54 protein-coding genes and 1 tRNA gene (2 of these 55 running past the window's edge) are annotated in these 56,054 nt (G+C 64.1%); 19 read left to right on the top strand and 36 right to left on the bottom strand.

The features are described 5' to 3' along the window. Nucleotides 1-207 carry the final stretch of an NAD-dependent protein deacetylase gene (locus ACYVF5_RS10625; RefSeq protein WP_460946119.1) on the top strand. Its footprint begins 636 nt before the window's first position, so only the last 207 of its 843 coding nucleotides appear in the window; its start codon lies off the left edge, out of view; its stop codon occupies nucleotides 205-207. Nucleotides 208-249: 42 nt separating this feature from the next. Here ACYVF5_RS10625 and ACYVF5_RS10620 read toward each other — a convergent pair whose 3' ends face one another. After that, nucleotides 250-1,158 carry an alpha/beta fold hydrolase gene (locus ACYVF5_RS10620; RefSeq protein WP_460946117.1) on the bottom strand — a complete coding sequence of 303 codons (909 nt, stop codon included), beginning with the start codon at nucleotides 1,156-1,158 and terminating at the stop codon, nucleotides 250-252. Between the two features lie 112 nt (nucleotides 1,159-1,270). On the opposite strand from ACYVF5_RS10620, the gene treS reads away from it, so the two are divergent. Together treS and ACYVF5_RS10610 are read left to right on the top strand one after the other, a co-directional pair. Continuing rightward, complete coding sequence (gene treS / locus ACYVF5_RS10615; protein WP_460946115.1) at nucleotides 1,271-3,007, top strand: maltose alpha-D-glucosyltransferase; 1,737 nt, start codon at nucleotides 1,271-1,273, stop codon at nucleotides 3,005-3,007. Between the two features lie 39 nt (nucleotides 3,008-3,046). Continuing rightward, a complete protein-coding gene (locus ACYVF5_RS10610) occupies nucleotides 3,047-3,751 on the top strand; it encodes an exonuclease domain-containing protein (protein ID WP_460946113.1) in 705 nt (234 codons plus the stop codon). Between the two features lie 322 nt (nucleotides 3,752-4,073). Here the strand turns inward: ACYVF5_RS10610 and ACYVF5_RS10605 are convergent, their stop codons facing one another. From ACYVF5_RS10605 to glgA, 3 genes are all read right to left on the bottom strand, one after another. After that, a complete protein-coding gene (locus tag ACYVF5_RS10605; RefSeq protein ID WP_460946111.1) occupies nucleotides 4,074-4,322 on the bottom strand; it encodes a type B 50S ribosomal protein L31 in 249 nt (82 codons plus the stop codon). 116 nt (nucleotides 4,323-4,438) lie between these two features. After that, nucleotides 4,439-5,221 (bottom strand): ABC transporter ATP-binding protein, encoded by a 783-nt coding sequence (locus tag ACYVF5_RS10600; protein ID WP_460946109.1) that lies wholly within the window; start codon nucleotides 5,219-5,221, stop codon nucleotides 4,439-4,441. A gap of 74 nt (nucleotides 5,222-5,295) precedes the next feature. Next, nucleotides 5,296-6,480: a glycogen synthase gene (gene glgA / locus ACYVF5_RS10595; protein ID WP_460946107.1), complete on the bottom strand. Its 1,185-nt coding sequence runs from the start codon at nucleotides 6,478-6,480 to the stop codon at nucleotides 5,296-5,298. A 46-nt stretch (nucleotides 6,481-6,526) separates the two neighbouring features. On the opposite strand from glgA, the gene ACYVF5_RS10590 reads away from it, so the two are divergent. Together ACYVF5_RS10590 and serB are read left to right on the top strand one after the other, a co-directional pair. Continuing rightward, nucleotides 6,527-7,771 (top strand): glucose-1-phosphate adenylyltransferase, encoded by a 1,245-nt coding sequence (locus ACYVF5_RS10590; RefSeq protein ID WP_460946105.1) that lies wholly within the window; start codon nucleotides 6,527-6,529, stop codon nucleotides 7,769-7,771. After that, nucleotides 7,768-8,439, top strand: a complete 672-nt coding sequence (gene serB, locus ACYVF5_RS10585; protein ID WP_460946103.1) for a phosphoserine phosphatase SerB — start codon at nucleotides 7,768-7,770, stop codon at nucleotides 8,437-8,439. The genes ACYVF5_RS10590 and serB overlap by 4 nt, the downstream gene beginning before the upstream one ends. 39 nt (nucleotides 8,440-8,478) lie before the next feature. On the opposite strand, the gene fabG is transcribed toward serB, so the two are convergent. Then, a complete protein-coding gene (gene fabG, locus ACYVF5_RS10580) occupies nucleotides 8,479-9,213 on the bottom strand; it encodes a 3-oxoacyl-ACP reductase FabG (protein WP_460946101.1) in 735 nt (244 codons plus the stop codon). A gap of 88 nt (nucleotides 9,214-9,301) precedes the next feature. Here fabG and ACYVF5_RS10575 point away from each other — a divergent pair, with 88 nt between their 5' ends. Genes ACYVF5_RS10575 through ACYVF5_RS10565 form a run of 3 tightly spaced genes read left to right on the top strand, consistent with a single transcriptional unit; the run spans nucleotide 9,302 to nucleotide 10,676 of the window. Continuing rightward, complete coding sequence (locus ACYVF5_RS10575) at nucleotides 9,302-9,598, top strand: DUF3099 domain-containing protein (protein ID WP_460946099.1); 297 nt, start codon at nucleotides 9,302-9,304, stop codon at nucleotides 9,596-9,598. Further along, nucleotides 9,595-9,825: a hypothetical protein gene (locus tag ACYVF5_RS10570; RefSeq protein WP_460946097.1), complete on the top strand. Its 231-nt coding sequence runs from the start codon at nucleotides 9,595-9,597 to the stop codon at nucleotides 9,823-9,825. Before ACYVF5_RS10575 ends, ACYVF5_RS10570 begins: the two co-directional genes overlap by 4 nt. After that, nucleotides 9,822-10,676, top strand: a complete 855-nt coding sequence (locus tag ACYVF5_RS10565) for an SURF1 family cytochrome oxidase biogenesis protein (RefSeq protein ID WP_460946095.1) — start codon at nucleotides 9,822-9,824, stop codon at nucleotides 10,674-10,676. Before ACYVF5_RS10570 ends, ACYVF5_RS10565 begins: the two co-directional genes overlap by 4 nt. Before the next feature lie 6 nt (nucleotides 10,677-10,682). On the opposite strand, the gene ACYVF5_RS10560 is transcribed toward ACYVF5_RS10565, so the two are convergent. The 6 genes from ACYVF5_RS10560 to sufB all read right to left on the bottom strand — a co-directional run bounded on the left by ACYVF5_RS10560 (nucleotide 10,683) and on the right by sufB (nucleotide 16,525). Further along, nucleotides 10,683-12,281: an ABC-F family ATP-binding cassette domain-containing protein gene (locus ACYVF5_RS10560; RefSeq protein ID WP_460946093.1), complete on the bottom strand. Its 1,599-nt coding sequence runs from the start codon at nucleotides 12,279-12,281 to the stop codon at nucleotides 10,683-10,685. Between the two features lie 178 nt (nucleotides 12,282-12,459). After that, entirely contained in the window at nucleotides 12,460-12,789 is a 330-nt protein-coding gene (locus tag ACYVF5_RS10555; RefSeq protein ID WP_460946091.1) for a metal-sulfur cluster assembly factor, read from the bottom strand. A gap of 9 nt (nucleotides 12,790-12,798) precedes the next feature. After that, on the bottom strand, nucleotides 12,799-13,563 hold the full coding sequence (gene sufC / locus ACYVF5_RS10550; protein WP_460946088.1) for a Fe-S cluster assembly ATPase SufC: 765 nt from the start codon (nucleotides 13,561-13,563) through the stop codon (nucleotides 12,799-12,801). Between the two features lie 2 nt (nucleotides 13,564-13,565). Further along, nucleotides 13,566-13,892 (bottom strand): non-heme iron oxygenase ferredoxin subunit, encoded by a 327-nt coding sequence (locus ACYVF5_RS10545; protein WP_460946086.1) that lies wholly within the window; start codon nucleotides 13,890-13,892, stop codon nucleotides 13,566-13,568. Between the two features lie 2 nt (nucleotides 13,893-13,894). Beyond that, nucleotides 13,895-15,106 carry a Fe-S cluster assembly protein SufD gene (gene sufD / locus ACYVF5_RS10540; RefSeq protein ID WP_460946084.1) on the bottom strand — a complete coding sequence of 404 codons (1,212 nt, stop codon included), beginning with the start codon at nucleotides 15,104-15,106 and terminating at the stop codon, nucleotides 13,895-13,897. Beyond that, on the bottom strand, nucleotides 15,107-16,525 hold the full coding sequence (gene sufB / locus ACYVF5_RS10535; protein ID WP_460946082.1) for a Fe-S cluster assembly protein SufB: 1,419 nt from the start codon (nucleotides 16,523-16,525) through the stop codon (nucleotides 15,107-15,109). A gap of 318 nt (nucleotides 16,526-16,843) precedes the next feature. Between sufB and ACYVF5_RS10530 the strand changes: the two genes are divergently transcribed. Further along, nucleotides 16,844-17,833, top strand: coding sequence for a COX15/CtaA family protein (locus tag ACYVF5_RS10530; protein WP_460946622.1), 990 nt, complete (start codon nucleotides 16,844-16,846; stop codon nucleotides 17,831-17,833). On the opposite strand, the gene ACYVF5_RS10525 is transcribed toward ACYVF5_RS10530, so the two are convergent. Further along, on the bottom strand, nucleotides 17,779-18,684 hold the full coding sequence (locus ACYVF5_RS10525; protein WP_460946620.1) for a heme o synthase: 906 nt from the start codon (nucleotides 18,682-18,684) through the stop codon (nucleotides 17,779-17,781). The two genes, ACYVF5_RS10530 and ACYVF5_RS10525, sit on opposite strands and share 55 nt — an antisense overlap. A gap of 350 nt (nucleotides 18,685-19,034) precedes the next feature. Between ACYVF5_RS10525 and tkt the strand changes: the two genes are divergently transcribed. The 6 genes from tkt to pgl are packed head-to-tail and all read left to right on the top strand — an operon-like array spanning nucleotide 19,035 to nucleotide 27,164. Next, nucleotides 19,035-21,125, top strand: a complete 2,091-nt coding sequence (gene tkt, locus ACYVF5_RS10520; RefSeq protein WP_460946080.1) for a transketolase — start codon at nucleotides 19,035-19,037, stop codon at nucleotides 21,123-21,125. Nucleotides 21,126-21,146: 21 nt separating this feature from the next. Beyond that, a complete protein-coding gene (gene tal, locus ACYVF5_RS10515; protein WP_460946078.1) occupies nucleotides 21,147-22,256 on the top strand; it encodes a transaldolase in 1,110 nt (369 codons plus the stop codon). Next, a complete protein-coding gene (locus ACYVF5_RS10510) occupies nucleotides 22,253-23,863 on the top strand; it encodes a glucose-6-phosphate isomerase (RefSeq protein WP_460946076.1) in 1,611 nt (536 codons plus the stop codon). The genes tal and ACYVF5_RS10510 overlap by 4 nt, the downstream gene beginning before the upstream one ends. Nucleotides 23,864-23,887: 24 nt before the next feature. Further along, the gene (zwf, locus tag ACYVF5_RS10505) at nucleotides 23,888-25,432 is read left to right on the top strand and encodes a glucose-6-phosphate dehydrogenase (protein WP_460946074.1); all 1,545 of its coding nucleotides are present in this window, start codon (nucleotides 23,888-23,890) and stop codon (nucleotides 25,430-25,432) included. Next, on the top strand, nucleotides 25,429-26,394 hold the full coding sequence (locus ACYVF5_RS10500) for a glucose-6-phosphate dehydrogenase assembly protein OpcA (RefSeq protein ID WP_460946072.1): 966 nt from the start codon (nucleotides 25,429-25,431) through the stop codon (nucleotides 26,392-26,394). Before zwf ends, ACYVF5_RS10500 begins: the two co-directional genes overlap by 4 nt. Then, nucleotides 26,394-27,164 carry a 6-phosphogluconolactonase gene (gene pgl, locus ACYVF5_RS10495; RefSeq protein ID WP_460946070.1) on the top strand — a complete coding sequence of 257 codons (771 nt, stop codon included), beginning with the start codon at nucleotides 26,394-26,396 and terminating at the stop codon, nucleotides 27,162-27,164. Before ACYVF5_RS10500 ends, pgl begins: the two co-directional genes overlap by 1 nt. Nucleotides 27,165-27,284: 120 nt before the next feature. On the opposite strand, the gene ACYVF5_RS10490 is transcribed toward pgl, so the two are convergent. From ACYVF5_RS10490 to uvrA, 10 genes are all read right to left on the bottom strand, one after another. Beyond that, nucleotides 27,285-27,647 (bottom strand): RNA polymerase-binding protein RbpA, encoded by a 363-nt coding sequence (locus ACYVF5_RS10490; RefSeq protein ID WP_460946068.1) that lies wholly within the window; start codon nucleotides 27,645-27,647, stop codon nucleotides 27,285-27,287. A 9-nt stretch (nucleotides 27,648-27,656) separates the two neighbouring features. Next, nucleotides 27,657-27,908: a preprotein translocase subunit SecG gene (secG, locus tag ACYVF5_RS10485; protein WP_460946066.1), complete on the bottom strand. Its 252-nt coding sequence runs from the start codon at nucleotides 27,906-27,908 to the stop codon at nucleotides 27,657-27,659. Between the two features lie 63 nt (nucleotides 27,909-27,971). Further along, entirely contained in the window at nucleotides 27,972-28,760 is a 789-nt protein-coding gene (gene tpiA / locus ACYVF5_RS10480; RefSeq protein WP_460946064.1) for a triose-phosphate isomerase, read from the bottom strand. Continuing rightward, on the bottom strand, nucleotides 28,751-29,965 hold the full coding sequence (locus ACYVF5_RS10475; protein WP_460946062.1) for a phosphoglycerate kinase: 1,215 nt from the start codon (nucleotides 29,963-29,965) through the stop codon (nucleotides 28,751-28,753). Before ACYVF5_RS10475 ends, tpiA begins: the two co-directional genes overlap by 10 nt. A 13-nt stretch (nucleotides 29,966-29,978) precedes the next feature. After that, complete coding sequence (gap, locus tag ACYVF5_RS10470; protein ID WP_460946060.1) at nucleotides 29,979-30,983, bottom strand: type I glyceraldehyde-3-phosphate dehydrogenase; 1,005 nt, start codon at nucleotides 30,981-30,983, stop codon at nucleotides 29,979-29,981. A gap of 100 nt (nucleotides 30,984-31,083) precedes the next feature. Beyond that, on the bottom strand, nucleotides 31,084-31,710 hold the full coding sequence (locus ACYVF5_RS10465; protein WP_460946058.1) for a superoxide dismutase: 627 nt from the start codon (nucleotides 31,708-31,710) through the stop codon (nucleotides 31,084-31,086). Between the two features lie 118 nt (nucleotides 31,711-31,828). Further along, nucleotides 31,829-32,809: a DNA-binding protein WhiA gene (gene whiA, locus ACYVF5_RS10460; protein WP_460946056.1), complete on the bottom strand. Its 981-nt coding sequence runs from the start codon at nucleotides 32,807-32,809 to the stop codon at nucleotides 31,829-31,831. Nucleotides 32,810-32,854: 45 nt separating this feature from the next. Next, nucleotides 32,855-33,736, bottom strand: coding sequence for an RNase adapter RapZ (rapZ, locus tag ACYVF5_RS10455; protein WP_460946054.1), 882 nt, complete (start codon nucleotides 33,734-33,736; stop codon nucleotides 32,855-32,857). A gap of 43 nt (nucleotides 33,737-33,779) precedes the next feature. Then, nucleotides 33,780-35,696 (bottom strand): excinuclease ABC subunit UvrC, encoded by a 1,917-nt coding sequence (uvrC, locus tag ACYVF5_RS10450; protein WP_460946052.1) that lies wholly within the window; start codon nucleotides 35,694-35,696, stop codon nucleotides 33,780-33,782. Between the two features lie 2 nt (nucleotides 35,697-35,698). Beyond that, nucleotides 35,699-38,590 carry an excinuclease ABC subunit UvrA gene (uvrA, locus tag ACYVF5_RS10445; protein ID WP_460946050.1) on the bottom strand — a complete coding sequence of 964 codons (2,892 nt, stop codon included), beginning with the start codon at nucleotides 38,588-38,590 and terminating at the stop codon, nucleotides 35,699-35,701. 130 nt (nucleotides 38,591-38,720) lie between these two features. On the opposite strand from uvrA, the gene ACYVF5_RS10440 reads away from it, so the two are divergent. Continuing rightward, nucleotides 38,721-39,347 carry a protein-L-isoaspartate(D-aspartate) O-methyltransferase gene (locus ACYVF5_RS10440; protein ID WP_460946048.1) on the top strand — a complete coding sequence of 209 codons (627 nt, stop codon included), beginning with the start codon at nucleotides 38,721-38,723 and terminating at the stop codon, nucleotides 39,345-39,347. Between the two features lie 173 nt (nucleotides 39,348-39,520). On the opposite strand, the gene uvrB is transcribed toward ACYVF5_RS10440, so the two are convergent. From uvrB to polA, 5 genes are all read right to left on the bottom strand, one after another. Continuing rightward, a complete protein-coding gene (gene uvrB / locus ACYVF5_RS10435) occupies nucleotides 39,521-41,584 on the bottom strand; it encodes an excinuclease ABC subunit UvrB (protein WP_460946046.1) in 2,064 nt (687 codons plus the stop codon). 48 nt (nucleotides 41,585-41,632) lie between these two features. Beyond that, nucleotides 41,633-42,253 (bottom strand): dephospho-CoA kinase, encoded by a 621-nt coding sequence (gene coaE, locus ACYVF5_RS10430; protein WP_460946044.1) that lies wholly within the window; start codon nucleotides 42,251-42,253, stop codon nucleotides 41,633-41,635. A gap of 104 nt (nucleotides 42,254-42,357) precedes the next feature. After that, nucleotides 42,358-43,812 carry a 30S ribosomal protein S1 gene (rpsA, locus tag ACYVF5_RS10425; protein WP_460946042.1) on the bottom strand — a complete coding sequence of 485 codons (1,455 nt, stop codon included), beginning with the start codon at nucleotides 43,810-43,812 and terminating at the stop codon, nucleotides 42,358-42,360. A gap of 176 nt (nucleotides 43,813-43,988) precedes the next feature. Further along, complete coding sequence (locus ACYVF5_RS10420; RefSeq protein ID WP_460946040.1) at nucleotides 43,989-45,665, bottom strand: DUF885 domain-containing protein; 1,677 nt, start codon at nucleotides 45,663-45,665, stop codon at nucleotides 43,989-43,991. Nucleotides 45,666-45,730: 65 nt separating this feature from the next. Beyond that, a complete protein-coding gene (gene polA / locus ACYVF5_RS10415; protein ID WP_460946038.1) occupies nucleotides 45,731-48,385 on the bottom strand; it encodes a DNA polymerase I in 2,655 nt (884 codons plus the stop codon). 68 nt (nucleotides 48,386-48,453) lie between these two features. On the opposite strand from polA, the gene ACYVF5_RS10410 reads away from it, so the two are divergent. After that, the gene (locus tag ACYVF5_RS10410) at nucleotides 48,454-48,876 is read left to right on the top strand and encodes a hotdog fold thioesterase (protein ID WP_460946036.1); all 423 of its coding nucleotides are present in this window, start codon (nucleotides 48,454-48,456) and stop codon (nucleotides 48,874-48,876) included. Between the two features lie 139 nt (nucleotides 48,877-49,015). Here ACYVF5_RS10410 and ACYVF5_RS10405 read toward each other — a convergent pair whose 3' ends face one another. Further along, nucleotides 49,016-49,621 (bottom strand): ANTAR domain-containing response regulator, encoded by a 606-nt coding sequence (locus ACYVF5_RS10405; protein WP_460946034.1) that lies wholly within the window; start codon nucleotides 49,619-49,621, stop codon nucleotides 49,016-49,018. 83 nt (nucleotides 49,622-49,704) lie between these two features. Beyond that, a tRNA-Leu gene (locus ACYVF5_RS10400) sits at nucleotides 49,705-49,789 on the bottom strand. Nucleotides 49,790-49,990: 201 nt separating this feature from the next. Here ACYVF5_RS10400 and ACYVF5_RS10395 point away from each other — a divergent pair. Then, nucleotides 49,991-50,329 (top strand): DUF7882 family protein, encoded by a 339-nt coding sequence (locus ACYVF5_RS10395; protein ID WP_460946032.1) that lies wholly within the window; start codon nucleotides 49,991-49,993, stop codon nucleotides 50,327-50,329. Between the two features lie 39 nt (nucleotides 50,330-50,368). On the opposite strand, the gene ACYVF5_RS10390 is transcribed toward ACYVF5_RS10395, so the two are convergent. The 5 genes from ACYVF5_RS10390 to ACYVF5_RS10370 form a co-directional block, all read right to left on the bottom strand. Beyond that, nucleotides 50,369-50,680, bottom strand: coding sequence for a DUF7882 family protein (locus ACYVF5_RS10390; RefSeq protein WP_460946030.1), 312 nt, complete (start codon nucleotides 50,678-50,680; stop codon nucleotides 50,369-50,371). Between the two features lie 46 nt (nucleotides 50,681-50,726). Then, nucleotides 50,727-51,257 (bottom strand): CinA family protein, encoded by a 531-nt coding sequence (locus ACYVF5_RS10385; protein ID WP_460946028.1) that lies wholly within the window; start codon nucleotides 51,255-51,257, stop codon nucleotides 50,727-50,729. A gap of 51 nt (nucleotides 51,258-51,308) precedes the next feature. Beyond that, the gene (locus ACYVF5_RS10380) at nucleotides 51,309-52,160 is read right to left on the bottom strand and encodes an SDR family oxidoreductase (RefSeq protein WP_460946618.1); all 852 of its coding nucleotides are present in this window, start codon (nucleotides 52,158-52,160) and stop codon (nucleotides 51,309-51,311) included. Nucleotides 52,161-52,369: 209 nt separating this feature from the next. Continuing rightward, entirely contained in the window at nucleotides 52,370-53,188 is an 819-nt protein-coding gene (ku, locus tag ACYVF5_RS10375) for a non-homologous end joining protein Ku (RefSeq protein ID WP_460946026.1), read from the bottom strand. A 38-nt stretch (nucleotides 53,189-53,226) separates the two neighbouring features. Further along, nucleotides 53,227-53,796 (bottom strand): DUF6328 family protein, encoded by a 570-nt coding sequence (locus tag ACYVF5_RS10370; RefSeq protein ID WP_460946024.1) that lies wholly within the window; start codon nucleotides 53,794-53,796, stop codon nucleotides 53,227-53,229. Between the two features lie 176 nt (nucleotides 53,797-53,972). On the opposite strand from ACYVF5_RS10370, the gene ACYVF5_RS10365 reads away from it, so the two are divergent. Further along, nucleotides 53,973-54,140, top strand: coding sequence for a hypothetical protein (locus ACYVF5_RS10365; RefSeq protein ID WP_460946022.1), 168 nt, complete (start codon nucleotides 53,973-53,975; stop codon nucleotides 54,138-54,140). Between the two features lie 117 nt (nucleotides 54,141-54,257). Here the strand turns inward: ACYVF5_RS10365 and pyk are convergent, their stop codons facing one another. Together pyk and ACYVF5_RS10355 are read right to left on the bottom strand one after the other, a co-directional pair. After that, nucleotides 54,258-55,706, bottom strand: coding sequence for a pyruvate kinase (pyk, locus tag ACYVF5_RS10360; RefSeq protein WP_460946020.1), 1,449 nt, complete (start codon nucleotides 55,704-55,706; stop codon nucleotides 54,258-54,260). Nucleotides 55,707-55,796: 90 nt separating this feature from the next. After that, nucleotides 55,797-56,054 carry the 3' end of a glutamate synthase subunit beta gene (locus ACYVF5_RS10355; protein WP_460946018.1) on the bottom strand. Its footprint extends 1,200 nt past the window's final position, so the window shows 258 of its 1,458 coding nt (coding positions 1,201-1,458); its start codon lies beyond the right edge, outside the window; the stop codon is at nucleotides 55,797-55,799.

The raw sequence follows: 56,054 nt of genomic DNA, 5'->3' as shown, positions 1-56,054 counted from the left end.
GACCTGGCGGATGCCCTGTTGATCGTGGGCTCGTCGCTGGCCGTCAACTCGGGCATCAGGCTCCTCGAGCAGGCGAGGCGCGCTCGCAAACCGATCGTCATCATCAACAGAGGAGAGACGAAGGGCGATACGCGTGCCACGATCAAGATCGACGGTGGTGCAGCACAGACACTGTCCGCACTCGCTCCACGGTGGCATCGGAACTGATTCCAGTATCGGAACTGATCCGGTGTCAGGACTGGTCCGGTGTCAGGACTGGTCCGCCGGCGCGGCGCTGTCGAGAAAGCGGCTGATCGACGCGGCCGCCTGTTGCGGCATCTCGTAGTGGATGAGGTGTCCGACGTTCTCGAGCACGTCGAGACGTGCATCGGCGAACAGCCCGGCGAGCCTGTGCTGGGCGGACACCGGAGTGATGTCGTCACGATCGGCGGCGATCAGCAGCATGGGCACGGCGATCTCGCGGGCGAACTCCGAGACGTCGTGACTGACGGATGCGGTGAACGCTTCGAGCACCACCGTTCGTGAGGCGAATGCGCTGAAGTACGCGTCATGCTGGCCGTGGATCCACCGCCGAAGACGCCGGTCTTTGGTTTTGGCCATGGCCACGCTCATCACACGGACGATGAACCTGTTCCGCAGCAATCCGAAGCCGAGCCGCTCCGGCAGCTTGGCGCCCAGCTGGTAATAGACCACGGCGAGCCGCGTGAGAATGCCCCGCGGTCCCGAGAGCGCGGGCGCGGCGATCGGGTTCACGAGAATGCCGCGTTCGGCGCCGAGGCCGTCGGCGAGAGCGGCCGAGACGATGATCGACCCGAACGAATGCCCGAGGATCACGGGTGCGGAACGCAGGCCTATCGCGTCGACGAACGCGGCGAGCCACGCCGCATAGGCCTGCACGGTGTGGGCTGAGCGGGTGAACGGAGACGACTCGCCGAACCCGGGCAGGTCCGGACTGATGATGCGTGCCCTCGGCAGATGCGCGACGACGGGTTCGAGCCCGTGGTGGTCCCCGCGAAAGCCGTGCACGGCCACGATCGTGCGCGATGCGTTCTCATCGCCGTACGCCCAGTATCTGGTCGATGTGCCGAGCACGTCGACGGTGTGTCGCGAGATCGGTATCGGCGCGAGAAGAGCTGCGTACGGGGATTCGTGAGACATCGGAAACAAGTTTAGGCTCTGTCGCTCAAGAGTTTTGGCGCACGTGCACCCTAGACTCGAACCGACCGCAACACGCGCTCGAGGGCGCCAGATCAGCTTCGATTGGAGCGCAGTGACCTTCACCGCCCCTATCCAGTTGCCCGGACTCGCCCGGGATCCGCTGTGGTATCGCCGAGCGGTGTTCTATGAGGTCATGGTGCGCTCGTACGTCGACAGCAACGGCGACGGGGCAGGCGATCTCGGCGGTCTCGCCACTCGGCTCGATTACCTGCAGTGGCTCGGCATCGATGCGATCTGGTTGCCGCCCTTCTTCACCTCTCCCCTGCGGGACGGCGGTTATGACGTCGCCGACTACCGGTCGATTCTTCCCGAGTTCGGCACGATGGACGAGTTCAAGGATCTCGTGACGAAAGCGCACGAGCGCAACATGCGGGTCATCATCGACATGCCGCTCAACCACACGTCAGACCAGCACGAGTGGTTCCAGCAGTCGCGACACGACCCAGAGGGTCCATACGGCGATTTCTACGTCTGGAGCGACACAGACGAGAAATGGCAGGACATCCGCATCATCTTCACCGACAGTGAAGATTCGAACTGGGCGTTCGACCCCGTGCGCAGGCAGTTCTACTTTCACCGTTTCTTCTCGCACCAGCCCGATCTCAACTATGAGAACCCCGCGGTGCACGATGCGGTGTTCGAGATCGTGCGTTTCTGGCTCGACCTCGGTGTCGACGGGTTCCGGCTCGACGCGATTCCCTACCTCTATGAATCCGACGAGGGCAACGGCGAGGGCGAACCGCCCACACACGAGTTCATCAAACGCTTGCGGGCGATGGTCGACCTGGAGTACCCCGGTCGGGTGATGATCGCCGAAGCGAACCAGTGGCCACGTGAGGTGGCAGCGTTCTTCGGCACGGATGACGAGCCGGAGTGCCATATGGCGTTCGATTTTCCGGTGATGCCGCGCATCTTCTACTCCCTGCGCTCGCAGCAGGCCGAGGAACTCGTGCGGGTGCTCAGCGAGACGACAGAGGTCCCCGACTGGGCGGGTTGGGCTGTCTTCCTGCGCAACCACGATGAGCTGACGCTCGAGATGGTGAGCGAGGACTACCGGCAGGCAATGTACGGCTGGTATGCATATGATCCGCGCATGCGAGCCAACATCGGCATCCGCCGCAGGCTGGCCCCGCTGCTCGACAACTCGCGTGCGGAGCTCGAGCTGGCCCACGCGCTGTTGTTCTCCCTTCCGGGCAGCCCGTTCCTCTACTACGGCGACGAGATCGGGATGGGAGACAACATCTGGTTGCCTGACCGGGATTCCTCGCGCACGCCCATGCAGTGGACGCCGGACAGGAACGCGGGCTTCTCGTCTGCGGATCCGGGCAAGCTGTACCTTCCGGTTGTGCAGTCGCTCGTCTACAACTACACGCTCACCAACGTCGAGTCACAGCTCGCCCAGTCGCGGTCGCTGCTGCACTGGATCCGCAACGTGATCCACGTGCGCAAAGGCCACCCGGCTTTCGGACTCGGGTCGATCAGCGTGCTGCACAGCGAACACGAGTCGGTGCTCGCGTACGTGCGCAGCTACAGCGGGTCCGGCAGCAGCTTCGGCGATCAGCCCGAAGACATCATGTGCGTTTTCAGCTTTGCGCACCACCCCGTCTCGACAACGATTGTCGCCCCGCAGCTCGCGGGTCGTCGCCTGTTCGACCTCTTCGGCGGAGGCGAGTTCCCCGCGTTCGACGAGAACGGCGAGGTGACCCTGACCATCGGAACACAGAGCTTCTACTGGCTGCACGTGGACAACCCTGCGGATGCTCCGTTCGGGCAGCGCAGGCACGGATAGGCGGAATGGATGTCGGTGGTCGACCCTACAGTCACTCACATGCAGGCAACAGCTCTCGTCACACCCTGGACCCAACCGGTCGGGGTCTTTGATCTCGAGACGACCGGGATCGATGTGACGACGAGTCGCATCGTGAGCGCGAATGTCGGTGTGCTCGACCAGGACGGGCACGTCACCGACCGGCTGGACTGGCTGGCAGACCCCGGCGTCGAGATCCCGCACCAGGCGAGCGCCGTCCACGGCATCTCCACGGAGCGTGCCCGTGCAGAGGGGCGTGCGGCCCGCGAGGTGGTGTCAGAGATCCTCGAGGCCCTCAGACGGCTTTTCAACGCGGGCACACCGGTGGTCATCTACAACGCGCCGTATGACCTGTCTCTTCTCGCTCACGAGGCCAGGCGCCACGGCCTCGCACCGCTCGAGAACCCCAGCCCCGTCATCGACCCTCTTGTGATCGACAAAGCCGTCGATCGTTACCGCAAGGGCAAGCGCACACTCGAGGCGGCAGCGGCGTTCTACGGTGTCGACCTGACCGATGCCCACGACGCGGGCTCAGACGCCATCGCCGCTGGCCGTGTGGCACAGGCGATCGCGCGTGTTCACGGCGACGTGCTGGCGATGGATGCCGCGCAGCTGCACCGTATGCAGGTCGACTGGTGCCAGTCGCAGTCGGACAGCTTTCAGGACTACATGCGACGAACCCGTGACCCCGCATTCGTCGCGTCCGGTCTGTGGCCGGTGAGGTGACTGGCCGGTTCGCCGATCGAGTCATGCCTCAGCGGGCGTAGCACTGCCCGAACCGACACCTGCTCCTTATTCTCACCTGCGCGTGTAGGCGGTCCCGACAGGGCAGCCGTTCTCGCGAGATGCGGAGTTCTGCGGCAGATCCAGCGCTCGGGCAACAGATCGCCGCAACTCGTGCGGCGATCATGGGCATACAGCGGGCGCAGGGGCAAAAGGGAGCGCGGCGGGGCGCAGGGGCAAAAGGGAGCGCGGCGGGGCGCAGGGGCACGAAAAAGCCCGCAGGCGTTCGCCTGCGGGCTTTTCGACATCGGCTTGTGAGCGGACCTCAGGCGCCGAAGCCCTTGAAGCGCTGGTTGAACTTCTCGACCCGGCCTGCCGAGTCGAGGATGCGCTGCTTGCCCGTGTAGAACGGGTGCGATTCCGCCGAGATCTCGACATCGATCACCGGGTAGCTGGTGCCGTCGAGCTCGATGGTCTTGTCGCTGGACACCGTCGACCGGGTGAGGAACGTTGCACCCGAAGCGAGGTCACGAAAAACGACCGGGGCGTATTCGGGGTGGATGTCAGTCTTCATGAGGGATTTCCCTTGATCGTGAGGATGGTCTGTTCTGCTGCACTTCTGGACACGCGGAGCGGCAGAAAAGCATTGTGGCTCGTGGGCCAGCTGCCCACTTTACCAGAAATCGACGGTCAGTTCGCGCGTGCAGCGAAGCGGCCGTCCCGTTCGCTGAGTTCGATCGGCAAGCCGAAGGTGGCGGTGAGACTCTCAGAACTCAGGGCTTCGCGGATCGGTCCGGCTTCGACCACTCGTCCGTCGTTCAGGAGCATCGCGTGGGTGAATCCGAGCGGTACCTCTTCGACATGGTGTGTGACCATGATGATCGCCGGTGAGCCGTCTGCCTGCGCGTAACCTCCGAGAAGTTTCACGAGCTCTTCGCGCGCTCCGAGATCGAGGCTGGCTGCCGGCTCGTCGAGGAGCAAGAGCTCGGGGTCAGTCATCACGGCCCGAGCGATCTGAACGCGTTTCTGCTCACCGTCGCTCAGGGTGCCGAACCGACGGTCGTGAAGGTGATCGAGCTTCCACTCCCCCAGCACCCGCCTGGCGCGTTTGACGTCGATGTCCTCATAGAGCTCGTTCCAGCGGCCGGTCACGGAGTACGCGGCGGTCATCACCACGTCGAGCACGCGCTCCTCGAACGGCACACGGCGAGCCATCGCCGTCGACGCGAAGCCGATCCGTGGGCGCAGCTCGAAGACGTCGACGCCGCCGAGCCGCGAATCCAGGATCTCGACCCGGCCGCTCGATGGGTACATCAGGGTCGATGCGAGTTGCAGAAGGGTCGTCTTGCCTGCGCCGTTCGGGCCGAGGATCACCCAGCGTTCGTCGTCTTCGACGGTCCATGACACGGAATCGACGATAGCGCGGCCATTGCGCACGACCGAAACATCATTCATCTGCAAAACGCTCGCCATGCGTCTAGCCTATCGATCTCGCTGCGCCTCTCCGGTCGGCGTGCCGCCCGCCGCGGGTCTTCGTTCCCGAGGCGTCAGCGCACGAGATCGCGATAGAGCGACGCGGTCTGCGCGGCGATGGTGTTCCAGCTGAACTCCCGCTCCGCCCGCTCACGGCCGGCAGCACCCATACGCCGTGCGCGCTCCGGGTCCCGCACCACCTGAGTGAGTGCTTCGGCGAGATCCGCCACGAACCGTTCCGGGTCGACAGGGGTCCCTGTGCCGTCGGAGACCTGGTCGATGGGAACGAGGACACCGGTGACGCCGTCGTCGACGACCTCGGGTATGCCGCCCGTCGCGGTGCCCACCACCGGGGCGCCGCAGGCCATCGCTTCGAGGTTCACGATTCCGAGGGGTTCATAGACCGACGGGCAGACGAAGGTCGTTGCCGCGGTGAGAACGGCGGACAGCTCAGGTCGCGGCAGAAGACGGTCGATCCAGACGACGCCCGTTCTCTCTCGAGCGAGCTCTGCGACCCCTGCCTCGACCTCGGCCATGATCTGCGGGGTGTCCGGCGCCCCCGCGCAGAGGACGACCTGCACGTCACGGGGCAGAAGAGCGGCGGCGCGAAGCAGGTATGGCAGGCCTTTCTGCCTGGTGATCCGTCCGACGAACACAACGCTCGGCCGGCTGGCGTCGATCCCGAGGCCCTCGAGGAGCGCATCGTCCGAGTGTGGTCGCCACTGGGAGAGATCGATGCCGTTGTACACCACATGCACCCTGGACTCGTCGAGCGCGGGATAACTGCGCAGAATGTCGTTGCGCATCCCCCCGCTGACCGCGATGATCGCATCGGCTGCTTCGAAAGCTGTTTTCTCGATCCAGCTCGAGACGCGGTAGCCGCCTCCGAGCTGCTCTGCCTTCCACGGCCGAAGCGGCTCGAGGCTGTGCGCTGTCACGACATGGGGGATGCCGTGGAGCAGTTTGGCGACATGTCCAGCACCGTTGGCGTACCAGGTGTGGGAGTGCACGAGGTCCGCTCCTGCGACGTCCTGGGCCATAACGAGGTCTGTGCCGAGTGTGGTGAGCGCGCCGTTCGCGCCGCTCAGCTCTGCGGGGACCGCGTATGCGACCGTGGCGGGTTCCTCGCGCGGAGAACCGAAGCAGCGCACCGTGACGTCGATGTCCGCTCGTAGGGCCTTCACCAGCTCAGCTGCGTGCACTCCCGCCCCGCCATACACCTCCGGCGGGTACTCACGCGTCAGCAGATCAACTCTCATGACGTGAACGCTAGTACAGCAGGTTGGTTCCCCATAGTCTGGGGGCATGGCCGGTACCCCCAAGATCTTTGGCGTTGTTCTCGCAGGCGGCGAGGGCAAGCGCCTTATGCCGTTGACAGCCGATCGCGCGAAACCAGCTGTGCCTTTCGGCGGACAGTACCGGCTGATCGACTTCGCGCTCTCGAACCTGATCAACTCGGGCCTCACGCAGATCGTTGTTCTGACCCAGTACAAGTCGCACAGTCTCGATCGCCACGTCTCGCAGACCTGGCGGCTGTCCGGTCTGCTCAACTCCTACGTGGCATCCGTGCCGGCGCAGCAACGTCTGGGCAAGAGGTGGTTCTCCGGCTCGGCCGACGCGATCCTGCAGAGCCTCAACCTGTTGCGTGACGAGAAGCCCGACATCGTCGTCGTTGTGGGCGCAGACCACGTGTATCGCATGGACTTCGCGCAGATGATCGATGCGCATATCGAGTCGGGGGCCGGCGCGAGCGTCGCCGCGATCAGGCAGCCCATCGAGCTGAGCGATCAATTCGGTGTGATCGACGTGGACGCTGAGCGCCCTGACCGCATCCGGGAGTTCCTCGAGAAGCCCATCAACGCGACAGGGCTGAGCGATGCGCCCCACGAGGTCTTCGCGTCGATGGGGAACTACGTGTTCGATGCCGACGCCCTCATCGATGCGGTTGTGCGCGACGGTGAGCGCACGGACTCCAGCCACGACATGGGCGGTGACATCATTCCCGACTTCGTGGCACGCGGTGACGCAGGTGTGTACGATCTCAGGCGGAACGACGTTCCCGGTTCGACGAGCCGCGATCGCTACTACTGGCGCGACGTGGGAACCATCGACTCGTTCTTCGACGCCCATCAGGACCTGATCTCCACCCTGCCGGTCTTCAACCTCTACAACCGTGAGTGGCCGATCTTCAGCCAGCAGCTGAACTCGCCGCCCGCCAAGTTCGTGCGTGACGCCAAGGGGAATCTCGGGACGACCATCGACTCGATCGTGTCGCTCGGCTCGCTCGTGTCTGGCGCGCATATCGAGCGGAGTGTGCTCGGCACCTGGGCGCTGATCGAATCCGGCGCGATGGTCGTCGACTCCGTCCTCTTCGATCGAGCCCACGTGGAGCCGGATGCCGTTGTGCGGCGGGCGATCCTCGACAAGGACGTTGTGGTGGCACAGGGTGCGAAGATAGGTATCGACCATGATCGCGACAGGGCAAGGGGCTTCACGGTGACCGAATCGGGACTCACGGTTGTCGGCAAGGGAGTGCACGTCCTTCCATGAGCCGCCACGTACAGCCGCCACGTTCAGCGCCGGCACGGTTTCTCGTTGTGCTCGACGCCGACTCCACGCTGATCGAGAACGAAGCCATCGAACTGCTCGCAGAAGAGGCGGGCACTCTTGAGCACGTCGCCAGGGTCACGGAGCAGGCCATGCGCGGAGAGCTCGATTTCGAGAAGAGCCTGCGCGAACGGGTCATCACGCTCAGAGGGCTGCCCGAGAGCGTGTTCGCCACGGTGGGGCGCAGGATCCGTCCGACGAAGGGTGCGAAGACCCTGGTCGACGGCCTGCACGCGGCGGGGTCGATCGTCGGAGTCGTCTCTGGCGGATTCCACGAGTTGCTCGACCCGATCGCGGCGGACCTCGGCCTCGATCACTGGCGCGCCAACCGTCTCGAGATCGTAGACGGTGTGCTGACCGGCAGGCTTCTCGGCCCGGTCGTCGACGCCACGACGAAGGCGCGCTCCCTCGTCGAATGGGCAGACGATGAGGGAATTCCGGTCCGGCAGACGGTGGCGGTCGGCGACGGCGCGAACGACCTGCTGATGATGGGAGAAGCGGGTTTGAGCGTTGCGTTCAACGCCAAACCGGCCGTGCGCGAGAAGGCGAATCTCGCCGCGGGCGACATCGACCTCGCCGACGTGCTTCCGCTGCTCGGCTTGCGCGGGTGACCCGTGCTCGTGCACAGGCTTCGCCGCGAACGGCTTGCGTCAGTGCCCCATGCCCAGACCGCCGTCCACGGGGATGACGGCGCCTGAGATGTAACCCGCGTCGTCGCCGGCGATCCAGGTCACGACCTTCGCGACCTCGTCTGGGGTGGCGAACCGGCCGGCCGGAATGCTCTTCTTGTATTCGGCCTGCGTCGCCTCGGGCAGTTCGGCGGTCATATCCGTCTCGATGAAGCCGGGCGCCACGACATTGGCGGTGATGCCGCGCGCGCCGAGCTCACGGGTGATCGATCGCGCCATTCCCACAAGGCCTGCCTTCGAAGACGAATAGTTCACCTGCCCCGCTCCTCCGAGGAGTCCCACGACGCTCGAGATCAGCACGATACGGCCGAATCGGGCCTTGAGCATTCCCTTCGAGGCGCGCTTCACCACGCGGAACGCGCCTCCGAGGTTGGTGTCGACGACTGTTGCGAAGTCCTCGTCACTCATACGCATCAGGAGGGTGTCTTTTGTGATGCCGGCGTTGGCGACGAGAATCTCCACGGGGCCGAGCTCGGCTTCGATCTGCGTGAACGCGGCGTCCACGCCGTCTGCATCCGTCACGTCCGCTCGCACGGTGAGCGATCCCTCTGGCCCGGAACCGGAACGGGCGGTGACGGCGACACGGTGCCCCACGGCGATGAACTCCTGTGCGATCGCGTAGCCGATTCCCCGGTTGCCGCCGGTGATGAGGACTGTGCGCTGTGTCTTTGCTGTTGCCGCTGTGGGTTCTGTCACGGATGTGCCTTTCGAATGTCCGGGTCCGCGTGTCGGCGCGGGAGATGCACTCAGCTTATGACGTGCGAAAGAGCGTAGTCTTGAGCTGATGAAACAGCCGTCGATCACCTCCCTCCCTCCGTCGCCCGACGAAGAGCGCCGGAGCAGGATGATCAAGTACTCGATTGCCATGGGCATTCGAGTGGTGTGCATCGCCATGATGCTGTTCGTTCGCGACTGGTGGCTCGTTGTGTTCGCGGCCGGCGCGATATTTCTCCCGTATGTGGCCGTCGTCATCGCGAACGCCGGCGGGCAGAAGCAGGGAACCGCCGTCGAAGGTCCTGGGGGTCTTGTCCCCGTGCGGCCCGAAACCGCCCACGATGAAGACGGCTCGCACGCAGCATGATCGGACTCGGTGCCGAGCCCGAACGGTTCACCTGTTCGCGAGCCGGATGTTCCGCAACGGCGACGTGGCGTGTCGAATGGCGCAACCCGAAGATCCACACAGCTGATCGGGTCAAAGTGTGGTTGGCGTGCGACGCGCACCGGGACTACCTGCGTGACTTCCTCCGTGCCCGTGATTTTCCGGTGGCCGTGCATTCCCTCACAACCGGGGCAGAGTCGCAGAGATGAAGCACTGGAGATTCGCGTTCAATCGTCGTTGGCTCGGGTACCTGGGCGTCGCCGTCGTTTTTGCCGTCGTCTGTGTGTTCCTGTCGACCTGGCAGCTCGGCAGAAGCGAGCAGAGACAGGACGAGGCAGACCTGGTGTCGAAGAACTTCGAGAGCCAGCCGGTGCCGATAGACGATGTCCTCCCCGAGCTGGACAGCTGGGACGACGAGGATGCATGGCTCCCCGTTGTGGTCTCCGGGGAATACCTCGTCGACGAGCAGCTTCTCGTGCGCAACCGGCCGCGAAACGGCCAGCCGGGCTTCGAGGTGCTCACTCCCCTGCTCAGGCAGGATGGAAGCGTCTTCATCGTCGATCGAGGATGGGTCCCGACGGGTAACGAGCAGGACGAACCTGATGACGTGCCGGCGCCGCCGAGCGGACAGGTCGAGGTCGTCGCCCGGCTGAAAGCGGGGGAACCGACGCTCCCGGGCCGAGGAGCCTCAGAGGGTCAGATCGCAACCATACAACTCGATGAGATCGCTCAGCGTCTTGACGCCCCCACCTACAGCGGGGCGTATGGGCTGATGCACTCCGAGTCCCCCGCCGCCGCTGACCCGAGGCCCGCGGCGGCGATCAAACCGGAGCCCAATGTCGGCCTTCACCTGTCGTATGCATTCCAGTGGGTCGTTTTCGCGCTGATGGGCTTCGTTTTTCTCGGGTATGCGATTCGGCAGGAGTACCGGATCGCGAACTCTGAGGAGCCGGAGGAACGGGAACGGGCCGCCGAACGGGAACGAAAACGCACCATAAAGCGCACAGACGCCGACATCGAAGATGAGATCGTCGAGGCCGCAGGCCGCGGGGGCGTTTGAAGCGCCTCAGGCGAGTGAAATGAGCTCTGAGTAGTCTTTGTTCCAGTGATCCTCGACGCCGTCCGGCATGATCAGGACGCGCTCGGGATTCAGTGCTTCGACGGCCCCCTCATCGTGGCTCACGAGCACAACCGAACCCTCGTAGTGCGCGAGCGCATCGAGGATCTCGGCGCGGCTCGCCGGGTCGAGGTTGTTCGTGGGCTCATCCAGAAGCAGCACGTTGGCACCCGAGACGACGATCATCGCCAGCGCGAGGCGTGTCTTCTCACCACCGGAGAGCACTCCGGCCTTCTTGTGCGAGTCGTCGCCGGTGAAGAGGAACGAGCCGAGAACCTTCCGAGCCTCTGTCTCGGTGAGCGAGGGCGAAGAGGCCATCATGTTCTGCAGCACCGAGCGCTCGACGTCGATCGTCTCATGCTCCTGGGCGTAGTAGCCGATTCGCAGTCCGTGCCCTGCGTCGACGGTTCCGGTGTCCGGCGTGTCGACGCCGGCGAGGATGCGCAGCATCGTGGTCTTGCCCGCGCCGTTCAGACCGAGGATCACAACCTTTGAGCCACGGTCGATGGCCAGGTCGACAGCGGTGAAGATCTCGAGGGATCCGTAGCTCTTGCTGAGGTTCGAACCCGTCAGCGGTGTCCGGCCGCATGGCGCCGGCGTCGGAAAGCGCAGTTTCGCGACACGGTCGACAGCTCTGACCTCTTCGAGGCCGGAGAGCATCTTCTCGGCTCTGGCGACCATCTGGTGTGCTGCTGCGGCCTTCGACGCCTTCGCCCCGAACCGTGCGGCCTGAAGCTGCAGTGTGGTCGCCTTCTTCTCGACGTTGGAGCGTTCCTTCTTGCGACGCTCTTCATCGGCCTCGCGCTGGCGCAGGTAGTTCTTCCAGTTCATGTTGTAGACGTCGATGACCGTGCGGTTCGCGTCGAGGTAGAACACCCGGTTCACGGTCTCGCCGACGAGTTCGACGTCGTGGGTGATCATGATCACACCGCCGGAGTATGACTTGATGAACTCCCGCAGCCAGACGACGGAATCGGCGTCGAGGTGGTTGGTCGGCTCGTCGAGGATCATCGTGCCGGCGTCCGAGAACAGGATGCGGGCGAGCTCGATACGACGGCGCTGGCCGCCCGAGAGCGTCTTCAACGGCTGGTCGAGAATGCGATCCGGCAGGTTGAGGTTGCTGGCGATCGACGCGGCCTCTGCCTCCGCCGCATACCCGCCGAGCGTGTGGAACCTCTCTTCGAGGTTGCCGTATGTCTTCATGGCGGCGGCGCTCGTGGCCTCGTCCGTGCTCGCCATGTTGAGCGTGGCGTTGTGCATGCCCAAGACGATGCTGCCCAGACCACGTGCGTCGAGGATGCGTGTGCGCGCGAGCTGCTCGGGGTCACCCGAACGCGGGTCCTGCGGCAGGTAGCCGAGCTCGCCCGACATCGACACATGGCCAGCCGATGGCGGCAGCTCACCGGCCAGGACCTTGGTCAGAGTGGTCTTGCCGGCGCCGTTGCGCCCGACAAGACCGATCTTGTCGCCATCGGAGACACGAAAGGCGACATCCTGCATGAGGACGCGTGCACCGACACGAATCTCGAGGTCGTGCACACTCAGCACAGCTTTTTCCTTTTCATCAGCGGCGCGTCCGGGTGAGGACAGCGCGGTTCGATTTGTGGCCAGCCCCACAGTCTAGGGGTTGCGGGCTGTGCGGTTCCTCGGCGTGAGCGTCGAGGAACCGCACGCACGCGGCCACAGGCCACGCCCGTGAGGCAGTGGCCTGCAGGAGTGCCGTCTGTCAGATGGCGAACCCCAGGGCTCTCATCATGTCGCGGCCGTCGTCGGTGATCTTCTCCGGGCCCCACGGCGGCATCCACACCCAGTTGATGCGGAATGCGTCCACCACACCGTCGAGAGCCTGCGCCGTCTGCTCCTCGAGCACGTCGGTGAGCGGGCATCCCGCGGAGGTGAGGGTCATATGGATGACGAGAGCGTTGTTCTCGTCATCCCAGCCGAGATCGTAGATCAAGCCGAGATCCACGACGTTGATTCCGAGCTCAGGGTCCATAACGTCTTTCAAGGCCTCTTCGACCTCGTCGAACTTCTGCGGGCTGAGCGTTGTTACCATGTTGTTATCTTAGACCGTTGTCGCTTCGACAAGAAAGCGGTCGTACCCTTCGTCTTCGAGACGCTCGGCCAGCTCGGGTCCGCCTTCCTCCGCAACCTTGCCGTTCACGAACACGTGAACGAAGTCAGGTTTGATGTATCGAAGAATGCGTGTGTAGTGCGTGATCAGGAGAACACCGAGACCCGTGTTCTCTTTGGCGCGGTTGACACCCTCTGAGACGACCTTCAGCGCGTCGACGTCGAGCCCGGAGTCGGTCTCGTCGAGCACGGCGATCTTCGGCCGAAGCAGTTCGAGCTGCAGGATCTCATGACGTTTCTTCTCCCCGCCCGAGAATCCCTCGTTCACATTGCGCTCTGCGAAGCTCTGATCGATGCGGAGGTTCGACATGGACTCACGGACGTCCTTGATCCATCCGCGAATCGCCGGCGCTTCTCCGTCGATAGCCGTTTTCGCGGTGCGGAGGAAATTGGTGACGGTGACGCCGGGAATCTCGACCGGGTACTGCATGGCGAGGAAGAGTCCGGCGCGCGCGCGCTCGTCGACGGTCATGGCGAGAACGTCTTCGCCGTCCAGCGTGATCGAACCGCTCTCGACGGTGTATTTCGGGTGACCGGCGATCGTGTAGGCCAGCGTGGACTTGCCTGACCCGTTCGGACCCATGATGGCGTGGGTCTCCCCCTCGCGGATGGTGAGGTCGACACCCCGCAGAATGGGTTTTGTCCCCTGTTCGGTCTCGACGCTGACATGCAGGTCGCGAATCTCAAGTACTGACATCTCTAAATCTCTTTCGTTACGTTCGGGTCGATGTGAATCTCGCCGTCTGTGACCTCGACGGCGTAGACGGGAACGGGCTCATAAGCGGGCAATGAGAGCGGCCGGCCGGTCAGGAGCGAGAACTGCGAGCCGTGTGCCCAGCACTCGAGGGTGTCGTCTTCGACGAACCCCTCAGAGAGCGAGATCTCACCGTGTGTGCAGGTGTCCCCGATGGCGTGGACGTCACCGGATGCATCGAGCACAACGGCGATCGGCACTCCGTCGATGACCACCCGCTTGGCCTGGTTCACCGTGAGCTCGCCGAGCGAGCATACCTTCGACGCCGCCACGGTCAGTTGCCGCCGTTCGTGTTCGCGGTGCCGGTCAGCTCGGCCTCGATCGCGGCCTCAAGCCGTTCCTCGAGCTCGGGACTGCCCAGCTGCTGCACGATCTCGGTCAGGAAGCCGCGCACGACGAGCCGCCGTGCCTCGCTCTCTTCGATGCCACGTGCCTGGAGATAGAACAACTGCTCGTCGTCGAAACGGCCTGTGGCACTCGCGTGACCGGCGCCGGCGATGTCGCCTGTCTCGATTTCGAGGTTCGGCACGGAGTCAGCCCGTGTTCCGTCGGTGAGCACCAGGTTGCGGTTCTGCTCATAGCTGTCGGTTCCGACGGCGGGGCGCCCGATGAGGACGTCGCCGATCCACACCGTGCGCGCACCGGCGCCCTGCAACGCGCCCTTGTAGTTCACCCGGCTCCTGGTCTGGGGTGCGTCATGGTTGACGTACACCTGCTGTTCGAGGTGCTGTCCGGCATCGGCGAAGTACAGACCGAGTGCCTCGACCTCTGACCCCTGCCCTTCGAGCAGGGTCGAGGGGTTCACCCGGACAACACGCCCGCCCAGTGAGACGACAGCATGCTTGATGCGGGCGTCGCGACGGACGGTGGTGAAGTGAGAGGCGAGATGCAGGGCGTCGGCGTTCCACTGCTGCACGCTGACCACGGTGAGCGATGCGCCCTCTTCGACGATGATCTCGACGTTCTCGCTGAGCGTTGCGTCTCCGGCGCTCTGCAGGACGACGACGGCGTTGCTGAACCGCTTCGCTTCGATCACCGTGTGCGCGGCGCGCGGTGTTGTGCCGAGTGCGTCGCGGGTGAGTGTGATCGTCTTCGGGTTCTCTCCCGTGATCGTCACGGCGAGGGCGGATTCGAACGACGACCAGGCATTGGCGGATGCCCGTTCCTCGGGTGTGCCCGCTGTGCCGATCCTCGGATCGTCGCGGTCGACCCACTGCACGTCGATCCCCTCGACGTGCTCGTATCGAAGGTCGTATGCGCGTCCGTCGAGCTCACCCGAGATCAGTACGGCGACCGCGTCGACGGGAGTCAGCTTCCAGACGGCCTCGCGACCGGTCACCTCCGGAAAATCGGCGACGTTGTGAGACGCGAACCGTTCGGAGCGCGTCTGTACCGGCACGAGCCCCCAACCGCCGTCCGAGTGTTCCTTGATGCCGTGCTGCCCCTGGTTCTGCAGCGCTGTTGCTTCTGGCGCGTTGGTTGTCATTTAGCCGACGGATCCTTCCATGCCCATCTCGATGAGCTTGTTGAGCTCGAGTGCGTACTCCATCGGGAGCTCCCGCGCGATGGGCTCGATGAATCCGCGCACGATCATCGCCATCGCCTCGTCTTCGGGCATGCCGCGGCTCATCAGGTAGAACAGCTGTTCCTCGCTGACGCGTGACACCGTCGCCTCGTGTCCGAGCTGCACGTCGTCGACGCGGATGTCGATCGCCGGGTAGGTGTCGCTCCGCGAGATCGTGTCGACGAGGAGTGCGTCACAACGGACCGTGTTCGCCGAGTGGTGCGCGTTCGGTTCGACGCGGACCTCGCCACGATATCCCGCACGACCGCCTCCGCGCGCGATCGACTTCGACACGATCGACGACTGCGTGTACGGCGCCATGTGGATCATCTTCGCGCCGGCGTCCTGGTGCTGACCGGGCCCGGCGAACGCGACCGAGAGTGTCTCGCCCTTCGCGTGCTCCCCCATCAGATAGATCGACGGGTATTTCATCGTGACCTTGGAGCCGATGTTGCCGTCGATCCACTCCATGGTGGCGCCCTCTGCGGCGGTCGCACGCTTGGTCACGAGGTTGTAGACGTTGTTCGACCAGTTCTGGATCGTCGTGTACCGCACACGCGCGTTCTTCTTGACGATGATCTCGACGACCGCCGAGTGCAGCGAGTCCGACTTGTAGATCGGCGCCGTGCACCCCTCGATGTAGTGGACGTAGCTGCCTTCGTCCGCGATGATGAGCGTTCGCTCGAACTGGCCCATGTTCTCGGTGTTGATCCGGAAGTAGGCCTGCAGCGGAATCTCGACGTGCACACCGGGGGGAACATAGACGAACGAGCCGCCAGACCAGACCGACGTGTTGAGAGCGGCGAACTTGTTGTCGCCCGACGGGATCACCGTGCCGAAGTGCTCCTCGAAGAACTCGGGGTGCTCCCTCAGCGCGGTGTCGGTGTCCATGAAGATGACACCCTGCGCTTCGAGCTCTTCGTTGATCTGGTGGTAGACCACCTCGGACTCGTACTGCGCGGCGACCCCAGACACGAGTCGCTGACGCTCCGCCTCGGGGATTCCGAGCTTCTCGTACGTGTTCTTGATGTCGTCGGGCAGATCCTCCCACGTCTGGGCCTGCTTCTCAGTCGACCTGACGAAGTACTTGATGTTGTCGAAATCGATCTCAGAGAGATCGGCACCCCACTGCGGCATGGGTTTGCGGTCGAACAGCTGCAGAGCCTTCAGCCTGCGTTTGAGCATCCACTCCGGCTCGTTCTTGAGGTTCGAGATGTCGGTGACCACTTCTGGCGACAGGCCACGACGGGCTGACGCTCCTGCGACGTCCGAGTCGGACCAGCCGAACTCGTACTGCCCCAGGCTCTCCAGCTCTGGACGATCGATCAGGACATCTGACATGTGTTACCTCTTTCCTGCCGTTAAGAAACAGGATCTCTGTTCACGGCATTCCCAACGGCGCGCATACACACTGCGAACTGAGAGGGATGGTTATGCGGGCTGCTGACGCATGTACCTACAATGTTCACGGACGGAAGCGGCACTGCCCCATGGCTCGGCCGCGTGAGACTCATACGACCGGACGTGTTGTGCGCCCTGAACCACCTGATTCTACAGGGTACGCCTGAAAATTACAGCAGAATCGGGCAGTCCCGTTCCGCACGATGAAAATGCCGACGATGCCGGCACGAAAGCAGGGAGTGGCCCAGAGTGAAGAAGATGGCGGAGCGGGTCTGGGCGTGGCTTCCGACGGGCGTCGACCGTCGGGTGCGCATCGCGGCCTGGCTGAATCTCGTCGCGCAGACCGTTCTCGTCGGCACGGGTGGCGCTGTGCGGCTGACGGGCTCGGGGCTCGGCTGCCCGACCTGGCCGAGATGCACTCCTGAGTCGTTCGTCTCGACGCCGGAGATGGGCATCCACGGCATCATCGAGTTCGGCAACCGAACGCTCTTCTTTGTGCTGCAGATCATCGCGATATTCCTGTTGCTCTGCGTCATCAGGTACCGTCGTCGCCGTCCGGACCTCTTTGTGCTCGCACTCATTCCCGCCTGCAGCGTCCTCCTTCAGGCAGTTGTCGGCGGCATCACCGTTCTGAGCCGGCTGAACCCCTACGTGGTCGGGCTGCACTTCGTGCTGAGCATTGTGCTCGTCACGCTCGGCGCGGTGCTCGTCTATCGCGTCTACACCGGACGGCGTTCGAGCCGGCGTGCTGCCCCGCGCTGGTATGCGGTGCTCGTCCACGTGACGACGCTGTTCGTCGCGTTCACGATAGTGGTCGGCATTCTCACAACGGGCTCGGGCCCGCATGCGGGCGACGGCGGTGCGGCCAGGAACGGCCTCGACCCCGAACTGCTGCAGCACGTTCACGCCTGGCCCGCGTACATCACTGCGGCGCTCACAGGTGTTCTCGTCGTGGGAGCGTGGACGATTCCCCTCGGACGACTGCGCACGTTCACGGCATACCTGCTGGTCGTCGAGTGCGTTCAGGTCGCCGTCGGCCTCGTCCAGGCGAGGCTCGGCCTCCCAGAGCTCCTCGTCGGCATCCACATGGTTCTCGCCTGTGTTCTCGCGGCAGTGATGAGTGTCGTTGTCCTCGCGCTGAAAGGCGAGACCGGGGGTACGGGTGGTGCCGTCGCCCCCGATGCGTCCGTCGCTCAGAAGGGCAGCAGCGGGTCGACGCCCACGGCGACGAAGAGCAGCGTCAGGTAGCTGATCGAACCGTGGAAGACCCGCATCGGGGACACGGTGTCGTGGCGGATCGCCAGGTTGTACAGTCGGTGCGTCTCATAGACGAACCAGCCGCCCGCGCCGAGTGCGACAACTGTGTAGAGAACGCCCATACCCGCCACAGGGACGAGCAGGAGCGAACAGACGACGGTGGCCCAGGCATAGAGGATGACCTGGAGTCCGACCTGTGCTCTGCCCCTGACCACGGCGAGCATCGGAACGCCGACCGATTTGTAGTCGTCCCTGTACTTCATCGAGAGCGGCCAGTAGTGGGGTGGCGTCCAGAGGAAGACGACGCCGAACAGGATCAGAGGCGCCCAGCTCAGGTCGTTTGTGACGGCAGCCCAGCCGATCAGCACGGGGAAACATCCGGCGATGCCTCCCCAGATGATGTTCTGTGCCGTGCGGCGCTTGAGCCAGAGCGTGTAGATCACAACGTAGAACAGGATCGCGCCGACCGAGAGCGCCGCCGTGAGGAGATTGGTTGTCAGGGCGAGCCAGAGGGTCGAGAGGACGGCGAGCGTCCACGAGAAGACGAGAGCCTGTTGTGGCGTCAGCTCGCCTGTGACGAGCGGCCTGTTCTTCGTGCGCGCCATCACCCTGTCGATGTCGCGGTCGATGTAGCAGTTGAAAGCCGACGCGGATCCAGAGCTCATCGCACCGCCGAGCACCGTCGCGAGAACGAGCCAGATGTCCGGTATGCCCCGGTGCGCGAGGATCATCACGGGAACCGTCGTCACGAGGAGAAGCTCCATCACACGCGGTTTCGTGAGCGACACGTACGCCTTCACCGTGCGGGTGAACCCGATCCGTCTTCGGTTGTCGCCCGGCATGTGGGTCTGTGCGCCACCCGTCGACCGGCGCCCTACAGCAAGGTCCATCGCTCCTCTAACCCGTGATCCGTCTCGTCGATTCTATGGGATGGCGGATGCGGCTCCATCACTGCTCCACGACGTCATCGCGGCCGCCGTCGCAACGGGTGTCGCCGTGGTGGGCCTGCATGCTGTGTTCCCTATACTTGGTAGTGCCCGCCATTCGTGCCAGTGCATCCCCGGATAATCCAGCATGCCAAAAGTTCGCGGGCACGTCAGTTTTTACGAGAGAACGAGTCCGGCCGTGTGTGAACATGCGGCAGACAGGCCGTGTTTCGGCCATTCGACGGTGATCAGAAGGGTCTACGACTGTGGCAGCTTTGCAATGGGAATCCATTGACGACCGGGCGGTGGACACTGCCCGAATCCTCGCGGCGGACGCCGTCGAAAAAGTGGGCAATGGGCATCCAGGGACGGCGATGAGCCTCGCCCCGGCCGCATACCTCCTGTTCCAGAAGGTCATGCGCCGCGACCCGAGCGATCAGCACTGGATCGGCAGGGACCGCTTCATCCTCTCGGCGGGGCACAGCTCGCTCACCCAGTACGTGCAGCTCTATCTCGGCGGCTACGGCCTTGAGCTCGACGACCTGAAGGCCCTGCGCACGTGGGGTTCGCTCACCCCCGGGCACCCGGAGTACGGGCACACGGACGGGGTCGAGATCACAACGGGCCCGCTCGGGCAGGGGCTGTCCTCCGCTGTCGGCTTTGCGTACGCCTCGCGCTTCGAGCGCGGGCTGTTCGACCCGGATGCCACGCAGGGCACAAGCCCCTTCGATCATTTCGTTTATGTGATCGCCAGTGACGGTGACCTGCAGGAGGGTGTGACGAGCGAATCAGGTTCCCTTGCGGGTCACCAGCAGCTCGGCAACCTGATCGCGATCTATGACAGCAACCAGATCTCGATCGAAGACGACACGAACATCGCCTTCACCGAAGACGTCGCGAAGCGGTATGAGGCGTATGGATGGCAGGTCATCACCGTCGACTGGAAGAAGTCGGGCGAGTACGTCGAAGACGTCCACGAACTGAACGCCGCCATCGAGGCCGCGCAGGCCGAGACGGGCAAACCGAGCCTGATCGTGCTGCGCACCATCATCGGGTGGCCGGCTCCGAAGAAGCAGAACACCGGCAAGGTGCACGGTTCTGCGCTCGGCGCCGAAGAACTCGCAGCGGTCAAAGAGGTGCTCGGCTTCGACCCAGAGGTCTCGTTCGACGTCGCGGACGACGTGCTCGCCCACACGAGGGGTGCCGTCCAGCGCGGTGCGGAGCAGCGGGCAGAGTGGCAGCGCGGTTTCGATGCCTGGAAGGCAGCGAATCCCGAGCGGCACGCACTTCTCGAGCGACTGCTCTCGGGTGAGCTGCCGGAGGGCGTCGAGAACGCGCTTCCCGTGTTCGGCACAGACAAGGCCATGTCGACCCGCGCGGCGAGTGGCAAGGTGCTGAGCGCACTCGGACAGGTCGTCCCCGAGCTCTGGGGCGGGTCTGCGGACCTCGCAGAGTCCAACAACACGACGATCGAAGGCGGGTCGTCGTTCGTGCCGTCTGAGCACTCGACACGTGAATGGTCGGGGAACCCCTACGGTCGTGTGTTGCACTTCGGCATCAGGGAACACGCCATGGCGGCGATCGTCAACGGGATCGTGCTGCACGGTCCCACCCGCGCGTTCGGCGGAACGTTCCTCATCTTCAGCGACTACATGCGTCCGGCGGTCCGCCTGGCGGCGCTGATGAACATCCCCTCGATCTTCGTCTGGACGCACGACTCCGTCGCGCTCGGCGAGGACGGACCCACACACCAGCCGATCGAGCAGCTGTCGGCGCTCCGCGCGATTCCGCAGCTTTCGGTTGTGCGCCCCGGAGACGCCAACGAGGTCGCATACGCCTGGCTTGAGATCCTGAAGCGCCGCGGCGGGCCTGCGGGCATCGCCCTCACCCGCCAGAACATTCCCGTCTTCGAACGCGGCGACGGCGAAGCCTCTGGCGAGACCCTCGCATCTGCCGCCAACGTCTCGAAGGGCGCATACATCCTCGCCGAGGCCCAGGGCGGCACCCCCGACGTGATCCTGATCGCAACGGGCTCAGAGGTCCAGCTGGCGGTGGACGCCAGGACACAGCTCGCGAACGACGGGATCAACGCACGCGTTGTGTCTGTGCCGTGCCTCGAATGGTTCGACGAGCAGAGCGACGAGTACCGCGAGAAGGTTCTGCCCGCATCCGTGACCGCTCGGGTGTCGGTCGAGGCCGGGCTCGCGCTGAGCTGGCGGGGAATCGTCGGCGACAGGGGACGCTCGGTCTCGATCGAGCACTTCGGCGCATCGGCCGACTACAAGACACTGTTCGAGAAATTCGGTATGACAACGGATGCAGTTGTTGCCGCGGCGAAAGAGACGCTCGGTCGATAGACCGGCACGAAGGACGAAAAAATGACTGAATCACGCACTGCACAACTCTCAGCGGCCGGTGTGAGCATCTGGCTCGACGATCTCTCGCGCGAGCGGCTGACCTCTGGCAGCCTGCAGAAGCTCATCGATGAGAAGAACGTCGTCGGTGTCACCACCAACCCGACGATCTTCGCGAAGGCGCTCTCGAACGGCGAGGTCTACTCGGCGCAGGTCTCCACGCTCGCATCATCGGGCGCCGACGTCAACGAGGCCGTGTTCGAGATCACCACGGACGACGTCAGGACGGCTGCGGATGTGCTCCGGCCCGTCTACGACGCCACTCAGGGCTTCGACGGCCGGGTATCGATCGAGGTCGAGCCCGGCCTCGCGCGCAACACGGCAGGCACCATCGAACAGGCGAAGAACCTCTGGGCGAAGGTCGACAAACCCAACGTTATGATCAAGATCCCCGCGACGACAGAGGGGCTCGAGGCGATCACGGCGTCGATCGCCTCGGGAATCAGCGTGAACGTGACGCTGATCTTCAGCCTTCAGCGCTATCGCGAGGTCATCAACGCCTACCTCACCGGACTCGAGCAGGCGAAGGCGGCCGGGATCGACCTCGCGACGATCCACTCCGTTGCATCGTTCTTCGTCTCGCGCGTCGACACAGAGATCGACAAGAGACTGACGGCGATCGGCACCGACGACGCTCTCGCGTTGAAGAGCAAGGCCGGCATCGCGAACGCTCAGCTCGCCTACCAGGTCTTCGAGCAGGCTTTCGACAGTGAGCGGGCGAAGTCGCTTCTGGCCGCCGGGGCCAACAAGCAGCGGCCGCTGTGGGCGTCGACAGGGGTCAAGGACCCGAGCCTTCCTGCAACGCTGTACGTGACCGGCCTCGTCGCTCCCGGTGTGGTCAACACGATGCCTGAGGCGACTCTCGAGGCGACGTTCTCCGAGGCTGAGATCACCGGAGACACGGTGACGGGATCATACGACGAGGCCAACCGGGTGCTCGACGCCATCGCCGCCCAGGGAATCTCATACGACGAGGTCACTCTCCTTCTCGAAGACGAGGGCGTCGACAAGTTCGTGGTCTCGTGGAACGAGCTGCTCGACACGGTCACCGCAGCACTGGAGTCGACGCGATGAGCTTCAAGATCCATGTGAGCGGCGCAGCGGCAGAGGCCGTTGAGCAGGCTGTTCCCGGCCTCGTCGCCGACATGGTCGCGTCAGGCGTCACGGCGCAGGATCCGACGCTGTGGGGTGCGGATGCAGAAGCAGAAGCGGCGAAGCGACTCGGGTGGACAGAGGCGGCCACCGTGTCGCGTCCGCTCGTCGCCGAGATCGAGGCCCTCCGCGACGAGCTGCGCGCCTCTGGCGTCGACCACATCGTGCTCGCAGGCATGGGCGGATCATCCCTCGCCCCCGAGGTGATCACACGAACCCTCGGCGCCGAGCTCACGGTTCTCGACTCGACGTCCCCAGGGCAGATCATCGCAGCACTGAACGATCGGCTGGCCTCGACGGCGCTTGTGGTCTCGTCGAAGTCCGGGTCGACTGTCGAGACAGACAGCCAGCGACGTGCGTATGAGCAGGCGTTCGCGAATGCCGGCATCGACCCGGCCGCCAGGATCATCGTCGTCACCGATCCCGGCTCGCCCCTCGAGGCGTCGGCGCATGAGGCCGGATACCGGGTCTTCACCGCCGACCCGAACGTCGGTGGCCGGTACTCCGCCCTGACGGCGTTCGGCCTCGTGCCCTCCGGGCTCGCCGGGGTCGACGTCGGCCAGCTGCTCGACGAGGCCGAGTCCGTGGCACTCGAGCTCGCCGTCGACACCACGCACAATCCCGCGCTGATCCTCGCCGCCGCCATAGCGGCGACGAATCCCCGGCGCGACAAGCTCGGCATCGTCGCGGACGGCACACACATCGTCGGGTTCGCGGACTGGGCAGAACAGCTCATCGCCGAGTCGACGGGCAAGCAGGGCACGGGAATCCTTCCCGTCGTCCTCGACCCGTTGTCCACCGAGCTGAGCGCCGATCTTCCTGACCTTCAGATCGTTCGGATCGTCGACGATGCAGAAGAGATCCACCTGCTGCCGCAGGACAGGCACCACGGCGAGATCCTCATCAGCGGCACCCTCGGCGCGCAAATGCTCGTCTGGGAGTACGCTGTCGCGATCGCCGGCCGCATCCTCGGAATCAACCCGTTCGATCAGCCAGACGTCGAATCCGCGAAGATCGCGGCGCGCGGGCTTCTCGACGCTCGTCCTGAGCGCCCGGCTCCCGCCTTCGTCGAGAACGGCATCGAGGTGCACGGCCCGGCCGACGTCGTCGGCGGCGTGGCGACAGTCGACGCGGCAGTGAGCGCGCTCCTGGCCCGGCTCGGCCCCGACGGCTACGTGTCGATACAGGCCTACGTCGACCGCGTGGCCAATCCGCAGCTGGCAGGGGTGCGCGATCTGCTCGCCGCGAGTGCCGGGCGGCCCGTGACATTCGGCTGGGGCCCGCGCTTTCTGCACTCAACGGGTCAGTATCACAAGGGCGGACCCGCTGTGGGCGTTTTTGTGCAGATCACCGAGGACTCCCCCACCGATGTCCCGGTTCCCGGCCGGCCGTTCACCTTCGGCCAGCTCATCCAGGCACAGGCCCAGGGTGATGCGAAGGTGCTGGCCGAACACGGTCGCCCCGTGATCACACTCCATCTCACGGACCCGGAGAGCAACCTCGTTGCGTTGTTCGAAGCAATCAACTGAATATCTTTCGGCTCAAGGAGCACAATGCCGCCCGTAGACATCACTCCGACGTTCAACCCGCTCCGGGTTCCTTCTGATCGTCGGTTGAATCGGATAGCGGGTCCGAGCGGCCTCATCATCTTCGGAGTGACGGGTGACCTGTCACGCAAGAAGCTGATGCCGGCCGTGTACGACCTCGCCAACAGGGGGCTGCTGCCTCCGGGATTCGCCCTTGTCGGGTTTGCCCGCCGGGACTGGGAAGACCAGGACTTTATGAAGGTCGTCCATGACGCCGTGCAGGCGCATTCGCGCACCGAGTTCCGCGAAGAGGTCTGGGAGCAGCTCTCACAGGGCATCCGCTTCGTGCCGGGCGAGTTCGGAGACGATGCGGCGTTCCTGAAGTTGAAGGAGACCATCGACTCCCTCGATCGTGAGCGTGGAACCATGGGCAACCATGCCTTCTACCTCTCGATTCCTCCAAAGGCATTCCCGCAGGTCACCGAGCAGCTGCGCCGCTCGGGACTGGCGGAGCAGAAGAACGGCCAGTGGCGTCGTGTCGTCATCGAGAAACCCTTCGGCAGCGACTTGAAGAGCGCACGCGAGCTGAATGCGGTCGTCGAATCGGTGTTTCCGCCGGACTCGGTGTTCCGGATCGACCACTACCTGGGAAAAGAGACGGTCCAGAACATTCTGGCCCTTCGGTTCGCGAATCAACTCTACGAACCCATCTGGAACGCCAACTACGTCGACCACGTGCAGATCACGATGGCCGAAGACATCGGTGTCGGCGGGCGCGCGGGTTACTACGACGGCATCGGCGCAGCGCGAGACGTCATCCAGAATCACCTTCTGCAGTTGCTCGCCCTCACCGCGATGGAAGAGCCCATCTCGTTCGATGCGGCAGATCTTCGCGCTGAGAAGGAGAAGGTGCTCGCCGCGGTGAGCCTTCCGTCAGATCTCTCGACGGCGACCGCGAGAGGTCAGTACGCCGGCGGGTGGCAGGGCGGAGACAAGGTCCTCGGCTTTCTCGAGGAAGAAGGCATGGATCCTCAGTCGACGACCGAGACCTATGCGGCCATGAGGCTGAACATCAACACCAGACGATGGTCAGGAGTCCCGTTCTACCTGCGCACGGGCAAGCGGCTCGGTCGTCGCGTCACCGAGGTCGCCGTTGTGTTCAAACGGGCGCCCCAGTATCTGTTCGCCGAGAGCCAGACATCCGAACTCGGTCAGAACGCCCTGGTGATCCGTGTTCAGCCGGACGAGGGCGTGACCATCCGCTTCGGCTCGAAGGTTCCAGGCGCCGGCACACAGGTCCGTGACGTGACCATGGACTTCGGCTACGGCCACGCCTTCACCGAGGCGAGCCCCGAGGCCTATGAACGGCTTATTCTCGACGTGCTGCTCGGCGACCCGCCCCTGTTTCCCCGTCACGAGGAGGTCGAGCTCTCGTGGAAGATCCTCGATCCCATCGAGGAGTTCTGGGCGGAACAGGGTGTTCCTCTCGAGCAATACCAACCCGGTACCTGGGGTCCGGATTCAGCGGACGCGCTTCTCGAGCGCGACGGTCGCACATGGAGGCGCCCATGATCATCGAACTGCCCGACACCACTGTCAGCTCTGTCTCCAAACGTCTTGTGACGGTGCGCGAGGAGGGCGGAGCCGTCGCCCTCGGTCGTGTGCTCACCCTCGTCATCATCTCGCAGTTCGGCGAGGAAGAAGAGGCGATCGAAGCCGCGAACGACGCTTCGCGCGAGCATCCGATGCGGGTCATCGTTGTGTCGCACGCGCCCGAGGGACAGCGGGACGGCGAGCCGGCGCGGCTTGACGCGGAGATCCGCGTCGGAGGAGACGCCGGGGCAAGTGAAGTGGTCATTCTTCGTGCACACGGCGACGCGGCCAACAATCAGGAAAGCCTGATCACGGGCCTTCTGCTTCCGGATGCGCCCGTCGTCGCCTGGTGGTCGATTCCTGCTCCCGCGCACGTGTCGCGCACGCCGATCGGCCGGATCGCACAGCGACGCATCACAGACGCGTCCGAGAGCGATGATCCTCAGGCCGCGCTCGCTGTGCTGTCGCAGTGTTATGCGCCGGGTGACACGGATTTCGCGTGGACGCGGCTCACGCTGTGGCGGGCACAGCTCGCGGCCGTGCTCGACCAGCCGCCCTACGAGCCGGTGACGGCGGTGACCGTGTCAGGCTCACACGGATCCGGCTCGACTCTGCTGCTCGCCTCGTGGTTGCAGCTCCAGTTGCAGGTGCCCGTCGATCTCGAACTCACCCCACCCGGTTCAGTCGACACGGGAATCCACGGTGTCAGGCTGGTCAGGCCGTCTGGCGATGTCACCCTCGAACGCCCGCTCTCGAGCGTTGCGACACTCGCACAGCCGAATCAGCCGGTGCAGCAGCTGTCGCTCCCCCGGCGCAATCTGAGAGACTGCCTCGCTGAAGAGCTGCGTCGTCTCGATCCCGATCAGTTGTACGGTGAAGTCATCACAAAGGGTGTCAGCCAACTCGACGAGAAGGTCGGCACCGTTGGAGGTGGCAGCTGATGACAAACACACGTCGTGTGCTCGTGCACTCGGACAGCGAGGCGCTCGTAGCGTCGATCGCCGCGCGCTTTATGACCAAGACCGTGGACCTGCTCGACGAGTTCGAGCGTGTCAACATCGTGCTCGAAGGTGGGCGCATCGGGGTGAGGGTCCTCGAGGCGATCAATGCGTCGCCGGCGAGAGACACGGTCGAGTGGAACAGGATCCACTTCTGGTGGGGAGACGAGCGATGGGTGCCCGCCGGGCACGAGGATCGCAACGATGCCAAGGCGAAGCGAGCCCTGCTCGACCACATCGACCTGCCGGCAGAGAACATCCACGCGTACCCGGCGTCCGACGAGGGGCCGGACCTCGACGAGGCGGCGGTCCTGTACGCAGAGGAGCTTGCGGCGCACGCGGACTCGGAGCTCGGTGTTCCACGTTTCGACATCATGTTCCTGGGAGTCGGACCAGACGGTCACACCGCCTCGCTGTTCCCGGACCGCGGTGAAGTTCTCGAGCGCGAGGCAACGGTGGTCGCGGTTCGCGACTCGCCGAAGCCCCCTCCTGAGAGGCTCTCGCTCACTCGCCATGTCATCAATACGGCACAGCGCATCTGGGTGGAGATCTCGGGTGCGGACAAGGCTTCTGTGCTTGGCCTCGCCCTTGCGGGGGCAGCGTACAGTGAGGTGCCCATCGCGGGTATGAAGGGCCGCAAGCGGACAGTGTTCTTCGTCGACCAGGACGCCGCGGCCGAGGTTCCCGAGAATCTCATCGCACCGAGCTACTGACATTAGCTACTGACATTGAGGTGTTGACGACGTTTCTTCGACACAACAACGAATCCCCCGACCGCGGTCGGGGGATTCGTCTTTCAGTCCGCGCTCTCTCTTTCAGCCGGAACCATGCGGCTACGCCGTTGCGGTCCCGCGACGAAGACGAAGCTTCTGGAGCGCCTCGTCGAGCAGGGCATCCGCCTCTTCCTCTGTGCGACGTTCCTTCACATAGGCCAGGTGCGTTTTGTACGGCTCGAGCTTCGCGACCTCGGGAGGATTGTTCCTGTCGCGACCGGCAGGCAGGCCAGACGATGGCGAGTCGATCGTCTCTGGGATCTCTTCTTCGGGCAGATTCGCCGCGAAATACCTCACGGTCTCATTTCCCAGGGCATCCCAGTACGACACGGCAACACGCTCCGCGTGGTACCCGTGGTCCTGCTCGCCCATGGGACCGGCACCGACCCTGGAACCGCGAATAGCACTACCTCCGGCAGCCATGAATAACTCCTAAATTCCGGATTCGAATTTGGTGATCAGCCCGAGTCCGACGATGACGATGAACCAGGTCACCCCGAGAATGATCGTGATCCGGTTCAGATTTCGTTCAGCGACGCCAGACGATCCGAGATTCGATGACGTGCCGCCGCCGAACATGTCCGAGAGCCCGCCGCCTCGCCCCTTGTGCAGCAGGATGAGGAATGTGAGCAGGAGGCTTGTGATTCCAAGCAGCACCTGCAGAACTACGGTGAGTATTTCCACGAAGGACCTTTCAAGCGGCGGAACGATGTTCCATCAACCGGACAATTATACAGTGCGGTCGGTTCAGACCCCGACGTGTTTCTGATACCGCACGATGCTCGCAAACTCCGTGACATCCAGACTCGCCCCGCCGACCAGTGCTCCGTCGACGTTCGGCTCGCGCATGAAGCCGGCGATGTTCGCCGACTTCACCGATCCGCCGTAGAGGATGCGTGTTCGTGCGGCGATGTCGTCGCCGACGGCGGATGCGAGTTCCGCACGCAGCGCGGACGCAACCTGTTCGGCCTGCTCAGGCGTCGCCGCCTGGCCCGAGCCGATCGCCCAGACCGGCTCGTACGCCACAACGATGTCGTCACCCGCCGACACGCCAGAGAGCGCTTCGCTCAACTGCCGCACGGGAACAGCGCTCTGACCGTGTTTCTCGAGATCGTCTGCTGTCTCACCGACGCAGATCACCGGAACGATCCCGTGCCGGATCGCCGCGGCGGTTTTCGCGCCGACCTGGGCATCCGTCTCGCCGTGCAGCGTGCGTCGCTCGGAGTGACCGATGATCACGTAGCGGCATTCCAGGGCCTTCAGGAAGGCACCGGAGATCTCACCGGTGTATGCGCCGGAGTCGTGTTCGGAGACATCCTGCGCCCCGAAGGCGATCGGGAGCTTGTCTGCCGCCACGAGTGTCTGCACGCTTCTCAGATCGGTGAACGGCGGGAACACCGCCGCCTCGACCGCCTGGAAGTCATGCTTGGCATCCGCCAGCGCCCACGCAAGCTTCTGCACGAAGGCGATCGACTGCAGATGGTCGAGGTTCATCTTCCAGTTGCCCGCGATGAGCGGGGTGCGTGCTATTGCCATCCCAATACCTCCAGGCCGGGAAGACGCTTGCCCTCGAGAAACTCGAGGCTTGCACCTCCGCCGGTCGATATGTGTCCGAACTGTTCGTCGTTGAAGCCGAGCGCACGAACCGCAGCGGCGGAGTCTCCCCCGCCGACAACACCGAGTCCGGGTGTCTGCGTCAGGGCGTCTGCGACCGCTCGGGTGCCCTCGGCGAAGGGAGCCAACTCGAAAACGCCCATGGGGCCGTTCCAGAAGACCGTCTGCGAAGACCTGATCGTGTCGGCGAAACGAGCAGCGGTCTCTGGGCCGATATCGAGGCCAAGGCCGGATGCGCCGAACGGGGTGTCCTCGATGGCGTCGGCCCGCGTGACCGCGACGTCCGCATCGGCCGAGAACGCCGAAGCGACAACGACATCCGTCGGCAGCACGATCTCGACGCCGGCACGCTCGGCCTGCTCGAGGTACCCGCGCACGGTGTCGATCTGATCCGCTTCGAGCAGGCTCGCGCCGACGGCGTGACCCTGCGCGGCCAGAAAGGTGAACAGCATCCCCCCGCCGATGAGCAGGGTGTCGACCTTCGGCAGCAGGTGGCCGATGACCCCGAGCTTGTCTGACACCTTCGAGCCGCCGAGAACGACCGTGTACGGCCGCGTGGGTGACGATGTCAATCGTTCGAGAACGTCGAGCTCTGAGGTGATGAGTGTGCCCGCTGCGCTCGGCAACAACTCGGCGAGCTCATACACGCTCGCCTGCTTGCGATGGACGACACCGAATCCGTCAGAGACGAAAGCGTCGCCGAGATCGGCGAGTCGTTCTGCGAACCTGCGCCGCTCATCGGAGTCCTTGCTCGTCTCCCCCGGGTTGAAGCGGAGATTCTCGAGGAGCGCCACGTCACCGTCGTGGAGACCGGTGACGGCATCGTGTGCTCCCTGTCCGACGGTGTCTGCGGCAAACGTCACGGGGGCGCCGAGCAGTTCGCAGAGGCGCTGCGCGACGGGTGCGAGTGTGTACTTGGCGTCTGGAGCGCCGTCCGGTCGTCCCAGGTGCGAGACCACGACGACGCGTGCGCCCTGGTTGATGAGGGCGTTCAGCGTGGGCAGCGACGCACGCACGCGTCCGTCGTCGGTGATGACCCCGTCCTGAACAGGAACGTTGAGGTCACACCGGACGACGACACGCTTGCCGGCGAGCGAGCCCAGCGATTCGAGTGTTCGAAACGACACGGCTGCTCTTCGCCTAGAGGCGATCTGCGACGTACTCGGTGAGGTCGACGAGGCGGTTCGAGTATCCCCACTCGTTGTCGTACCACGCGGACAGCTTCACCTGGTTGCCCAGAACCCGGAGCAGGCCGGCGTCGAAGATCGACGAGTGCGGGTCGTTCACGATGTCGCTCGAGACGATCTCGTCTTCGGTGTACTTCAGGATGCCCGTGAGCGGACCCTCTGCTGCCGTTCTGTATGCGGCCTTGACCTCGTCGACCGTGACCGGGCGCGAGGTCTCGACCGTGAGGTCGGTGATCGAGCCGGTCGGGATCGGAACACGCAGCGCGAAGCCGTCGAGTTTGCCCTTGAGCTCAGGGAGCACAAGGCCGATGGCCTTCGCCGCGCCGGTGGAGGTCGGAACGATGTTGACGGCGGCTGCGCGTGCGCGGCGCAGGTCGGAGTGGGGGCCGTCCTGCAGGTTCTGGTCTGCCGTGTATGCGTGCACGGTGGTCATCAGGCCACGCTCGATGCCGAAGGTGTCGTTGAAGACCTTGGCGAGCGGGGCGAGGCAGTTCGTGGTGCACGATGCGTTCGAGATGATGTTGTGGTTGGCCGCGTCGTATTCCTGCTCGTTGACGCCCATCACGAACGTGGCGTCTTCGCCCTTGGCCGGAGCCGAGATGATGACCTTCTTGGCACCCGCCTGGATGTGCTTGACCGCGTCTTCGGCGTTTGTGAAGCGGCCTGTCGACTCGATGACGATGTCCACACCCAGGTCGCCCCACGGGAGGTTTGCGGGGTCGCGCTCGGCGAAGACCTTGATCGCCTTGCCGTCGACGACGATCTGATCCTCGTCGAAGTCGACGGTGGCATCGAGGCGACCCGTGATCGAGTCGTACTTCAAGAGGTGAGCGAGGGTTTTGTTGTCGGTGAGGTCGTTGACCGCCACGATTTCAAGCTCACTGCCCTTGGCGAGAGCTGCGCGAAAGTAGTTGCGGCCGATACGGCCGAACCCGTTGATACCGATCTTTACAGACAAGGATTCACTCCTGGTGGTGGGCGCTGAAGCGCGTTGTGCTGGGACTTGTGGAAAACGAGACGGGTTGCCCACGACGGACGCCATGGGCAACCCGCCGGTGTTACGACAGTACCAGTAGGCCTGTCGTCTTTTCGCGAGCTGCCGCGAGGCGGTCCTGGACGTTCGCCCAGTCGACGATGTTCCAGACGGCCTTCACATAGTCGGCGCGGACGTTCTTGTAGTCGAGGTAGTACGCGTGCTCCCAGACATCGAGCATAAACAGCGGGACGAGCCCGAACGGAACGTTTCCCTGCTGGTCGAAGAGCTGGAAGACACTGAGACGCTGCCCGAGGACATCCCACGCCAGAACAGCCCAACCGGACCCCTGCACGCCGAGAGCCGTTGCGGTGAAGTGCGCCTGGAACTTGTCGAAAGAGCCGAAGAACTCATCGATGGCCGACGCGAGATCGCCTGTCGGCTTGTCCCCGCCGTTCGGCGAGAGGTTCGTCCAGAAGATCGAGTGGTTCACGTGCCCGCCGAGGTTGAAGGCGAGATCCTTCTCGAGCTTGTTGACGTTGGCCAGATTGCCGGCATCGCGCGCCTCGGCAAGCTGCGCGAGAGCCGTGTTCGCTCCCGTCACGTAGGTCTGGTGGTGCTTGGAATGGTGCAGTTCCATGATGGTGCCCGAGATGCTCGGCTCGAGTGCACCGTAGTCGTAGGCGAGCTCAGGCAGGACGTATTCAGCCATATTCAATCTCCTCGTTGTCTCCATGCGTCATCGGTTGCGCACGGCTCTGAGTGACGTACTCAGTCTACTCAGGTCAACTCACCGGGCTACGGGATGCTTCCCGTAGCCCGGCAACGCATCACACGTCGTCGAGGTCGGACGGCAGGTTCGCATCCGTGCCCGGGATTCCCTCATCGCGGGCGCGTTTGTCTGCCATGGCCAGCAGGCGCCTGATCCTCCCGGCGATGGCGTCTTTCGTCATGGGCGGGTCTGCATGGTGGCCGAGCTCGTCGAGACTGGCGTCGCGGTGCCCCAGCCGCAGCTCACCTGCGTAGCGCAGGTGGTCGGGAATGTCATCCGCGAGGATCTCCATAGCCCTCTCGACCCGCGCACACGCGGCGACGGCTGCCTGTGCGGAGCGCCTGAGGTTCGCGTCGTCGAAGTTCACCAGGCGGTTGGCCGTCGCGCGCACCTCTCGACGCTGGCGGAGCTCTTCCCACTGCGTGACGGTTCCGTGCGCGCCCATCTTGACGAGCATCGTCCCGATCGCTTCACCGTCGCGGATGACCACACGATGAACGCCGCGGACCTCCCTGGCCTTCGCCGCGACGTCCAGGCGGCCGGCCGCGCCCACGAGAGCCATCGCCGCCTCGTTGCTGGGACACGAGATGTCGATGGCTGCAGATCGACCGGGGTCGGTCAGAGAGCCGGCGGCGAGAAACGCGCCACGCCAGATCGCGGCGAGCTCATCGCGTGTTCCCGTGGTCAGCTTGTTCGGCAGCCCTCGGATCGGACGTCGCCGAGCGTCGAGCAGTCCGGTCTGTCTGGCGAGTGTCTCACCGCCGTCGACGACACGGACGACATAGTGATCCGATTTTCTGGTTCCAGAAGCCTGTGAGACCGTTCCCGTGCTCTTGACGCCGTAGATCTCGGCGAGCCCCTTGCGCACACGCTGAGCCAGCTGAGGTGAGTCGAGCTCGGATTCGATGGCGATCCTGCCCGAGATGATGTGAAGTCCCCCGCTGAAGCGCAGAATCGATGTCAGCTCGGCGGCGCGCACTGAGGTCCGCGTCTCTACAGTACGGGTCAGCTCTTCTTTGACTTCTGCGGTCAGTGCCAATCGTGGCTCTCTTTCTGATGATTCCGGTAATGGGGCGCGACTGCGCTACTCGCGACCGAGGTCGCGATGCTTGACGGTGACGGCCACTCCAGGGAGCTCGCCCAGGCGTTTGGCGAACTCCGCGGCGATCGCGATCGAGCGGTGCTTTCCGCCGGTGCAGCCGACCGCGACGGTCGCGTGTCGTTTGTTCTCGCGCTGGTATCCGGCGAACACCGGTTCGAGGGCCTGCACGTAGCGGTCGATGAACTGGCGTGCGCCTTCTTGGTCGAGCACGAAGTCGCTGACTTCTTTGTCTTGGCCTGTGAACTGCCGAAGCTCGCTCACCCAGAACGGATTGGGAAGAAAACGGGCATCCGCGACAATATCAGCGTCAGTGGGAATTCCGTATTTGAACCCGAAACTCTGCACGGTCACCTGCAGCCCGGGGGTGTCCGGAGTGCGGAAGAGCTCGGCGATCTGGCTGGCGAGCTGGTGGATGTTGAGGTCTGAGGTGTCGAGGACGATGTCGCTCGACTCGCGAATCGTCGCCAGTCGCGCCCGCTCGCTCGCGATCCCGTCGAGGATCGTGCCCCCGCCTTGGAGCGGGTGCGGGCGACGTACGGCCTCGAACCGCCTGACGAGTGCGGCATCCGTCGCGTCGAGAAACACCACCCGCAGGTGGGTCCCCTCTCGCAGTGACGGGATCATCTGCTGCAGGTCGCTGAAGAAGTCGCGACCGCGAACGTCGACGACTGCCGCGATCCGGGGCAGCTCCCCTTCTGCGCGTTGGGCGAGGTCGACCAGGGGGCGCAGCATCTGGGGAGGAAGATTGTCGACGACGTACCAATCGAGATCCTCGAGGGCGTTCGCCGCCGTCGTGCGCCCCGCCCCAGACATCCCGGTGACGATGAGCACCTCTTGCTGAGGGGTCGGCTCGGTCACGATCATGCCTCTCGGTCTGGAGCGGAAAATGGTCTGCCGCGTCCCCAGCCTACCGATTCCTGAGGTGATCGTGGATGGCCTCAGCCAGTTGCGGCCCGATTCCCTGGACCTCTGCGATCTCATCGAGAGTGGCGCCTCGCAGGCGCGCGACCGAGCCGAAATGCTTCAGAAGACTCTTGACCCTCGCTGGTCCGAGCCCGGGAACCGTCGAGAGAACCGAACCGATGTCACGCTTGCGCGTTGTGCGCTGGTAGCTGATTGCAAACCGGTGCGCCTCGTCTCGCACCCGCTGGAGCAGGAACAGCGCCTCGCTGCCGCGCGGGAGGATGACCGGGTAGTCGGAATCGGGCAGCCAGATCTCTTCGAGTCTTTTGGCCATTCCGACCAGCTGGATGCCACTGGCCGTGGGCTCCGCGCCGGTGGTCGTGGGAATGCCGGCAGCGTCGAATGCACGTTTCGCCGCCTGCACCTGCGGCTGCCCGCCGTCGACGATGAGCAGCTGGGGCGGGTAGGCGAACTTCTTCGGTTTCGCCTGGACCTGATCGCCCGGTGTCTCTGCCGGGTCGCTCGCCGGATCTGCCAGGTAGGCCAGCCGTCTGGTGAGGACCTGGAAGATCGACTCGGTGTCGTCAGACGACTCGTGGATGCTGAACCGACGATACTGGTCCTTTCTCGGAAGCCCGTCCTCGAACACCACCATCGACGCCACGATGTTCGTGCCGCCGAGATGCGAGACGTCGAAGCACTCGATGCGCAAGGGCGCCTGGGTCATCCCGATCGACTGCTGGATGTCGTTCAGCGCTTCAGAGCGGGCGACGAAGTCCGAGCTCCGTTTCGTTTTGTAGAGCATCAGGGCGTTCTTCGCGTTGACGACAGCTGTCTGCATCAGGGCCGCCTTCTCCCCGCGCTTCGCGGTGCGCAACCGCACCCGTCCGTTCTCACGACGTTCGCCGAGCCATTCCTCGAGCTCTGTGGTGTCTTCTGGAAGCTCGGGGACGATCACCTCACGGGGAATGCCCGTCGCGGCGCTCCCGTCTGTGTACGCCCGCTGCAGCACGCTGTGGACGAGGTCGGCCGTCGACATGTCGAGCTCTTTGTCGACGGTCCAGCCCCTGACACCCCTGATCCGCCCGCCGCGCACAACGAACTGCTGCACCGCCGCCGCGAGATCGTCGTGCTCGATGCCGAAGAGGTCCGCGTCGACGCCGTCTCGCAGCACAACGGCGCTCTTCTCGAGAACCGCCTCGAGTGCGAGCAGGCGATCCCGATAGCGCGCGGCCGCCTCATAGTCCTGCGCGGCCGCAGCGGCCTTCATCTTCTTCGTCGCCTCTGTGACGAATCGCTTGTCGTTGCCGGCCATAAAGCTCACGAAGTCGTCGACGAGGGCGCGGTGCTCTTCGAGAGTGACCCGCCCGGAGCACGGGCCACCGCACCGACCGATCTGCCCGGGAAAACAGGGCCTGCCGGACTGCATAGCCCGCTTGTAGTTCGAGTCGGAGCAGGTGCGGATCGGAAAGGCCTTGATCATGAGGTCGATCGTGTTGTGCACGGCCCAGATTTTGGGATACGGCCCGAAATACCGCGCTCCCTTGATGCGGGTGTTCCTCGTGACCATCACGCGCGGCGCCTCGTCGCCGAGTGTGATCGCCATGTAGGGGTAGGTCTTGTCATCGCGGAACTTGACGTTGAACGGCGGATCGAACTCCTTGATCCAGGTGTACTCGAGCTGGAGGGCATCGATGTCCGAACCGACGACCGTCCATTCGACGCGGCTGGCCGTCGTCACCATTCGCCTGGTGCGCTCGTGCAGGCCTGCAAGCGGGGCGAAGTAGTTGCTCAGGCGCGCACGCAGGTTCTTGGCCTTGCCCACGTAGAGCACACGCTCATTCTCATCCCTGAACCGGTACACACCGGGGCTCGTGGGAATGTCGCCCGGCCGCGGACGGTAGCTGACTGTGTACGCCATGCTCAGCCGGCCTTGCGGGTCTCGACGCTCTCTGCCTCGAAGATCTCGTTCAGGTACACGCCTGTATGACTCCCCCGCACTGTCGCGAGGTGCTCCGGTGTGCCCTCCGCCAGCACACGCCCTCCGCCCGCGCCGCCTTCTGGGCCGAGGTCGATGAGCCAGTCGGCGGACTTGATGACGTCGAGGTTGTGCTCGATGACGATGACGGTGTTGCCCTTGTCTACGAGGCTGTTGAGCACAAGCAGCAGCTTGCGGACGTCTTCGAAGTGCAGCCCTGTCGTCGGTTCGTCGAGCACATACACACTCCGGCCGTTCGACCTGCGCTGCAGCTCTGTCGCGAGTTTCACGCGCTGCGCTTCGCCGCCCGACAGCGTCGTGGCGCTCTGGCCGAGCCGCACATAGCCGAGACCGACCTCGACGAGGGTCTTGAGGTAACGGTGGATCGCCGAGATGGGCTCGAAGAACTCCGCGGCCTCTGCGATCGGCATGTCGAGGACCTCTGAGATGTTCTTGCCCTTGTAATGCACAGAGAGCGTGTCGCGGTTGTATCGCGAACCGCCGCAGACCTCGCAGGCGACATAGACATCCGGCAGAAAGTTCATCTCGATCTTGATGGTTCCGTCTCCCGAGCACGCCTCGCAGCGCCCGCCCTTGACGTTGAAGCTGAAACGACCGGGAAGGTACCCGCGCACCTTCGCCTCGGTCGTCTCGGCGAACAGCGTGCGGATGCGGTCGAAGACACCCGTGTAGGTCGCGGGGTTCGATCGGGGGGTGCGCCCGATCGGCGCCTGGTCGACATGGATCACCTTGTCGAGGTGTTCGAGACCGGTGACCCGTGTGTGCTTGCCCGGCACCTTTCGCGCGCCGTTCAGCTTGTTCGCGAGAACACGGTAGAGCACGTCGTTGACGAGTGATGACTTGCCTGACCCGCTGACGCCGGTCACCGCCGTGAACACACCGAGGGGAAAGTCGACCGTCACCTTGCGCAGGTTGTTCACCTGGGCGCCGACGACGGTGATCATGCGCTCGGGATCCGCCGTCCGGCGTCGCTCAGGCGTTGCGATCTCTTTGCGGCCCGCCAGATAGTCGCCCGTCAGTGAGCTCGTATTGGCGACGAGTTCGGCGTACGGTCCTGAATGCACGACCGTGCCGCCGTTGACACCGGCACCGGGGCCGATGTCGACGATCCAGTCAGCCATCCGGATGGTGTCTTCGTCGTGCTCGACGACGATCAGGGTGTTGCCGAGATCGCGCAGGGTGATGAGCGTTTCGATCAGTCGCCTGTTGTCGCGCTGGTGCAGGCCGATGCTCGGTTCGTCGAGCACGTAGAGAACACCCGTGAGCCTGGAGCCGATCTGGGTTGCGAGCCGGATGCGCTGTGCTTCACCGCCCGAGAGCGACCCTGCGGAACGTGAGAGGTTCAGGTAGTTGAGCCCGACCTGGATCAGGAAGTCCAGGCGGAGCTTGATCTCGCGAAGCACCTGCGCGGCGATCTTCGTCTCACGGGCGGTGAGATCCAGTTTGTCCATGAACTCGCGGGCATCGCTGAGGCTCAACTCCGCGACATCGGCGATGCTGGCGTTGTGCACCTTCACCGCGAGCACCTCGGGCTTCAGACGCTGCCCGCCGCAGACGGGGCACGGGATCTCTCTCAGGTACTCAGACCATCTGGCCCTCTGCACATCGGTCTCCGCCTGCAGGTACTGTCGTTCGATGTATGGCATCACGCCCTCGAAGCCCGACGAATAGCTCATCTCGCGCCCGTAGCGGTTCTTCCATCGGACTTTCACCTTGAAGTCGTTGCCGCGCATCACGGCATCCTGCACGTGCGGCTCGAGATCCTGCCACGGGGTGTCGAGCGAGAAGTCGAGGTCGCGTGAGAGTCCCTCGAGCAGCTTCTCGTAGTACTGGTACAGCCCTTTGCCCTGCGTCGTCCACGGGACGATGACACCTTCGCTGATGCTCAAGACCGGGTCGCCGAGAAGAAGGCCTTCGTCGACCGACATCCGGGTGCCGAGCCCTGAACACTCCGGGCACGCGCCGAACGGCGCGTTGAACGAGAACGTCCGCGGTTCGATCTCGGTCAACTGGATCGGATGATTGTTCGGGCACGAGAGCTTCTCGCTGAAGGTGCGCGATGCATCCGGCCCCTCTTCGTCGACGAAGTTGATCTGCACAACACCGTCTGTCAGCCGAAGAGCTGTCTCAAGCGAGTCGGTGAGGCGCGACAGCACGTCCGGTCCGGCGACGAGCCGGTCGACGACCACTGAGATATCGTGTTTGTACGACTTCTTCAGGGTCGGGGGCTCGCTCAGCTGCACCTGTTCGCCGTCGACGACAGCCCTGGCGTAACCACTCGCAGCGAGCTCGGCGAAGAGGTCGACGAACTCGCCCTTCTTCTGTGACACCACGGGGCTCATGATCATGTATCTGGTGCCGATCTCGAGTTCCATCAGCTGATCGGCGATCTGCTGCACCGTCTGGCGCTGGATGACTTCACCGCACACCGGGCAGTGCGGAACGCCTATGCGGGCCCAGAGCAGCCTCAGGTAGTCGTAGACCTCGGTGATGGTGCCGACCGTGGATCGTGGATTCCGGTTGGTGGACTTCTGGTCGATCGAGACCGCGGGGCTCAGCCCTTCGATGAAATCGACGTCTGGTCGGTCGACCTGTCCGAGGAACTGCCTGGCATAGGCGGACAGCGACTCGACGTAACGACGCTGCCCCTCGGCGAAGATCGTGTCGAAGGCGAGCGACGACTTGCCCGATCCCGAGAGACCGGTGAACACAACGAGGGAGTCGCGCGGGATGTCGAGATCGACATTGCGCAGGTTGTGCACACGGGCACCGCGAACACTGAGTTTTGACGTGGAATCTACCTGGGAAATCGACACCCGAGAATTGTACGGTGCGCCACTGACATCGAGCTGGGGGTCATCGCCGGCGGCTCTCAGCTGAGAGAGGACGCTCCCATTCTCGCCGGACGGGTTGGGCCGCCGCGGCAGGACGTCCAGAATGGGCGGCATGGACGATAGGTTCCTGAGGGAGCGAATGGTCGCGGAACAGGTCGAGGCCCGCGGCGTGACGGATCGTGCGGTGACAGACGCCATGCGGCGTGTGCCGCGTCACGAGTTCGTGAGCGGCGCGGAGGAAAGCGCCTACGAAGACCACCCCGTGCAGATCGGCGACGGTCAGACGATCTCACAGCCCTATATCGTCGCGGTGATGGCAGAGGCGATGTCGATCGGGCCCGGCGACAACGTGCTCGAGGTCGGCGCCGGCTCCGGATATGCCGCTGCGGTGTTTGCCGAGATGGGAGCGGCGGTCACCACGATCGAGCGTCATTCCGGCCTCGCCGACGGGGCACGGAACGTTCTGTCACGCCTGGGCTACCACACGGTGACCGTCATCACCGGAGACGGATCCGACGGATGGCCGGACTCGGCTCCGTACGACGCGATATCGGTCGCGGCAGCGACCGAAGAGGTTCCTCCGGCGTGGCCACGGCAGCTGCGCACGGGCGGGCGACTCGTTGTGCCGCTCGGCACGCCTGGGTTCGGGCAGCAGTTGCGCGTCGGCGTGAAGAGCGAGTCCGGAGAGCTGGTCTGGCAGGACCTGGGCGGCGTGACCTTTGTGCCCCTGGTGCGCTGAGCGGACCACGAGCTGCCTGTGCAGAGCGTGCGGTGGTCGAGCAGGGTTTCGTCCCTCCGGCGTCGCTTCGCTCCGTCGGGCCTGCTCACCACCGGCGCCACCCCGGTGGTCGAGTCTGCCGAAACCCTCCCCGGTGGGTCGAGCCTGCCGAGACCCCCGGTCGAGCCCAAGACCTAGATATGCCCGGCCTTCTCCATCTGCCTCAGCTCTTGCTTGAGCTCGGACACTTCGTCCCTGAGCCTCCCGGCCAGTTCGAATTTGAGCTCCGCCGCCGCCGCGAGCATCTGGGAGTTGAGGTCGGAGATGATCGCCTCGAGGTTCTCTGCTCCCTCAGCCGCGATTCCCTCACGTCTCAGGTTCGGTGTGGGCGACCTCTTCTTCGCGTCGCGACCCGCGAGCATCTTCGCCGTGTCAGCGCCCTCACGGGCGAGCACCTCTGTGATGTCGGCGATGCGCCTGCGCAGCGGAGTGGGGTCGATGCCGTGTTCGGCGTTGTACGCGAGCTGCTTGTCTCGACGACGGTTGGTCTCGTCGAGGGCACGCGCCATCGAGTCCGTCATCACGTCGGCGTACATGTGCACTTCGCCAGAGACGTTTCGCGCCGCGCGACCGATGGTCTGGATGAGCGACGTGGACGAACGCAGAAACCCCTCTTTGTCGGCGTCGAGGATCGCCACAAGAGAGACCTCGGGCAGGTCGAGCCCTTCGCGCAAGAGGTTGATCCCGACGAGAACGTCATAGACTCCGGCTCGCAGCTCTGTCAGGAGCTCGACGCGGCGGAGTGTGTCGACATCCGCGTGCAGGTACCGCACGCGCACCCCGGATTCCGTCAGGAAGTCCGTGAGCTCCTCCGCCATCTTCTTGGTCAATGTCGTCACGAGCACACGTTCGTTTCGTTCTGAACGCAGCCGGATCTCTTCGAGCAGGTCGTCGATCTGCCCCTTCGACGGTTTGACGACGATCTGCGGATCGACAAGACCTGTCGGCCGGATGATCTGCTCGACCACTCCGTCGGCGATGCCCATCTCGTATCGACCCGGTGTCGCCGACAGATACACCGTCTGGCCGACGCGGCTCTTGAACTCATCCCACTTCAGCGGCCGATTGTCGAGGGCGCTCGGGAGTCGGAAACCGTGTTCGACGAGTGTGCGCTTGCGCGACGAGTCTCCCTCGTACATGGCGCCGATCTGCGGCACCGTGACGTGCGACTCGTCGATGACCACGAGAAAGTCATCTGGGAAATAGTCGAGCAGGCAGTGGGGCGCCTCACCGGGAGCACGCTGGTCCATGTGCCGCGAGTAGTTCTCGATTCCGGAGCAGAACCCGATCTGCTGCATCATCTCCAGGTCGAACGTGGTGCGCATCCGCAGGCGCTGGGCCTCGAGAAGCTTGCCCTGGCGCTCGAGCTCTTCGAGACGCTCGGCGAGTTCGGCCTGGATGGTCTCGATCGCCTTGTGCATCACGTCTGGGCTCGTGACGTAGTGCGAGCCGGGGAACACCGAGACGGCATCCATCTTCTGCAGCACGTCGCCCGTGAGGGGATGCAGCGAATAGAGCGCCTCGATCTCGTCGCCGAACATCTCGATGCGGATCGCGTGTTCTTCGTAGACGGGGATGATCTCGATGGTGTCTCCCCTGACCCGGAAGTTGCCGCGCGAGAAGTCGACGTCGTTGCGGTTGTACTGCATCGAGATGAACTTGCGGATCAACCAGTCCCTGTCGACCCTCTGCCCGACCTGGAGAGCCATCATCGCGTTCAGATACTCCTGCGGCGTGCCGAGCCCGTAGATGCACGACACCGTCGACACGACGACCACGTCTCTGCGGCTGAGCAGGGAGTTGGTGGTGGAGTGGCGGAGTCGCTCGACCTCAGCGTTGATCGAGGAGTCCTTCTCGATGAAGGTGTCGGTCTGCGGAACGTACGCCTCTGGCTGGTAATAGTCGTAGTACGAGACGAAGTATTCGACGGCGTTGTTCGGCAGCATCTCTCTGAACTCGTTCGCCAGCTGGGCTGCGAGAGTCTTGTTGTGCGCGAGGATCAGAGTCGGACGCTGAACGGCCTCGATGAGCCAGGCGGTCGTCGCGGATTTTCCTGTTCCTGTGGCGCCGAGGAGCACAACGTCTGTTTCGCCGGCGTTGATCCTGCCGGCGAGCTCAGCGATCGCCTGGGGCTGGTCGCCGCTCGGCGTATGCTCGCTGATGACCTCGAACGGATGCACAGAGCGTGTCGGTTGCATGCATCAAGCTTAGATCGCGCCACTGACAGTGAGGCGTGAGCGTGTGCCTCAGCCCTGCCGTTCGGTCTGGCCGTGCAGCCCCGCCCAGAAGTCGTCCACCTGCCGCATGGTGTCCTGCACCGAGCCGCTGTTGTCGATCACGACGTCTGCAATGGCCTCGCGTGCCGCGTCGGATGCCTGTGCGGCGATCCTGGATTCGGCTTCCGCCCGCGACATGCCACGGTGTTCGACCATACGACGGATCCTGGTTTCCGTGTCTGCGTGCACAACGACTATCGAGTCGAAGTGGGTGTTCTTGTCGCGACCGGCTTCGACGAGGAGCGGGATGTCGTTGACCACAACGGCATCCGGATCGTCGGCGAACACCGCAGACACGATCTCGTTCGTCCGCTCGCGGACGGCCGGGTGTGTGATGTCGTTCAGCACACGTCGCTTCGACGGATCGCTGAAGACGATGGCGCCGAGGGCGGCCCGGTCGAGGGAGCCGTCCGCGGCCAGGACCTCGTCGCCGAACTCGCGCACGATGCGCTCGAGCGCGGGACGACCGGGTTCGACGACCTCACGGGCTATGACGTCGGCATCGACGATGACGGCGCCGAGATCGCGCAGTCGGGAGGACACAAGCGATTTTCCCGAGGCGATGCCGCCGGTGAGTCCGATCAGGGTCATTGTTCAAGACTAGGACGTGTTCTCTGCGGCCCTGAAACGCCCGTAACACCGACAGGCGGTCGTGCCGCTGGGGCACGACCGCCTGTCGACGTGGCGAAAACTGCTCAGTTGCTGCTGGAGAGCTTCTCTCGCAGAGCGGCGAGGGACTCGTCGTCTGCGAGCGTGCCGAGCGACGAAGCCGACTCGTTCGCGAAGCCTGCGGGGTTTCCTGCCGCCTCGGTTGACGACTCCTCTGCAGCCGACGACGCGACCTGCTTCTTGTGGGCCTCCCAGCGAGCCTGGGCCGCAGCGTAGTCCTGCTCCCACTTCTCGCGCTGGGACTCGTAGCCCTCTTTCCACTCGTTGGTCTCTGGGTCGAAGCCTTCGGGGTACTTGTAGTTGCCCTGCTCGTCGTACTCCGTGAGCATGCCGTAGAGCGCCGGGTCGAACTCGGTGCCTTCGGGGTCGACGCCCTCGTTCGCCTGCTTCAGCGAGAGCGAGATGCGGCGACGCTCGAGGTCGATGTCGATGACCTTGACGAAGACCTCTTCGCCGACGGAGACGACCTGCTCCGCGAGTTCAACGTGCTTGCCGCTGAGCTCGGAGATGTGCACGAGGCCCTCGATGCCGTCTGCGACGCGAACGAAAGCGCCGAACGGGACGAGCTTCGTGACCTTGCCCGGTGCGACCTGGCCGATGGCGTGAGTGCGGGCGAAGACCTGCCAGGGGTCTTCCTGCGTGGCCTTGAGCGACAGCGAGACACGCTCGCGGTCCAGATCGACCTCGAGGATCTCGACGGTGACCTCTTGACCGACCTCGACGACCTCCGAGGCGTGCTCGATGTGCTTCCAGCTGAGCTCAGAGACGTGGACGAGGCCGTCGACGCCGCCGAGGTCGACGAACGCACCGAAGTTGACGATCGACGAGACGATGCCCTTGCGGACCTGGCCCTTCTGAAGGTTGTTGAGGAACGTCGTGCGGCTCTCGGACTGGGTCTGCTCGAGGAGCGCACGACGCGAAAGCACAACGTTGTTGCGGTTCTTGTCGAGTTCGAGGATCTTGGCCTCGATCTCCTGTCCGAGGTACGGCGTGAGATCGCGCACACGACGCAGCTCGATGAGCGATGCCGGGAGGAACCCGCGCAGTCCGATGTCGACGATCAGGCCGCCCTTGACGACCTCGATGACCGTTCCGGTCACAACGCCGTCAGCATCCTTGATCTTCTCGACGTCTCCCCATGCGCGCTCGTACTGTGCGCGCTTCTTCGAGAGGATGAGCCGGCCTTCTTTGTCTTCTTTCTGAAGAACGAGGGCCTCAACCGAGTCACCGACGTTGACGACCTCAGAGGGGTCGACGTCGTGCTTGATGGAAAGTTCACGTGAGGGAATGACACCCTCGGTTTTGTAACCGACGTCGAGCAGAACCTCGTCGCGGTCGATCTTCACCACGGTGCCTTCGATGAGGTCGCCGTCGTTGAAGAACTTCAGAGTCTTTTCGACCGCGGCCAGAAAGTCCTCAGCAGATCCGATGTCGTTGATGGCGACCTGCTTGGTGGTCGGGGCGGTCGTTGCGGTTGTCATGTAGTAGTTGCTCCAGTATGGACATGGTTCGGGCCGGCCGCATATGAAGATCCGGTGGATGCTTCAGGATGTTTCTGCGACGGGCAGGCGGATAGAACGTCACAAATGTGACATGTCAGTCTATCGAGGATTGTCTTTCGAGCACAACATCGGCGTGTGCCCGCGCATTCCTGGCCCTACGGCAGAAGAGCGCTGCGCAGGGTGTCGAGGCCGACACCGCCGAGGTCGAGCGCTTTGCGGTGGAATTCCCTGATGTCGAACGTGTCGCCCTCCCGGTGACGGTACTCGTCTCTCAGCTGTTCCCAGATGCGTTGTCCCACCTTGTACGACGGCGCCTGCCCGGGCCAGCCCAGGTACCTGTTCACCTCGAACCGCACGAAGCCCTCGTTCATGTTGACGTTCCGGCGCAAGAAGTCGAATGCGTGATCCGCGGTCCACGCGCCAGACAGGTCCGGCAGCTGTTTCTCGAGATGCACGCCGATGTCGAGCACAACGCGGGCTGCGCGCATCCGCTGGCCGTCGAGCATCCCCATGCGGTCGGCCGGGTCGTCGAGGTAGCCGAGCTGCTCCATCAGCCGCTCCGCGTACAGCGCCCATCCCTCGGCGTGACCGGATGTGCCCGCGAGCTGCCTGCGCCAGGTGTTGAGCTTCGCCCGGTTGTACACCGCCTGGCCGATCTGCAGGTGATGCCCGGGGACGCCTTCGTGGTAGACGGTGGTGAGCTCTCGCCAGGTGTCGAACTCGGTCACCCCCTCGGGCACGGACCACCACATTCGTCCCGGACGCGAGAAGTCGTCTGTCGGGCCGGTGTAGTAGATCCCGCCCTCCTGGGTCGGTGCGATCATGCACTCGATCGTCTTGATCTCGTCGGGAATGTCGAAATGGCTCCTGCCGAGCTCAGCCACAGCGGCGTCGCTCGTGCGCTGCATCCACTCCCGCAGGGCGTCTGTGCCGTGGAGTTTGCGGCTCTCGTCTGCATCGAGGAACTCGATGGCCTCGAGAACCGTCGCACCCGGCTTGATCTCGCGCGCGATGGCCTCCTGTTCAGAGGTCATACGGGCGAGCTCTTCGATCCCCCACTCGTAGGTCTCGTCGAGGTCGATGGTTGTGCCGAGAAAACGACGGGACTGCAACGTGTAGATGTCGCGGCCCACAGCGTCGCGTGTGCTCGCGACGGGTTCGAGTTCATGGGCGAGAAAGCTGGCGAGCTCACCATAGGCGACGGATGCCTCACCGGCGTGCCGAGCCAGGTCATTCGCGAGCGACGCGGGCAGCTGTGTGTCCTGCGGTGTCGCGTTGGCGACGAAATCGACGAAGAACCCGTTGGGCCTCGAGAGTTTCTTCACCTGCTCGAACACCTCGGCCACTTGGCGCCTCGCCGGTGTCACACCACGCTCGATGCCGAGCCTCAGCGTCTCGATATATCCCGCAACGGCCGCCGGGAGGGACCCGAGCCGGGCGGACACGGTCTCCCAATCGGCGATCTCGGCGGTCGGCATCAGGTCATACACCTCACGGATGCTCTGTGCCGGCGACTCGATGACGTTCAGGTCGCGAAGATGCAGATCGTGCTCATAACTCTCGACGTCGAGGGCGAGGTCGTTGCGCAGATCGGTCTTCGTGACGACGTCGATGGCATCAACCGGCTCCGTCGCGTCGAGCGCCGCGATCGTGCGCTTCGTTTCCGCGATGCGGTGTGCATGCCCCTCCGGGGAGTAGTCCCCGTAGCGGTGATTCACCTCGCTCCTGCCGATGTACGTGCCCACGATCGGCTGGATGCCCACGATTGTGTCGACCCAGTCCTCTGCGATCCGGTCGATCGCAGAGGGAGTGCGGTGGTCTTGTTCGGTCATGAGGGTGAGCCTAAGACCAGCGGATCACCGGTGCAACGCGCGGAGCAGCGGGCACACGGCGAACCTCAGTGGGCAGCGGCATCCCAATTGGAGCCATGTCCCACCTGCACGTCGAGCGGAACACGCAGCTCGGCCGCGGTACCCATACGGGACGTGACAATCGATTCGAGGGCATCGTCCTCCCCCGCGGCGACCTCGAACACGAGCTCGTCGTGGACCTGCATGAGCATTCGGGACCGGAGGCCGTGCTCGGCGACGTCTCTCTCGATGTTGATCATGGCTATCTTGATGATGTCGGCTGCCGAGCCTTGGATCGGGGCGTTGAGCGCCGCTCGTTCGGCGTTGTCCCTGAGCACCCTGTTCGGGCTCTTCAGGTCGGGGAAAGGGCGGCGGCGACCGAAGAGCGTGGTGGTGTAGCCGTCGACCTTGGCCTGCACAACGACCTCGCGCAGGTAATCCCGCACCCCGCCGAAACGTTCGAAGTAGTCGGCCATCAGCTGCTTCGCCTCAGACGTTTCGATGCGCAGCTGCTTCGACAGCCCGAAGGCGCTCAGGCCGTATGCGAGTCCGTACGACATCGCCTTGACCTTGGTGCGCATCAGCGACGTGACGTCGGCAGGATCGACGCCGAAGATCCGCGCACCGACGAAACGGTGCAGGTCCTCGCCGCTCTTGAACGCCTCGATCAGTCCGTCATCACCGGACAGGTGCGCCATGATGCGCATCTCGATCTGCGAGTAGTCGGCGGTGAGCAGTGTGTCGTAGCCCTCGCCGACCTCGAAAGCCGCGCGGATGCGCCTGCCCTCTTCTGTGCGCACGGGGATGTTCTGCAGATTGGGGTCGTTCGACGAGATGCGGCCCGTCGCTGTGCCGGTCTGGACGTAGCTCGTGTGGATGCGGCCGTGTTCATCGATGGCCTTGTCGAGGGTTTCGACGATCTGCCTGAGCTTGGTCGCGTCACGGTGCTCGAGCAGCAGGCCGAGGAACGGGTGGGGATTCGACGCCTGCAGATCGGCGAGCGACGAGGCGTCGGTGGAGTAACCGGTTTTGTTCGCCCGGGTCTTCGGCATTCCCAGCTGGTCGAAGAGCACCTCTTGCAGCTGTTTGGGAGACCCGAGGTTGACCTCGCGCCCGATCTCGGCGAACGCCCTCGCGGCGAGATCGGCGATGCGGGCGCCGAGCTGCGCGGACAGTTCTGCGAGTTGTTCGTGATTCACGGCGACACCGCGCAGTTCGATGTCGGCGAGGGCGAGTGTGATCGGCATCTCGATGGTGCGGAGCACCTCGAGCGATCCGGTGTCGAGCGCCTCTGTCAGCGGAGCGACGAGACGCTGCGTGTACCAGGCCTCACCCGCCGCGCCGATGGTATCGGCCATCGGCACGAGCTGGTTCGGATCCGCCACCGGCAGCTGTTCGCCGAGATACCTGGACACCAGGTCTGAGAGCGTTTTGTCCTGCCCACCCGGGCGGAGCAGCCAGCCTGCCACGAACGTGTCGAAGCTGAGGCCCGAGATCGAGAGTCCAGCTCGTCGCACAGCCTTGATCTGATGCTTCGCGTCATTCATGATCTTCGGTGCGTCGCTCGCCAGCCAGGCCTCGAAGGGAGCGTAGTCGGCCCTGTTCGGCTGCCATGTCAGCGCAACCGACTCGGTGTGAGAGGCGATGCCGACAGTCGCGGGCAGGCCACCCATCGTGTCGATCGTCAGGGCGAGGCCGTCTGGATTGGCGGCCTTCTGCCGGTCGAGCCACGCCAAGAGCTCCTCGTCGAGGAGCTCTTGGGGCTTGGGCATCCCCGCCGCAGCCGGAGCCGGCTCAGCCGGCCCGACTGTTGCTCCCTCGAAGGTGAGCAGGCGCTCGAGCAGCGTGCGGAACTCAAGGCGTGCGAAGACGTCGCGCACGGCGTTCTCATCGATCGGCTGCTTCTTGAGGTCGGCGAGATCGACGGGAAGGTCGACATCGGTGAGCAGCCTGTTGAGCCTGCGATTGCGCACAGCGTTCTCTTTGTGCTCACGAAAGCTCTCACCGACTTTTCCGGCGATGTCGTCCGCGTGCGCGAGGATCTCATCGAGGCTGCCGAACTGTTTCAGCCACTTGACGGCCGTCTTCTCACCGACCTTGGGAATGCCGGGCAGATTGTCGCTCGTCTCACCGACGAGTGCCGCGATCTCGGGGTACTGCCACGGCTCGATGTCGTATCGGTCCCTGACCTTCGCGGGGTCGTACCGGGTGAGGTCTGACACACCCTGCCTCGAGGGGTACAGCAGTGTCACATTGTCGTTGACGAGCTGGATGGTGTCGCGGTCTCCAGAGACGACGAGCACACGATAGCCGTCCGCGGTGCCGCGGACCGACAGCGTTGCGAGGATGTCGTCTGCCTCGTAGTCCTCTTTTTGGATCGTCGTGATGTTCATGGCGGCGAGTGCTTCTTGCAGAAGCGGCACCTGGCCCATGAACTCGGGGGGTGTCTCACCCCGCGTCGACTTGTAGTCGGCGTACTCGCGGGTGCGGAACGAGAAGCGGGAGATGTCGAAGGCAACGGCGATGTGGGTCGGATTCTCGTTTCTCAGCAGATTGATCAGCATGGCGATGAACCCGTGGATGGCGTTCGTATGCTGACCGTCCCTGGTCTGGAAACTCTCGACCGGGAGCGCATAGAACGCGCGGAATGCGAGCGAATGACCATCGATGACGAGCAGGGTAGGCTTTTCGGAGTCCGACACATGCCCAGCCTACAAGCGTGCTCAGACACTCGATGTCAGCGTGAGCCGGCGGCGACGAGGGAGCGACCATGAGCACAGACACCGGGAATGCGTTCGCCTATCTGCGAGCACGCGGCATCGGCGCACTCGCCGAGAAGATGGGTATGGAGTTTCTCGAGTTCACGGTCGAACGCAGTGTCGCCACTCTTCCTGTCGAAGGCAACACGCAGCCGGCGATGCTGCTCCACGGTGGTGCCTATGTTGTGCTGGGCGAGTCACTCGGCTCGATGTCGGCCAACCTGTTCGCCGGCCAGGGCAAGCTCGCCGTTGGCATCGAGATCAACGCGTCGCACACGGCGTCTGCCACGAGCGGCCTCGTCACGGGGGTGTGCACCCCGATCCACCTGGGGCGAACGCTCACGGTGCACGAGATCGCGATCACCAACGAGGCGGGCAAACGATGCTCGACCGTGCGGATCACGAACATCATCAAGGATCTCACGACGAACTGACCAGGCGCATGAGCGCCGTCCGGCGATCGACCAGCACCGGGCCTCGACGAGTCCGCCCACGGTGAGGGTCTCGACGACCTCGAGGGTCTCGACGACCGCGAGGGTCTCGACCCGCTTCGCTAGACCGAGCGCTGCGCACTCACTTCTTCGCGGAGAGCTGTTCGATGATCGCCTGTGCGACATCGTGCATGGTCAGCCGGCGGTCCATGGACGCCTTCTGGATCCAGCGGAAGGCCTCTGGCTCGGTGAGGCCCATCTTCTCGTTCAGGAGTCCCTTTGCACGGTCGACGAGCTTGCGGGTCTCGAAGCGCTCGACCATGTCTGCCACTTCGGCCTCGAGCGTGAGGATCTGCTGGTAGCGGCTCAGCGCGATCTCGATCGCAGGCAGAAGGTCGTTCGGTGTGAACGGCTTGACCACATAGGCGAGCGCGCCGGCTTCGCTCGCGCGCTCGACGAGTTCTTTCTGGCTGAACGCCGTCAGGAGCACAACGGGGGCGATCTGCGCCTTGTTGAGCCGCTCGGCGGCTGAGATCCCGTCGAGTTGCGGCATCTTGACGTCCATGATGACGAGATCAGGCCGCAGTTCGGTTGCGAGCGCGACAGCCGTCTCTCCGTCACCGGCTTCTCCGACCACCTCGAAACCGTTGTCCCGCAGGATCTCGACGATGTCGAGGCGAATCAGGGACTCGTCTTCGGCGACAACGACACGGCGGGGGGCTTGGGTGGTTGCTTCTTGCTCAGTCACGGGTAAATCCTACGGTAATCCCGAGCAGGTTGTTGTGCCTGGCCGGTGTGGCGGAACGGGGCGGCATACCGGAGACGTAGGCCTGGTGCTCGTCGAGGGACTTGAACCCTCACGCCTTTCGGCACGCGATTTTGAGTCGCGCGTGTCTGCCAATTCCACCAGACGAGCGAACAGGTCAAGCATATCGTGCGCGATGGGACCGGCGATCGCGTCACACAGTCGTCTGCGCGGTCCTGCACGATGCCCGTGGGGCCGCCTCGCTCTCGTCTGCCGTTCGCGGTGCCGAGGGTCTGAGTCCCACTGGCACAAAAGCTGCGACATTCAGAGCGATGAATACCTTTTATCGTCGCTCGATGAGAACATGGACACATGGGCGAACTCATTTATGGTGCAGGCACCGTGTACGAGATCGAAGACCGAACGCTCGCACATGTGAAGGCCGCAGTCGGAGCGAAGCTGCGCCGACACGAGAGCTTCTACCTCAGTTGGACCCCTCAGGGCAACGACGGGAGGGTCACGCTGTGGATTTCGCCCTCAGTTCCCCTGCAGTTCCACTTCAACGAGTCGGTTCCGCCCGAACTCAGTCGTGACTGGCTCGACGCGCTCGCGCAGTCGTCCCACAGTCTGCGAGGCATGATCATCTCGCCAGAAGCGGATGCCTCAGGAATTCTCGCCAGTGCGCATGAGAAGTCCGGCTCACCGGATTGAGTCCGGAACACCTGACCGACCGGAGAAAACCTGTAGCGGTCAGCGGCGTGTGATCTCTGCAGCAGGTTCGTCTGCGAGGTCCATGCCGTTGGCGCTGTTCGCCGATTCCATCAGCTGCTCGAGCCATTCACGGTTGATGCGCGGCTGCCGGCTGCCGTGGTACTTGAAGTAGAGCGGGATTGCCGTGTCGATCCAGATGGTGCTTCTGCCGTCGCCGGTCTCGGGCGAGTCGCGCCATGAGACGGTGAAGCTCTCTTTGCGCCTGAGCTTCTGCACGATGACTATTTGAAGGTGCGCGAGGGTGCGATCGTCAATCTCGATCTGCATCGAACCATAGTTCAGAACACCCATCGTGCCGCCTTTCCCGTCCTGTCACTGCATCCTACCCACTGAGAGATCACTTCGATGCTGAATCGTGGCGTTCCTCGGTCGCGAGGGCATGGACCCTGCTCTCAAGAAGACGCAGTGCGGCCACGACGGTCGACGCGATGATCTCGTCCGGCTCGCCGCCGAGCTGACGCTTTGCCACGTGCACCTCGCCGTGTGGGGAACGACAACCGATGAACACGGTTCCGACAGGTTCTCCCTCGAGCTCGTCTGGGCCACCGACACCCGTCACAGACAGAGACACGTTGGCCCCCAGGAGTTTCGCCACCCCCGTTGCCATCTCGCCAGCCGCGCGTTCGCTGACGACAGGGCCGGGTGAGACGCCGAGCACACGGTGTTTCACCTCGGCCGAATACGCGACCACACCCCCGAGAAACCACTCGGACGAGCCGCTCGCGGCACCGAGCGTCGTGGCGATCAATCCGCTGGTCAGCGATTCGGCGACGGCGACCCGAAGGTGACTGCCCTTGATGGTCTCGGCGATGCTCGCCGCAAGGCTCTCGGAGTGAATGTCGTCCTCCCCCTCTGGTTTTGCCGTCATCGATTTCTCCCGTCGTGCGCTGGCGGATCCGACACCGTTACGCCGATTGTGTCAGAGTCCCTTGCCCCCCGTGACTGGCAACACGGCTCCTGACACATATGAGGCGTCAGCGGACGCCAGGTACACGTACGCTGCTGCCAGCTCCGCCGGCTGACCCGCGCGACCGAGCGGGGTGTCCTGCCCGAAGCTCGGCAGTTTGTCTGGCCAGGAGGTCGCCGGAATCAGCGGCGTCCAGATGGGCCCGGGCGCCACAGTGTTGACGCGGATCCCCCGTTCGCCGAGTTCCTGGGCCAGCGCCTTCGTGAACGCGACGAGCGCTGCTTTCGTCATGGCATAGTCGATGAGCTGCGGCGACGGGTTGAACGCCTGGATCGACGAGGTCGTGATGATCGAGCTCCCCGGCTTCAGATGAGGTATCGCCGCCCGCGCGGTCCAGATGGTCGAGTACAGGTTCGTGCGGAACACACGGTCGAATTCGGCCGTCGGGAGGTTCTCGAGGCCGTCGCGGTTCTCCTGGTATGCGGCGTTCAGCACAACGATGTCGAGATGCCCGAACTGGTCCACCGTTCGGCGGACGAGTTCTGTGCTGTACTGCTCGTCCCTGGCATCGCCCGGCAGCAGAAGCGAACGTTTGCCGGCGCGATCGATCCACAGAGCCGTGTCCTCGGCATCCTGCTGTTCCTCGGGCAGGTACGCGATCGCGACGTCTGCGCCTTCACGGGCGAATGCGATGGCGGTCGCACGCCCGATGCCGGAGTCGCCGCCGGTGATGAGGGCGACCTTCCCCCGCAGCTTGCCGTGCCCGACATAACTCTCTTCACCGTGGTCAGGGACGGGGTTCGTCTTTGAGGTGAGCCCGGGCTGCTTCTGCTCCTGCACGGGGAATCCCGCTGTGCGGTGCATCGTCTGGGGGTCATCGCCCGTCGTTCCTGCGCTGGTGTTCCCGTTCGCATCGTTCGACATCGAGTCTCTCCTTCGCTCCCGTGGCCGTTCGCCCGCGGGTCCATGGGCATGACGGTACGCGTGGCGGAGAGCCCGCTCAAGGGGTTGACCAACGGCGGTTCACATGACCGTGACCGGTCCCTGCGCGAATCTCCTCGGCCGCGGCGTCTCTATCCGGCCTTCTTACGGGACTTCTTCTTCGACGAACGGGACTTGTCCACGCTCTGCCTGAGCGCCTCCATCAGATCGATCACTTCTCCGTCGCCCTCGCCCTCGGCCTCCTCGCCGAACGTCTCTTCTGTGTCGATGGCGTCGCCCTTCTTCAGCTTCTCTTCGATCAGGGTGCGCAGCTGCACCTGATAGTCGTCGACGAAGCGATCGGGTTCGAAATCGTCTGCGAAGCTGTCGACGAGCGCGCCAGAGAGCTCCAGCTCCTTGTCCGAGATGCGAACGCTCTCGTCGAGCGCGGGAAAATGCGCTTCACGAACCTCGTCGTCCCACAGCAGTGTCTGGATCATCAGCACGTCTCCCATGGCGCGCAGGGCACCGAGGCGCGACTTCTGTCTGAGGGCGAACTGAACTATGGCTGTCCTGTCGGTCTGCTCGAGCGTTCTCCGCAGCAGAACGTATGCCTTCGGCGATGAGGAGTCCGGCTCGAGGTAGTAGCTGCGATCGAAGAGGATCGGGTTGATCTGGTCTGTCGGAACGAACTCGACGACCTCGATCTCCCTGCTGCGTTCCGCGGGCAGCGAGGCCATGTCCTCGCGGGTCAGAACGACTGTGTGCTCGCCGTCGTCATACGCCTTGTCGATGTTCTCGTATTTGACGATCTTGCCGCAGACCTCGCACCGCCGTTGGTAGCGGATGCGGCCGCCGTCTTTGTCATGGACCTGGTGCAGCGAGATGTCATGATCTTCGGTCGCGCTGTATACCTTCACCGGAACATTAACGAGGCCGAAAGAAATCGCGCCTTTCCAGATCGCTCTCATGAGTCAAGTGAACACCCGATGGCCGCGGAATTCCACCGTCAGTGTCGCGGGGAGGCGCCGCCGGCCTGACGATCCGGTTCAGAAGAGCGGCGGGCGGCGAACGGAACCACGAGGGCGAGCAGCAGGATGACGACGGCCGTGACGACGGCTCCGACGATTCCTGCACGCCGGCTGACGACGAAATCGAAGACGAGCATGATGGTTCCGATCATCGTCAGGCTCACACAGATGAACGCCGCACGGAGGAGAAGGTCGCCGAAGGCGACGGTGACCATTTTCATCCGCCGACGGAAAAGCGCGCGATGCAGGACCACCGGCGCGATGCTGAGCGCCGTCGCGAGAGTCGACGCGGACAGCAGAGCGAGGTAGAGCACGATCTGGAACTCGTCGAGCTCGTCGAATCGCGGCTGAAACGCGATGGCGAGCAGGAACGCGGTGAGAATCTGCGTGCCTGCCTGGAGCACACGGAGTTCCTGCAGAAGATCCTTCCAGTTGCGGTCATACCGTTCGGAGGGGGTCTCGTCGCGTTCATCGCGGACGGCGTCATGGGTGTGGGGCGTCGGCTCTTCTCCGGCCGCATGATCGCGATGGTCGTGTGATCCCTGCACCGCCCACCTGCCTTTCGTCTCGTCTCCCGGCCTAGCATCGCGGACGAGCCAGAATCAACCCCCTTGGTCTGGGCAGCGAATCGTGCTTCGTTTCAACGGTACGAGAAATCAGCTCGTGCCCGGCGCCTCGGTGCCATCGCATTCGCGCGACGAGTGCGGGAACGAAAGGAGAGAACATGAACATTCTCATTGCCATCATCGCGATCATCGCGGTTGTGCTGCTGATCACCGGCGGGCTCGTGCAGTCGCTGCAGTTTCTGCTGTGGATCGGGCTTGTGCTCGCGGTCATCGCCGTCATCGTGTTCCTCATCCGCATGATCACGGGGCGCAGAACCGGCGTGTAGCCGGTCTTCACAGCTGACCGAACAACACTCAGGGGGCGCGGCTCAATGCCACGCCCCCTGAGTGCGATCGAATGTGCCCGATCGATCGAATGTGCCCGACCGGATGTGGCCGATGCGTCAGGTTGCGACCTTGTACGCAGGTGCGACCCCGCCGTGGGCGTCACCAACCCTGTGCACACGAAGGTCGTTGGTGGAGCCCGCGATTCCGGGAGGCGACCCCGATATCACAACGACCTTGTCACCGGCCTCCGCCATCTTCTGGCCGAGAAGGATGTCGTCGACCTGACCGAACATCGCGTCTGTGTGAGTGACCCGGTCGACGAGGAAGGCCTCCACCCCCCAGTTGAGCTGCATCCGACGACGAACCGCCTCGTCGGGTGTCAGGCCGAGCACCGGGATGTCCGTGCGCAGCCTGCTCATCCGGCGGACGGAGTCCCCCGATTCGGTGAACACACAGAGGAACTTGGCGCCGACGAAGTCGGCGACCTCGACGGCGGCGAGGGTGATCGCCCCGCCCTGGGTGCGGGGTTTGGTTCCGAGTGGCGGAATACGGTCGAGCCCGTGCTCTTCGGTGGACGCGATGATCCGCGCCATGGTCTGCACAGTGACGACGGGGTACTCGCCGACACTGGTCTCGCCACTCAGCATCACCGCATCCGCACCGTCGAGAACCGCGTTTGCGACGTCAGACGTCTCTGCGCGTGTCGGGATCGGGTTCGAGATCATGGACTCGAGCATCTGTGTGGCCACGATGACGGGCTTGGCCATACGACGGCAGAGCTCCACGGCTCGTTTCTGCACGATGGGCACAGCCTCGAGCGGAAGCTCGACACCGAGATCGCCACGCGCGACCATGATGCCGTCGAAGGCCTCGATGATCTCTTCGAGGGCATCGACGGCCTGCGGTTTCTCGATCTTCGCGATGACGGGAAGCCTGCGTCCCTCCTCTGCCATGATCTCGTGCACCCGATCGATATCGCTCGCGTTGCGAACGAACGAGAGCGCGATGAAATCGGCGCCGAGCGCGAGACCCCATCGAAGGTCGGCCTCGTCCTTCTCGCTGAGTGCTGGCACGTTCACGGCGACGCCCGGCAGGTTGATTCCTTTGTTGTTCGAGACCGGACCGGCGACGACGACCTCGGTGGTGACGACCCTGCCGTCGGTCTCGAGAACGCGAACCTTGACCTTGCCGTCGTCGATGAGCAGGAAATCGCCCGGCTTGACGTCGTTCGGGAGTCCCTTGAACGTTGTAGAGGCGATGTCCTTCGTGCCCAGGATGTCGTCGGTCGTGATCTTGAAGACGTCGCCCTCGGCGAGTTCGTGGGGGCCGTTCTCGAACTTGCCGAGGCGGATCTTCGGTCCCTGCAGGTCGACGAGAACGGCAATCGGACGGCCGGCGTCTGAGGCGGCCTTGCGGACTGTCGCATAGACACCCTCGTGGACGTCGTACGTGCCGTGGCTCAGGTTCATCCTGGCGACGTTGACGCCCGCATCGATGATGGCCCTGACGTCTTCGTAACTCGATGTCGCCGGACCGAGGGTTGCGACGATTTTGGCTCGTCTCATTGCGTGGGTTCTCCGTTTTTCTGCGTGTGAACGCGGTGCTGGGGGGTCGGATTTCTTCGAGTGCGGGCAGAAAATACCCGCGGGGTGAGTCTAGAGCGCGATGGCGTGATCGGTGGGGCGGACAGGGGCGGGAAGAGCGGTCTCGCCCTCGAGGTAGCGGTCGACCTCAGCAGCGACCGCGCGGCCTTCGGCGATGGCCCAGACGATGAGCGACTGTCCCCTGCCTGCGTCGCCGGCGACGAACACACCCGGCTCGGTGGCCTGGAACTCGTCATCGCGCACGACGTTGCCTCTGTCGTCGAACTCGAGACCGAGCTGCGAGCTCAGGTCGTGGGGTTCTGGGCCGGT

Source organism: Okibacterium endophyticum (assembly GCF_054780075.1).
The sequence above is the reverse complement of the archived record's forward strand: the minus strand, read 5'-3'. Positions and strand labels throughout refer to the sequence as shown.

What these genes read in the sequence shown, in the direction of transcription:
- ACYVF5_RS10620 (WP_460946117.1), bottom strand. Translation starts at nt 1,158, where the DNA reads ATGTCTCACGAATCCCCGTACGCAGCTCTTCTCGCGCCGATACCGATC.
- ACYVF5_RS10610 (WP_460946113.1), top strand. Translation starts at nt 3,047, where the DNA reads ATGCAGGCAACAGCTCTCGTCACACCCTGGACCCAACCGGTCGGGGTC.
- ACYVF5_RS10605 (WP_460946111.1), bottom strand. Translation starts at nt 4,322, where the DNA reads ATGAAGACTGACATCCACCCCGAATACGCCCCGGTCGTTTTTCGTGAC.
- ACYVF5_RS10600 (WP_460946109.1), bottom strand. Translation starts at nt 5,221, where the DNA reads ATGGCGAGCGTTTTGCAGATGAATGATGTTTCGGTCGTGCGCAATGGC.
- glgA (WP_460946107.1), bottom strand. Translation starts at nt 6,480, where the DNA reads ATGAGAGTTGATCTGCTGACGCGTGAGTACCCGCCGGAGGTGTATGGC.
- ACYVF5_RS10590 (WP_460946105.1), top strand. Translation starts at nt 6,527, where the DNA reads ATGGCCGGTACCCCCAAGATCTTTGGCGTTGTTCTCGCAGGCGGCGAG.
- serB (WP_460946103.1), top strand. Translation starts at nt 7,768, where the DNA reads ATGAGCCGCCACGTACAGCCGCCACGTTCAGCGCCGGCACGGTTTCTC.
- ACYVF5_RS10575 (WP_460946099.1), top strand. Translation starts at nt 9,302, where the DNA reads ATGAAACAGCCGTCGATCACCTCCCTCCCTCCGTCGCCCGACGAAGAG.
- ACYVF5_RS10570 (WP_460946097.1), top strand. Translation starts at nt 9,595, where the DNA reads ATGATCGGACTCGGTGCCGAGCCCGAACGGTTCACCTGTTCGCGAGCC.
- ACYVF5_RS10565 (WP_460946095.1), top strand. Translation starts at nt 9,822, where the DNA reads ATGAAGCACTGGAGATTCGCGTTCAATCGTCGTTGGCTCGGGTACCTG.
- ACYVF5_RS10555 (WP_460946091.1), bottom strand. Translation starts at nt 12,789, where the DNA reads ATGGTAACAACGCTCAGCCCGCAGAAGTTCGACGAGGTCGAAGAGGCC.
- sufC (WP_460946088.1), bottom strand. Translation starts at nt 13,563, where the DNA reads ATGTCAGTACTTGAGATTCGCGACCTGCATGTCAGCGTCGAGACCGAA.
- sufD (WP_460946084.1), bottom strand. Translation starts at nt 15,106, where the DNA reads ATGACAACCAACGCGCCAGAAGCAACAGCGCTGCAGAACCAGGGGCAG.
- sufB (WP_460946082.1), bottom strand. Translation starts at nt 16,525, where the DNA reads ATGTCAGATGTCCTGATCGATCGTCCAGAGCTGGAGAGCCTGGGGCAG.
- ACYVF5_RS10530 (WP_460946622.1), top strand. Translation starts at nt 16,844, where the DNA reads ATGGCGGAGCGGGTCTGGGCGTGGCTTCCGACGGGCGTCGACCGTCGG.
- ACYVF5_RS10525 (WP_460946620.1), bottom strand. Translation starts at nt 18,684, where the DNA reads ATGCCGGGCGACAACCGAAGACGGATCGGGTTCACCCGCACGGTGAAG.
- tal (WP_460946078.1), top strand. Translation starts at nt 21,147, where the DNA reads ATGACTGAATCACGCACTGCACAACTCTCAGCGGCCGGTGTGAGCATC.
- ACYVF5_RS10510 (WP_460946076.1), top strand. Translation starts at nt 22,253, where the DNA reads ATGAGCTTCAAGATCCATGTGAGCGGCGCAGCGGCAGAGGCCGTTGAG.
- zwf (WP_460946074.1), top strand. Translation starts at nt 23,888, where the DNA reads ATGCCGCCCGTAGACATCACTCCGACGTTCAACCCGCTCCGGGTTCCT.
- ACYVF5_RS10500 (WP_460946072.1), top strand. Translation starts at nt 25,429, where the DNA reads ATGATCATCGAACTGCCCGACACCACTGTCAGCTCTGTCTCCAAACGT.
- pgl (WP_460946070.1), top strand. Translation starts at nt 26,394, where the DNA reads ATGACAAACACACGTCGTGTGCTCGTGCACTCGGACAGCGAGGCGCTC.
- ACYVF5_RS10490 (WP_460946068.1), bottom strand. Translation starts at nt 27,647, where the DNA reads ATGGCTGCCGGAGGTAGTGCTATTCGCGGTTCCAGGGTCGGTGCCGGT.
- tpiA (WP_460946064.1), bottom strand. Translation starts at nt 28,760, where the DNA reads ATGGCAATAGCACGCACCCCGCTCATCGCGGGCAACTGGAAGATGAAC.
- ACYVF5_RS10465 (WP_460946058.1), bottom strand. Translation starts at nt 31,710, where the DNA reads ATGGCTGAATACGTCCTGCCTGAGCTCGCCTACGACTACGGTGCACTC.
- rapZ (WP_460946054.1), bottom strand. Translation starts at nt 33,736, where the DNA reads ATGATCGTGACCGAGCCGACCCCTCAGCAAGAGGTGCTCATCGTCACC.
- uvrC (WP_460946052.1), bottom strand. Translation starts at nt 35,696, where the DNA reads ATGGCGTACACAGTCAGCTACCGTCCGCGGCCGGGCGACATTCCCACG.
- ACYVF5_RS10440 (WP_460946048.1), top strand. Translation starts at nt 38,721, where the DNA reads ATGGACGATAGGTTCCTGAGGGAGCGAATGGTCGCGGAACAGGTCGAG.
- uvrB (WP_460946046.1), bottom strand. Translation starts at nt 41,584, where the DNA reads ATGCAACCGACACGCTCTGTGCATCCGTTCGAGGTCATCAGCGAGCAT.
- coaE (WP_460946044.1), bottom strand. Translation starts at nt 42,253, where the DNA reads ATGACCCTGATCGGACTCACCGGCGGCATCGCCTCGGGAAAATCGCTT.
- rpsA (WP_460946042.1), bottom strand. Translation starts at nt 43,812, where the DNA reads ATGACAACCGCAACGACCGCCCCGACCACCAAGCAGGTCGCCATCAAC.
- ACYVF5_RS10420 (WP_460946040.1), bottom strand. Translation starts at nt 45,665, where the DNA reads ATGACCGAACAAGACCACCGCACTCCCTCTGCGATCGACCGGATCGCA.
- ACYVF5_RS10410 (WP_460946036.1), top strand. Translation starts at nt 48,454, where the DNA reads ATGAGCACAGACACCGGGAATGCGTTCGCCTATCTGCGAGCACGCGGC.
- ACYVF5_RS10395 (WP_460946032.1), top strand. Translation starts at nt 49,991, where the DNA reads ATGGGCGAACTCATTTATGGTGCAGGCACCGTGTACGAGATCGAAGAC.
- ACYVF5_RS10390 (WP_460946030.1), bottom strand. Translation starts at nt 50,680, where the DNA reads ATGGGTGTTCTGAACTATGGTTCGATGCAGATCGAGATTGACGATCGC.
- ACYVF5_RS10385 (WP_460946028.1), bottom strand. Translation starts at nt 51,257, where the DNA reads ATGACGGCAAAACCAGAGGGGGAGGACGACATTCACTCCGAGAGCCTT.
- ACYVF5_RS10380 (WP_460946618.1), bottom strand. Translation starts at nt 52,160, where the DNA reads ATGCACCGCACAGCGGGATTCCCCGTGCAGGAGCAGAAGCAGCCCGGG.
- ku (WP_460946026.1), bottom strand. Translation starts at nt 53,188, where the DNA reads ATGAGAGCGATCTGGAAAGGCGCGATTTCTTTCGGCCTCGTTAATGTT.
- ACYVF5_RS10365 (WP_460946022.1), top strand. Translation starts at nt 53,973, where the DNA reads ATGAACATTCTCATTGCCATCATCGCGATCATCGCGGTTGTGCTGCTG.
- pyk (WP_460946020.1), bottom strand. Translation starts at nt 55,706, where the DNA reads ATGAGACGAGCCAAAATCGTCGCAACCCTCGGTCCGGCGACATCGAGT.